We start from the raw sequence: 54180 nt of genomic DNA, 5'->3' as shown, positions 1-54180 counted from the left end.
CACGGCGGGCGTTGCTGCGGTAATACTGGTTTTCTCACCCGCATCTATCGTCAGTTTAGTCGAAAGGACTGACGTACCCGCCTCATTGACATCCACAGTCAACGCAGCGCCCGTTGGCGCGGTTGACACGGACGCCCTGACACCTGTCAATGTGAATGCATACGGCATTCTAAATGTGACCTTCCCTGTGCCGGTTGAAAGGTCTGACTGCTCGTCTGAAACAGCAATGACAAAACTTTCAGTCGCACCGTTGGCCGCATAAAATTCCGCAACACGCTCTGGCGTCATAACTTTGTTATTCGCCGTTCCCGCCTCTGCCTCTCCCTGACTGGCGAAATCTGACTGTCGCAACATCGGGCTTGCCACCAACCCGTGGTCAACCCATGCGGTATTGGCCGCATTGCGCTGATACAGATGCCCGTCACTGGTATTGACATAGGGCATATAGGCATAGGTTGTTGATGGCGCAGTTGCGCCGGAATTCATCGTTGCGACCGCAAGAAGCACATCGTTGACATCTCCCCGGTAAACTGCGCCCGATCCGTTGGCTGCGACGTAATCATGTTGTGCCATTTACCGCCCCGCCCGTGCTTTGCGTTTGTCATATTCCGCGATCCAGCTTTCGGTGGATGCAGGAAGTGTCATGCCCTCAGTGTCGCGAAGATGGCGGAAACCTTCGATAATCGCGGTTTCCGCCTCCACCTTCATGCGCGTGACAACATCAAACCGACCGGCTTGCGGGTTCCAGCAATACCGACCGGGCTTAAGGTCACAATCCCCGCCTTCAACCCATTCGGGCATGCCATCGACAACAGCGGCAACGCTGCCCTTTGGCATGTCATCGTAGCTGACCAAAAGGCCGGATTGATCCAGCCGCGCAACACGGATGGTTGGCGCGGCCTGCGCCGCCCCTTTTGTCTTCTTTGCCATGCGCGAAATCCTTTTACGCCAGTTCTTCTGCGGTGATCCGCATGTCACTGACCCGAATGTTGTAAGATTGGTCTGACACCGTCAGCACCGCTTTGGGATCAACCGCCCGACAGAACACCTCGGCACTGTCAAGGCGCTGGTATTCCGACCAGACCGGTGAAACATTCGGGTCATCATCGGTGGTCCGCACCCATATGGTGCAATCTCCCTCGCCGCCTGACTCGCCATCCCAGTCCGGCCAGTCATCGACAAGCCCCATCCTGTCATCGATCAGATCGACAACATTGACGACCTCGACCGTGACCGATGCGGTCAGACGCATGCGGCGCTTGGTGCCGAAATCAAAGCCCGACCCCCAGTCATACTCGCCACTGGTCAGGATGCCGCCATAAGCATCGATTGATGACACGGAATCAAAGTCGATAATGTCATCAACCAACCCGGCCCCTTGCAGGGTCAAATCTCCGTCTTCATTGACAATCGTGCCATCATGGGTGCCGTCATAAACCGCACTTTCGACAACCGTGTCATAGGTCGAATACTCAAGGACGGTCGCCCCATCGGTGGTAACAACCGCCGGATCGGAAACCGTGCCGACTGCATCAATGAACTGCACCAGGTACGAACCGGGCTTAAGCGGCAGTACCGCCATGGTATCGCCGCCCGGCACGTCATCCCCGATGGACGTTGACGTGGATAGTGTCGCCCCCGACACCGCCTGACAGTGGCGGAACCGGACAACACCGCCCTGCGTAACATCCAGATCCGGTGACCGGTTCCAGCGCAGGAACACAAATCCCCCTGAAACCGAAATCGTCACACCGGTTGGTGTCGATGGCGTATCACCAAGCCCCTGAATTTCACGGCGGACCGTGACGTAATCGGAACTTGCCCCGATACGGTTGACCGCTTTGACCCGGAAATCATAAATCCCGGTTGGCATGTCAAACAGTTCAAGTCGGGGCTGCGACACACGCGGGTGTGCCGTCCAGTCAAGAACACCAAGTTCGCGGCTTTCAAACTGGTATGAAACGACAAAGGCGTCATCGGCCTCACCGGCATCAAGCACCGCCTTGACCTTGACCCCGCCGCCATCACGGGTGGCATATTTGATTTCGGTAACATCCAGCCCGTCGGGTGTTGCCACATCGCCCGGACCGGGCAAGGTGCTGATGGCCGATGCCGCGACGATCTTTTCATCCGTGGTGGCCCAGTCATAGGTTTCTGCACTGGTTTCACGCAGGGTCAGGTCAACACCGAAATAAACGTTGTCGCCTTCTTCGCGGATCGCCCAGTCCCATGCGATGACCTCGAACGGCTTTTCATCCCAGCCATAGACAGACCGGGAATACAGCACGACATCACCAACGCGCAGCGCCATGGCCTTAAGGTTGCATTGCAGATCAACCTCGGCCTGTTGCCGGTTTTTAAACAGGCCGATCTTTTGCAACCGCTGACCGCAGGCCGCCGAGGTGGTATAAAGATATTCCCGGTCGACCGGGATTTCCTGCCCGCCATCCTGTGCGATAAACACATCGGATTTAAGCACCGGCAAATCGGTCGGCTGCCAAAGCGTATCGGGCGATGCATAAACACCGCGCACCGTATTAAAAAGATCGCGCTTCGATTGCAGCAACCGCACCCGGATCGGCCCGGAAAGCCAGCTTTCATCAATCGAATATTCCGGCGTGCGATAAGCACCGGCCAGAACCGACCAATACCCCCCGGTATTGACGACAAGCCCGGCACCCGGATTAATCAGTTCGCGCAGGTTATCGCCAAGCGATATTTCGGTATCCAGCACGCCTGATGTCACATAGCGTTTTTGCGTGCCACCGGCGGCAAGGGTGACATCCTCGTCACAGACATTGGCCGCCGCAATCAAATCATCCTCAAGCAAGGCGGATTGCCCCGCCGCAATACCATGGGCGTTGGCAACATAGTCGGCTGTTACAAGCGCCCAGTTGTCGGTATATCCGGTGGTATCAGTGCGCGGGTCATAGATATCATTCTTGCCCTTAACTAGCGCCTTGACCTGCGGAATGCCGCTTGGGTAGACATCGGCGTCATAGTCAAATTCGATATAAAGCTTGGCACAGCCTTGCTGTTTGTGGTTGACCGTCCATTCCTTATTGGTCACCCGCATGCGCGCCAGAAGATCGGCATCGCCATCGGTCGTGCCGTCACCCTTCCAGATCGTCGCATGCCCTGCGAACTTGCCCGTTGCCGGGCCAGCGGCCTCACCGGCCAAGGCAACTGTATCGCCAAACCAGACATCACCGATCGCTTCGACCGGATGGCCAGACAGCGTGATCAACCAGCTTAACCGGCGGTTGCCATTCGTAACGTTAAGGTATGTGACCGGGCCGGATGCTGGCACTTCACCATAAATAATCTTGCGCGAAACAATCGGCTGGCGGACCATCTGAGTCCGCCCCGAAAGCCCCGCACCGAGAGCCCCCAAATCCGCCGCCTTGGGCTTTTTGGCAAACACCAAAGCCCCGGCATAGGAAATCACCGCGCCAACGACAGCCCCCGCAACAGCACCAGCAAGTGCAGAAAAACCCGCTGCCACGACCGCAGCAGACACAGCATTTGCCGCCGCCGCAGCAGCAACCGCAACAACGACTGGTGGCATGGATCAGACCCTCCAGGCACGACGGCCCTGTTTCAATGGCAGGTTAACCAACCCGCCCTCGCCCCGCGTCGCCCAATGCGGGCCAAGACAGATTGCCGCCGCATCGGCCTGCATCCCCGGCAAACCCGATGGCACAAGACCAACATCCCCGCGCCGCGCCATCAGAACCGGGATTTCAGGCCAGTTGTTTTCCGCCATCAGGGCGGCAATGGTTTCGGACACACCGCCGCCGGCATAATCCTTCATGGCGCGATACCCACCGGCCATGTCGGAGTAGGCCCCGCGAAACCGCGCGCCGGGATCAATCCCGGTGATCGCCAAAACCCCGTCACTTGCGGTCAGACAACAATCGGTCTGGCCCCATACAAAAGGCCGCCCGAAGGCGGCCTTGTGAAAGTCGGCAAGTTTGCGTTCCCAATGAACCAGTCTGGTCATACGGCACCTATGTCATCGGCTATTTTATCTGTCCCCAGGCAATCTCGGTTTCCTGCAAGCGCAGCACGAAATCAAAGCCAAGGTCATCGGGATAAACCGATTTCTGATCTTCGGAGGTGTTGCGGCGAACACGTGATCGTTCCAGATCGATCAGATCACTTTCAGCACTGAGATTGATGACGATGCTTGCCCCGTCATCATCGATCACCGGCACATCGGTTTTGCCCTTGAACACCCGAACAGCGGTTCCACCAACCAGCGCCCCTGTATCTGTTAAGGCACCAAGATACGATTCCGCGACTTCGCCTTGCCGCATATATTGCAAGGCGATCGACAACAGTTCCGGCGTGAGACCAGACATTGAGAAGGTGACGCCATTGGCCTGCACATCAGCGGTTTCCGATACATTCGAAACCCCGATGAATTCACCGCCACCCAGATAAGTTTCAGCGGCGTAATCCAGATCGCCATAACCGGTCCACATCCGGACCGGCACATCCGACGTTCCGATCTTCATCAGAAGGATCGGCGACAGATCGGCACCCTGCAATTCCGCCAAAAGGGCAGGATCAATGTCACGGCTCATACCAGATGCTCCATCACCCGCAGGGTCAGGGTCATATCACCCAGCCGGTCGATATCGCGTTCCGGGATGCCATCGGGAAACCAGAACATCGATTGCGGGTTATCAAGTTCAATCGGCGCGCCATTGGACGGGGCGATAACAACACGCGGCCACAACGACAAGGTCGCATCGCCGTTGCTGTCACTGTCGACATCTTCAAGCACCTTGTGCATCCGCGCCGTCGCCCCGGACCCAAGGCCGATGCGATCCCCCTTTTTCAGGATGCCCGTGGTCGATACCGTCCAGCCGGTTGTGGCGATATCCGGCCCGGTTTGCCCCGCGCCATCAATCACCGGCGACCCGGTGGCAACACCCAGCGGCCCGAAGTTATCCGGATCCCCCATCGCAAAAAATCCTTGCGACCCGTTCATCGCCAGAAGGAACGCCTGCCATTCCCCGACAACCGCCCGATCACGGATGGTCGGCAGGGTAATGTCAGCCGCCCATGCCTGCCCCTGCCCGCGCTGCACTTGACGCTGAAAGGTGAACGGCGAAACGGAAACACCGACTTTCGTCATTTCGCGCCAGCGGATCGCCTTGACCCCCGGCTTGGCAGGCAGGGAAAGCGGATAAGTAATTGTCATATCCGTGCATTCCCCTTGCGTTTCTGGATCTCGCGAACCTGCGCAACCGACCCGTCAACCGCCGTTTTGACAATGGACCGGATTTCATCGCGCGACAGCTTCGACCCCTGTGCATCAACCATGATGGTCGGGGCATAGGTGAACGATTCTCCCCCGCCTTCCAGCTTGACCGGAATGTTCCGGCCATCGGGCAACGGCACATAGGCTTCGGGCGTGGATCCTTCGCCAAACATCGCCAGTTGCGGCGATGTCGCGATGCCGCCCGACGCATATTTGCGAAGCGGAACCTCACCTTGCGCCGTCATGATCCCGCCATTGGCAAACGTACTGCCCGCCGGATAACTCACCCCCGGCCCGGATGCTGCGCCGCCGCCAAAGAACGAACCGGCAATGTTGCCAAACAGCCCGCCCCAGTCAAAACCACCAATCGCATTTTCAAGCGGCTTGGTCACCGCCATGCGCAAGATGATCCGGGCAATGTCCTGTTCCAGTGATTTCAGGATATCGCCGAATTTCTCACCCGACAGGATCGCATCCTCGAACGAGTTTGAAATCACACTGCCAAAGTCCCGCGCATACTGGCGGGCATCGCGTGCGGCCTCGGCGGCATCTTCTTCCGCCTTGGCCAAACGCGCATTGGCATCGGTCAGGGCGTCGATTTTCTCGCGTTCCTTTTCTGAAAGTTCAATGCCGCCTTCGCGGGCCTTGGCTTCCAGATCAAGCATTGTGCGCAGTTTGTCGCGTTCGATCCCCTGCACCTGCAGCAAACGGTTTTCGCGTTCAAGATCGGCGATGCTTTGGGCAATGGCGGCACGCGCATTGTCCTCGGCTTCGGTCTTTTGCTTAAGCGTATCAACCGCCTCGGCAGCATCGTAATAGGCCCCCGCCGCCTGCGTGATCGCCGCTGCCATCGCATGGCTTGACGAAATTCCGGCCTGTTGCAGGGCGTTATAGATTTCCTGATCGCGCGATGTGCGGGTCAGTTGGGCGCGCTGATATTCCAGACTGTCAATGACCTTCTGGATTTTATCGGCTTCTTTGCTGTCACCGCCGCCACCACCAGAACCGCCATCTGGCAAACCGGAATCAGAACCCCGTTCGCCAAGCCGAACCAGTGCCGCGTCAAGGTCTTCCACACGTTCCGTGGCCGTCACCAACTCAAACGACAGCGATGTCAGTTCCTTATCGACACCGTCGATCAGGGGTGAACCGGGGCTGCCACGTTGCAGCAACCCGCGCTGTTCCTTAAGCTGTGCCATCTGCAACCGCGTGGTCGCCAGAACCTGTTCGTTCGCGGCCTTGGCTTCTTCAATCCGGGCCTTGGCCGTATCGCGGGTGACCTCCGCCGCCGTCTTGGCAAGGTCATTGCCCTTTTGCGTCACCCCGTTAAGTTGCTCCATCGCATCGCGATGAAGGTCAGCGGCGCGTTCGGCATCGCCTTGCGCCTGCGACAGAAGGTAAACACCGCCCGCAAGGACTGTAATCGCCGCCCCGACCGGCCCGCCAAGGAACGCCATGGCAGCAGATGTGCCACGTGCCGCAACACCAAGGGCTGCGACACCCGCCGCCGCTGCCCGCGCTGATGCCGCCATAGGCGGCAGAACAGCCTGATACCTCAAAAGGTTTACGGTCGCGGTCGCCGTCGCAATGGCCGACGCCCCCATGCTGGCAATCATCGGACCAAGGAACTTGCCCGCCGCCGCCGCACCGACCAGTGCGATCACGGTTGCGACATGGTCAAGGTTATCTGCCAAACCATTGACAGCACTGCTTGCCAGATCAAGGGCCGCCGCCATCACATCGATGCCGCCACTTTCCCCGATCGTCACATACAGATCATCGACCTGGTCTTTCAGGTTGGAAAACCGGCCAGACAGATTGTCCATTTTTTCCGACATCGCGCCGCCGAAATTATTGCGCGCAAGGTCCTGCAGGTATCCTTCGATCTCGGTGGCGTTTTTGCCAATCGTCGTGGTCATCTTGCGGAAGGTAAAGGCAACCTTGTCGCCTTCGGAACTGGCCTTGATGCCAAATTCCTTAAGCCGCTCAAACTCGCCAGTGGTCGCATCGGCAACCGCCTGAATGAAATCATCAAGCGATTTTCCGTTAAACGAACTGGCGATATCGCCATAGGCCCGCAGGCTGTCGATAGACGGATCAAGGCCAAGGTTTTTCAGGCTGATGAACGCCTGTGTTACCTCGGACAATTGAAACGGCGTTTCCTTGGCAAACACCCGCAACCCGGCAAAGGCCGTATCCGCAGCCTCCGCCGACCCGGTCGCGACCTTGAGCGAGGTTTGCAAATCCTGAAACTGGGCATTGACCTGCGCAATCCCGGTGGCGATTTCCGCCACCCCCAGACCAACGCCAAGCCCGGCAAGAATCCCCACCGTTGCCCGCGCACTTCGACCCAGACGGTCAAGGGCGGTTGACGACGACAACGCCGCCCGGCTGACATTCTTGTCAAACCGGTTAACAACCCCCTCGCCCTTGCGCAACTCATTGCGCATTTGCTGGGTATTGGCTTCGATCCGAACAAGAAGATCCGCAACATTCGCCATCGAAGCACCCCAAAAGAAAAGTCGGCGCTACCTTGCGCCGCCCATCGCCTTGATCACCCCGTCCTGAAACGCCTTGAAACTCTGGCGTTTCTGCTTGGCCTGTGCGGCCTCGGGATAGTTCATCGCCATCCAGCCATCAAAGGCAATCATCAGTTCATGCGGGGTGGACCGCCAAAAGCGCGTTTCAGACCATCCCATGCGCCCGCAAGCCAGCCCCGCCATCCGCCGGAACGGGTAGCCCGCCCCGGCATCGGCTCCCCCGCGTCATCTTCCCCCTGGTCTTCACCGTCCGGGTCACGCCCGCCGGTCAGACCGTAAACAAGGAATTTGCCAACCGGCTGATAAAACTCGACGGCACCGCCTCCATCGATGATCCACTGACCGACGGTTTGGGTGCTGACATCTTCACCCGCCGCAACAAGGCCGCAGCGCAGAATAACCGCCATATCCGAAACCCCAAGAGCACAGGCAACCGCATGGGCTGTCAGGTGCTGCAGGGTCTTGCCGGTATCGGTTTCAATGCGCGAAAGTGCGGTAAAGTCGGGGCGCAGCACACGCTGCACCCCGTCAAGCGTGACCGGGATTTCACCCCGGTGGGCGTTGGCCGTCATCATTCAAACCCGGTGACATAGACCGGACGGGCCGCAACCGACAGCGAGAAGCTGTAAGCGTTCGGATCATCCTTGCCGCCGCCGCCGTCCTGCGAACTGATGGAGAACGGGCCGTAATAGCTGTCAAGCGCGCTGTTGATCACCAGACGGCAGTTCGGTTGTGTGCCAGCATCGACCGCATTGTTAAGCGCAGTCCATCCGCCATGCGTACCATCAGATGTGAATTCAACCTTGCCATCAACCGACACATCCATCGTGACGGTACCGGCACCTTGCGGATTAAAGTTGCCGCTGGTCTTGTCGCCGAAATCAATCTGCGATGCCGACTTGCTGTAATTGGTGGTCGCCTGCCCGAGCAAAAGATCAAAACCCTCTACCGTAAGGGTAACACTTTCGCCCGCCGTTTCGGTGACCAGCGTCACATCCTGACGGGTATCGGAATTGACCGGGTTTTTCAGACCGATAGCCCCGACAGCAACCGACGTTGCGATTGCCGTAAAGCCGGGGTTATCGGCAAAGCCGGTCACGGTAATCTGTTCGCCAACCTCGATCCCGTCATCAACGAAACCGTCAGCGGAATCGGTCAGGGTAATGGTGCTGCCCGATACTGTCAGGCCATACGTTGTCGCCGCCGTCAGGGCCGCACCGCCATCGCCAACATACAGCAAACAATGCTTGGCTGTTTCTTTGGTCATCGTTCTTTATCCTTTTGAAGATCGCCACAAAACGATGGCCGCGCTAGGCGGCCTTATCCAGCACGACGCGATATCGTGCGATGCCATGGGTGATTTTGTCGTCCCGGTCGGGAACGGTTTCGGAAAACTCGAAACTGCAGGACACCGCATCAAAACCGGTCACGGTCAGGTTGGCGTCATGCAGTTCATCGTAAATTTCACCAAGCAGTTGCTTGGCTTCGCGCCGCCCGTCTTTCGCATCCGACCAGACATGCAGTGTGATGGTCATATCGAAACCAAGGCTTGTCTTGGTATCATCGGGCAGTTGCGTGTCATCCCCGATGACGACATAGGGCATGGGCTTCTTTGGCGGCACATCGTCATAGACCGCGCATTCAAGCGCAGCATTCAGCACGCCGTACAAAGCCTGTTGCAAGGGCCAAGAACCATCCATCAACCACCCCCGCGATAGTTAGACAACCGCCCAAGGGTGCGGTTGATTGATGCGGCAATGCGCTTGGTGATCCCGACCCGGTTGCGTTCCCATGCCGGGAACAGAAACGGGTGGGCACGCTGGCGCACGGTGCCAAATTCCTCAAAGAACGCCCGCCACCCGGCAGCCCGCCAAAGCCGTTTCCATTTCGATGAAAACCCGATCTGGGCCGATAGCCCGTCACGGCCCAGCTTGTGACTGATCGCAGCCGCCAGATCGCCACTATCCTTATGGACAAGAACCTTGGCGTCATATTCGATCAGTTCCGCGCTTTCCTTGATTTCGGTGCGCACATCTGCCCCGACATCGTCGGGAAGGCGGCGCAGAAGCTTGCGGAAATTGTTGACGCCACTGAGCCCCGCCCGCCGCCGGCGGCTCATGGTGTTACCTTTTCGGCCAGTATCATCATGAACGGCGCGTTGGTCACCGGCATTGCTGATCGGATCCGCAACACATCCCCATTGGCCCGAACGATGCGATCCGCTTCATCAACGTCACGGCGGGTATACAGATCGATGTCAAACATCAAACTGGTCCCGACCTGCATGGCGCGCATTTGTTCCGACCCGGACTTTGGCAACACCCGCGCCCACGACACCGGCACGATATCCGTCCAGGTTTCAACCTGCCCGCCGCCGCCATTGTCGGTGGTGGTCAGACGCTGAAACGTGATGACCTCATTCAAATCACCGGGTTGCATCAGAACCCCCACTTGCGCGCGCTGTTAAACAGCGCATCGAACGTCTTTGGAATGTCATTGACGATATTGCCAATGTTGACCGGCGCGCGATTGAGATACCAATGCGATACAAGAAACAGCGCCGCTTGCTTGATCCGCATCGGCACAGCGGCGGCATTGCCGTATCCCGCGACAAACTCCACCGTGATCGCCTGACGCTGTGAACGGACAGACGGCCATGACTTACCAAAGGCCGGGACAATCAAGCCGGGCTCGACATTGGTGATCGCCTGATAGTTTTCAGCCGCAAGGGTCTGTGAAACCCCGTCGCCGTCGATGTAAACAATTGACGCCACCGATTGCAACGGCGGCAACGGAACCGCGATCTGGTCTGGAAACGCATTATCGATCGTACCGGTCCATGTCTGGGTGACCAGTGCGCGCCCCATGATGCCTGCCCGCCCGTCAAGATAAGTCTCGGCAGCAAGAATCAGGGTGCTGACATAGTTGTCATCATCGGTAAAGGCCGTCGGCAAACGCAGTTGTGCCTTGGCTTCCACCAACGACACAAGGCGTTCTTCCGGCGCCGTTGTCAAAGATACATCCATGCCAACCCTCGCACGCAAAAAGGGGTAGCACCCGGCCACCCCTTTGCTATTCCATCATCAACCCGAAAGGTCAGATTTCTGTCGCTGCCGTGAACTGATACTGCACTGTCACCTTGGCCGTATCCGTCCCGGTTGCCGAAAGATCCGGCAGGTGCTTGAAACGAACATATTGATCCGCTTCGGCAAGATTGATGCCAAGCACAGCAGCCCCGGTTTCGGTTGAACCGCCAGCTTCGCCGGTCAGGGTCAGCATGGTGGTATCGGTGCCGATTTCTGCCCAGGTGCTGTTGTCAGGCGAATGTTCCCAGATACCCGTGACAATCAGGGTTTTGGTCGCGGCAAGCGTTGCTGTCGCGGCAAGCGTTGCCACGGCATTCGCATGACGGACATTATCAAACGCTGTCAGGCGATTGATGGTTGCGCAGGTCTGTTCGCTGTTATCCGAACCAGCGCCAGCCGTAAGGTCGTATTCAGCCGCCGCAAAGACCGGCGTCATATAAACCGCATTATCGCGGCCAAGTGCGGTGTTCATCGTCATCACTCCGTTCCAAAAAGAAACCGGGCCACCCAAAGGCAGCCCGGTTATGTTTCGGTCAATCCGCTAACGGATTACTGACCCCACTTGACAGCGGAGATCCGCGCAAACGCCTGATCGTAGCGGAACGCGAAATCGTGCGACATGTCGAGTTTAATGCCCAGCATGCCTTGCGCCCACATATTTACTGTCGCGCCGTTTCCATCGACATATGACGCCTGGTCACTGGTCGAAAGCGACATGGCGACACTGTCGCCCACCATGGCGTAGGAATGGCACCCAAAGAAGATGTCGCCACCCGATCCAGATGGGCCGGTGACCTGGGTGCTGGTATCGACGGGGAAACCTTTCAGGGTTGGATTATCACCCTGCAAGGTCGGAAACGCCAGCACATCGCCAACCATCAAATCTTCAAGATACAGCTTGGTCAACGGGCTCATGAACCAGCGGGGATTGGTTCCTGCCATCGGCACATTTGCGCTAAGGAATGCCTTCAGAACCTTATTGAGCTCAACAATCACCTCGTCCCGCGTCGGCGCCGTTTTGTTCGCTGCCGCAAATACGTTGGCCGCAAGGATCGCATTGTAGTAACCCTTGACTTCTTTGCCAACGCCAGTTCCATAAAGGAATTTACGGTCTTCGAACTCAGATGCACCACGAACCATTTCGTCACGGCAATATGCTTCAATCCCGTAATTCGAGGCATTGCGGAGCAGCTTTTTGGAAATCGGCAGAATACCTGAGATATCCTTCTCTGCCATGGTCATCATGCCAAAGGTTACACCGGTTTCCGCGCCCTGCTCGTTTTCCCCGACGTAACCGAATGACGCGCCAGTGCGCCCTTTCATGTATGAACCATTTCCCGGAACCACCGACGCATTCTGCCGGACAATCGTGTTCGGACCGAAAAGCTTGATGATCTCAGGCATATAATTCGGCGTTACCAGAAAACCACCTGTAGCATTTTCAGACAAGGTCTGGGCGCGCTCAAGGTCCGCCACAACAGCATGACGTTCCCCATAAAGCCCCTGCGCTACAGCAGAAGGCTGCACAGTGTTCCGACCTTCACGACGATTGACCTCGGCAAGGGCATAGCTGCGAACGAACATACCAAATTCGTTGGCAACATTCCGCTGTTCTGCAGGGGCGGCAGGTGCTGTCGGGCGATTGGCAAACGGCGGTTGGGATCGGTCACCACCAGATGCAGCAGCATCCGCACCCGCTGCGGCATCATCAGCCGGAACTTGATCAGCCGCTTCGGACCGACGCTGTTCGAGTTTCTTTGCACGCGTGATGTCTTCGTCAAGCTTGGAAACCTCAGCTTCCTTTTTGTCGAAATCGGCACGCTGTTCGTCTGTGAGGCTATCGCCCTTGGCAATAGCTTCCAGTTCGGCGACCAGCTTGGCGCGCCGTTCGAGCATTTCCTTGAGATTCATCTGAGTTAACCTTTCAGTTTCAGAAGTCGCGCACGCAGCGCAAGATTGTCCGGCGCGGGCCGGATCGCCAGCGAGCGGACTGCAACGCTGGTTTTGGGATAGGCGGGGATTGATGTGACCGTGATTTCTTTCAGGTCCACCTCGTCATGCTGAACGCGAGTCAAACGCCCGCGGTCATCATATTCCGTCCGGTTCTTAACCGACCGGAAACCGAAACTCATACCGGGGTAATTCTTGTTTCGGATATTTTCGTACGTATCGCGACCAAGCGTTGTGTCGGGCAGTACGGCCTCGAACTTCAAACCGCGCTTGTCTTCGGAAAGGTCCAGCGACCCGGCGGCTGTCCGGGCCAGCAACATGAAATGCATATGCTCCACCAGAAACCGGATGTCGGTTTTGTCGCCGATTGAATTGCCAAAGCAACCGGGGTTAAGCCATTCCTCAAAACTGTAACCGCCATACATTCGGATTTTGGTTTTGCTATTAAACAGCGCCGCATATCCGGTGACCTTGCGCGCAGTATCATCATCCGCCCGCAATTCGGTTTCGAGGTTAAACCGCAGTTCAAGTTCAGATGGCTCCGGGCCATCACGCAACAGTGTTTCATTCATCGGTTTGCGGCCCCTTGTTGGTTCCTGCCATTTCAATCGGGATGCTGGCGCTGTTGATAAACAGCTTGTCGCCACCAGACATAGGCGGAAGACCACGCTGCTTGCGCGCCTCGTTCGGTGTCATCTGCGCGTTCTGAACCGCTTTTTCCAACACCTCGGCAAATGACTTTTGATCGCCCCGCAACAGCAGGCTGTCATCGTGCCCCAATTCGTAAAGGGCGCGTTCATCGACTGTCAGCAGGTCCTTGCGTCCGGTCTGCTCAAGGTCGATCAGATGCGGCAAAAGACAATGCTTGTAATGCGCAAGGTCAAGATGTTCGACGTTGGAAAACGTCGCCTTTTCCAGATCATTGATCAGATGGGCCGATACCCGAAGAATCCCGGCAATGACTGATCGATCATATTTGCGGGTTTCAAGAATCTGACCATCCTTGTTGGTCTGGCTGTGCGGATGGAATGTTGCACCGCTGCCAAATACCCCAACAGTCCCGGCCTTGTCCGACCCGCTGTAAGCATCCTTGATCTGGGCACGCAACTGTTTGGAAACTTCTTCAGTCAGGGGCGCGTCAACCGCGACATGGCCTGAAAGGCTGACGCCGTTTTCGAATCCCTTGGATACGAAGTTCTCGGCCTGATTGGCGGCATCAATTGTTTTGTTCTGATATTGGTCCCAGACGGACGCGCCGCGCAGGCCATAATTCTCACCAGACAGAATTGGCTTGAACTGGATGTGAAAGATTTCATCTTCCAGAAAAATTGCCTGTTGCCCGGTGAAGCTGGTCACGCGGTACGCACGACGGCGCAAACCGGTTTCCCCTTCCAGATACCAGAACGGCATTACCCGCGAATATTCAATCGGGTAAAGTTCCGAAAGCCGACCCTGCGCATCGAAAACCTTAAGCGCAAAATGGTCCCCGTAATGCAGCTTTTCAAAGAACAGCAACTGCAAATACTGAAACGCCGTCATATGCGGGTTGGGACTGTATTGCATCAAATCATACAACGGATGATCAATGGCAGGGACCCGACCCTGTTCCTGCTTGCGATACAAGATAAAGGGCAGCATCGCGCACCCCTCGGCAATCACATTGATGCAGGAATACACCGTGTGATGGCTGATAGGCTGTGACGTCCCGAGGTTAAGGAACGGCTCATTGCGCCACAATCGCGTATTGATTTCCTGTGCGCTTGTTTGCGCACGGGTGGCCCAGCCGAACAATTTTCGAAGTTTCATGCAACACCACCGAATATTGATTCGACTGAAACAGTTTGGTCAGGCTCCGCCGAAATCATCCGGCCAATCGCCATCAGCATCGCGACCACGCCGTCGATCTTGCGCATATCCTTGCGACTGTCGGGCTTGATCGGTTTTTTGTTGTCGTGTTCGTCAACCTTCACCGCCGTGTTTGACACCATCCAGGTCATCACCGGATTGCCGTCATGTGCGATGCCGCCATTAATCACGAGGCGTTCAAGTTCACGGCACGGGGCGGCCATGGAATACATGCCCTGCCCGATGGAAACGCAAACCATGCCAGCCGCCTCGAAATGCTGAATGATCTGTCCGGCGAACATCCGGTCAAAGGCCATTTCAACGATCTCAAATTCATCGCGCAGCCCTTCGACCCCGTGATCAGGATCACCAAGGAACAGCAATTCAATTGCGTCATAGTCGGTTGCGCTGCCTTCTGTGCGGCGGATCAAGCCCATCTGTTCCCACTCGCCATACGGGACCGCACGGTCTTCTGCGCGCTTGTCAATCGTTGCCGACGGCACAAAGAAGAACGGCAAAATCTTGACCGGCTCCCCCGCCGTTTCAGGCGGAAAGACCAGAACCGGGGCGGTGATATCGGACACCGACGACATATCAAGTCCGGCATAGCACCGCCGCCCGCGAAGGCTGGCCCGGTCATAGACGATTTCGCATTTGTCCCACTGGCGAATATCAAGCCAGATTTCCGCCGTCTGGCTCCAGACATTCAACCGCAGCCGCATGAACGACGCCAAGGACGCCGGATTTTGCCGGGCCTTGTCGACAATCTTTTTAAACGTATCGGTGCGCACCGAAATGCCCCAGTTGGGGTTTGCCTTGCGCCAGGTCTGTTCATCGAACGGGTCGTCGCCCTTGTCGATTGAACAGATGAAACCGAACCACGAATCATCATCCAGAACGCCGGTCATGACCTTGACCGTGTAATCATGATGTTCCCGACAGATCGAATACGGATCCGACCCGGCAGTTGTAATTTCAAGATGCAGCGGCTGGCGCCGCGCACCGATCCCGGTTTCCAGAACCTCGATCAGCGTGCGGTCCTTGTGCGCATGCACTTCATCGACAAGATTGCAATGGCTGTTCAAGCCATCCTGTGTCTTGGCATCCGACGAAATATACTTGAACACCGATGCCGTTCTGGGATGTTCCAGATGACGCGCCATCGATGAAATGTGTTTGCGCAGTTTCGGGCTCTTGCGAACCATGTTCTGCGCTTCAAGAAAGATGATCTTTGCCTGGTCGGATTTGGTCGCAGCGGTATAAACCTCCGCGCCCGGCTCCCCGTCCATGACGAACATGTAAAGCCCGATACCCGACAGGTATGTCGACTTGCCGTTTTTGCGCGGCACTTCGAAATAGGCATAGATAAACCGGCGCAGCAGCGTATCGGCATACAGCCAGCCAAACAGAACCGATGTCGTGAACGCCTGCCAATCCGAAAGTTCGAACGGATGATTGCCGAACTCGCCCTTTGAATGGCGCAGGAATTTCGGGAAGAACGTCATCGCATGATCGGCACGCGGCAACGAGAAATACAATCCCCGCTTTGGCCCATGCACCAGATCATTCAACTGTCGCTGGCATGCCGCGATACGCAGTTTGCAGGCGGGTATTTTTCCTTCGACAACATTCAGTGCATAGATTGTGCTGACGTGGCCCAGCACCGCCTCGGGTACTTTCTTGGCAAGCTGGGCACGGGTGACTTTGCGGGGCTTGCGTTTACGTGCCCCGGTTGGCTGCGAAGTCGTCGACGTCATCGAACAAATCACCCTGCCCTGCGGCTGCGACCAGCGAACGCGATGCGCTTGGCGTCATCCCGAATTCCGCAAACAAACGCAGCGCCGTGCGGCGCGTTTCATTGAACTGCGCGACCTCCGGCCTTGATTTCATCTGTGTGCCGTTGCGGCCCTTGACCGCATAGGTTTCACCAACCGGAATTTCGACGGCTTTGCCTTCCAGTTCCAACGTTATGGTACCGGCAACCATCTCCCGATAATCTTCCATCTTCGCCAGGCAATGACACAATTCGACAGTTGCCCAGACGAACAACGGGTCCAGCCGGTTCTTTTCGGCCAGCGCAACCGCGATTTGATCCCAGTATTTCCCGACATCATCGGGCAACCCACAGGGCTTAAGCGATTCCGCAAGATCAACCGCTGCCGCCCGGCGGGCGTCCGGCCCGACATCGCGACCATCAACGGTCAGCGGTACAACGTTGTCCTTGACATCAGGCTTGCGACCTCGTGCCATTTCATCACCTCACCATTTGGAAATCACCCTGTTCCCAAGGCTGCCCGGCTCAATGACCAAGGGCTTTTCCTGATGGGTTTTTCCTTTTCAATTTCCCGTGCGTAAAAACGTGACCATCCAGACGGTCAGGAGCGGTTGGGTTGTAGAGATTTGACCCTCCCCCGCCTGTGTCGTCATCGCCGACCGAAACCGCCGTCTTCTGTTGCGGTCTTCTGATCGTGATGGGTCTTGCACAGTGACTGCCAGTTGGAACGCCGCCAGAATAGTTTCTGATCGCCTTTGTGCGGGATGATGTGATCAACCACTGTTGCAGCCGTCACCAATCCAACCGCCTCACATCGGCAGCACAGCGGATGTTCCTTAAGGAACTGATCGCGTGCCTTCTGCCACTTCGAACCATAGCCACGTTGCGAAGCACTGCCCCGCTTCTGATCCTGTTGCTTTCGATGCTCTGTCTTGTGCGCGGCACAGTATCGTTCGCCGGACAAAGACAGCCGACCACAACGCGCCAAGGCACAAGGCTTTCTTGGCAGGTCGGGCATGGCATCCTCACAAAAAGACAGCGGCGGTGTCCCGGCATCCGTCAACCTCACCAGCATCAAGCTGGATCGTCAGGACTGGGGATCACCGCCGCCAAGTCTAGGGTGCAAAGTCAGATCAGGAGTTTGCATCACGGCACCGCAAGCATCATCAACCGCAGGCACCGTTCAGCCATCAAGACAAACAAAAACGCCCGCCGGATTTCTCCAACGGGCGCTTGTATCGCTTCGACACCAAAGTCAATAGCGCGGATCATGATGCCTTGTCAAACACCTTTTTGCGCGACCGCCATGGAAGGCGCGGAATGCTGGGCATTTCAACCGTAATACCCATGCCACCGGATGCCGCAATGGTCGAGTACAAAACCGCCAGAACATCCCACACCAGCACATAATACAGCCGCGATTCTTCGACCTCGCGTCGCGTCCTGCCACCGTCAAGCCGATACCATTCAGGCATATCGCCCGATCGCGCCGCATCAATGGCAGCATAAACCGGGTTGATATGATCGTGGCGCGCAAGGCGCAGCATGGCACGCTGCATCTGCGGGGTGATGTCATTGCCGATCTGATCGCGCAGGCCACCGTGGCGCCATTGCCGCACCATCATCAACACCGCCAGCCAGATGCGTTCGGCATCCGGGTCCAGTTCCGCCCCCGTGATGGCGCCACCCCCATCAATCCGGGCATTCAGTTCCCCCATGCGCATCACCGCCCCGGTCACCGATCCACCGGGCACTAGCATCACCGCATCGTCATTGGCGGCAAATGCCTTGTCGGCTTTCTGATCACGCACCACCCATTGCAGGGCTGCCCAAATATCCATCACATCCTGCTTAGCCATCGTTCGCCGCCTTCCTGATCGTGGTGTAATCTTCGATGCGGGGCATCTGCCCCTGCCTGCCATCGGCCTGCCATTGCGCCACGGCCTTGCCATAGGCCGCCATACCGGGATCGGGCGGCGGAATGGCCATGAAGCGATCCCTGTTCTCGCGGAATATCTTGGCGATGTAGCTGGGCGGCATGGTGATGTCCGCTGCCCGGTTGGCCGGAACAGACCCCGCCGCCGCCGAAAGCGCATGAACCGGAACACCATCGCGCAACAGATTGATCATCGCCTCATACGACCCGGCGCTGACCTCAAACCGACCACGGTCATAGCCGTGATCGTCCAGCATCTTCTGGCAAGCCTCAAACGCAGCGGACGGATTGAAAACCGAACCGGCCTGATGGCCCTGATCGGTGTTATCTTTATTATCTTTATTATTCTTTGTCCCGCTGCTGTCCCGCTGCTGTCCCGCTGCTGTCCCGGTTGCTGTCCCGGTTGCTGTCCCGCTTTCTTCCTGCTCGGCCTGATATTTGTCATAGTTACAAACGGTTATAACAAGCTGGCCTGTCCCGGTTGCTGTCCTGATCATTGTCTCGGTTTCAAGTCGCTTTATGAATCGTTCCGTTGCGGTTCTACTCCAGCCCCATTTCTCGGCCATGAACCGGATGGAATAGGAAAGCTGCCCGCGCGCAAGCTTCACGACCCTGCCCCCAACGTCATCATCGTACCCGTCAGGCGACCAAATGGCATGCGCAACTATCCAGTCCCACGCATAGCCACGGCAATAAGGCCGCGTCTTTGTCGCCCGGAAAAGAGGATGCTCAAACCGGCTGCGCTGCCCTGCAACAAATCCCTTCATCACGCCACCCGTTCAAGATTTGAAAACCGTTGCCGATGCCCCAAAAAGGCACAGCGCACCGACCCGATCCGCGCCCCGCGTGCCTTGCCGATGATGATGTCTGCCGTGCCCTGCACGATGCTAAGCCGTTCCTGCCATTGCGTGTATCGCTCACCAAACTTATCAAGGCTTTCATTGGCCTTCTGCACCGGCTCGGCCCGCTCAAGATAGTATTCCTCACGATAGACAAACATCACCACATCGGCATCCTGTTCGATTGATCCGCTTTCGCGCAGGTCCGAAAGCTGCGGCCTTTTGTCGTCGCGTTCCTCGACCTTGCGCGACAGTTGCGACAATACCAGAACCGGCACATGCAATTCCTTGGCAAGCTGCTTTAACTGCATCGTCAGTTCGGTAATCAGGGCATATCGATCACCGGGCCGGAAGGCGTTGCCCCCTGACATCAACTGCAAATAATCAATCACCACAAGCTTGATGCCCCCCGATTTCCGGGCGATCTTTCGGCATTCCGTGCGCACCCGCGCAATCGTCGCCGCCGCCCTGTCATCAACATAAAGCGGCACCGTGCGCAGCGTATCCTCGGCCTTGACAAGCCGCCCGTAATCCGGGTCATTGAGCGCACGCTTGTTGATATAGGTATAATCAAGATCCGACACGCTGGAAAAAAGACGCTCGATCAACTCGCCCTTGGACATCTCAAGACTGAAAAACGCAACCGCGCCTGTCTTTCGCTTGGTCTGATCGCGCGCGGCGTTATAGGACAACGACAGCGCCAGCGCGGTTTTCCCCATCGATGGCCGCCCCGCCAGAACAATCAACTGTGCCGGCTTAAACCCCGAAAGCAATTCGTCAAGCTTGGTCAAACCGCTCGGAACCCCGGTCACTTCACCGCGCCGCGCCGCGTCAATGCCTTCGCTGATGTCTTGCAGGCTACTGCGCGAAAAATCGCCAAGCGACATCGCCCCGTTTTCCGTCTGAGTGCCACTGGCAAGCGCAAAAAGAGCCCCCTCGGCATCTTCACGAATGCCATGCGGATCATCGAGCATATCGCCCGAACTGGCATCCTCGGCCATTATGCGCCCGATGCGGATCATTTCGCGCCGCTGCCACATGTTGATGATGATCCGGGCATATTCCACGTTGTTCATCACCGAAATGATGTCACACCCGGCGATCTGGGCCACCACGTCCGTATGGTCGGGTATGACGCGCTTTAACGTCACCGGATTGGCCTTGTCCCCGCGCACAATCAGCGCGCTGATGGCCCCATATACGCGCCCCAGCGCCCCATCATAAAAATGATCCGGCGTCAAAAGGTCCGCCACCTGGTCAAAGCCGTCATTGCGAAACATCAAACTGCACAGCAGTTGAACCTCGGCCTCGACATTGTTGGGCTCTTCATCAACCTGAAAAACCCGGTCTAACGTTGTTTCGCGGCCATCGTCGTTAACCGGTGCGAATAATTGATCAAGTTGCGATGACATATTTTTCACCCTCCCCGCGCGCCTTTGCGGCGTCAATGTCCTTCTGATTTAACTGCTGCCATGCGCGCCGTTTCAACCGCTGCCAACGCAGGCCATGTTTCTGATAGGTGGATGCATCGGCAATAAAGGCCGCGATTTCTTCATTATTCACACTGCATCCTTCCACCCCGGCCCTAGCGAAAGGGTCAGAAACACATCACCCTTTTCAGTCCGGGCATAGGCCGACCCTTTGGGCGTTCCGTCATCCAAATCAACAAGCATCAATATCCGGGCATACCCAAGATCACGGAACTTGCGGCAATGGGCAAGAAATTCGGCCTTTTCCATGCCGATATCGTCACAGATATAGGCCGCATAAGGGGCAACTTCATCCATTTCGGATGGCAGGTTGCGCAGCAACTTGATTGCGTCATCAGAGAACATCACGCACCCCCGATGGACAGAGTACGGAATGTGGGCAAGAATGAGCGCCGCACCGACTGGGAAGACAAAACATGATCAAAGACATGCCTGGCGTTACGCCTTACGCAAGAACGGTACTTCTGGTATCGCTGACCATAAATTCGACGATATTCCTTGTGACGTGGTCGGCGTCTCTTTCGGCGCAAGGTGCCGCCGCTTTCCTCTTGGCCTTTTCGATCTACGGGATGATGGCCCCAGCTATGCTGAATTTCTTCTTTATCGCTACACTGGCCTTTGCCTACAAAGCCGCAAAAAAGCCGTTGGATAATTCTGTCAAGGTCATTGCCTTTGTGCTGACTATGTGGGGTTGTACCAACGCCACTTTCACCACGCGCGGATATCTTGGGATCGCACTTGCCCAAGACCGGAACCAAACCGATAAATGCGCCACGCAGATGCTGCGCGAAAATACGATTAAAGACCGACTGAAATACTCCATATCCAGTTATTTTCTGACAGCCGACTTTAAAAAAACGTGCGGTCTTGAAAGGCAGAAATAGCATCACGCACCCCCTTTCGCGGCATAGTCTCGTATGGCTGCCATGATTTCCTTGATGGTAGTCCAAGGCACATTCACATTGCGCATCACCTCGACAGGCTCACCGCATTCGTCTTCTTCCCACACCGGAAAGCCGAATGAGAATTCACCGATATACGCGGCCTTGGTTTCGCAACTGGCTTCAAGCTCCGCACGCAGTCGGGCATTCTCGATAAGCAGGTCGCGCAGATCACTGGCAAAAAGCCCGCTATCTTCCGACAGAACGGACACACCGCATCTGGCGATCAAATCGGCCTTTTCCCGCACACGTTCAATTGCTTCACCCATGACAAGCACCCTCCCAAATAACGCGCCCGATCACGACCCCGACGGGGATGTGATAGGGGACGCCGGAATCATAAATCTTGCAGCGGTCAAACCATGATGTGACCGGCGGATCGCCAAGGATTGTCACCATTTGCGGCTGGTTGCCGTCTTCGACGCGGATCACAACCGCCCGTTCACCCCGGCGCGGCGCACCGTCGCGGGTATCAACAACCACCAGGCGCCCATCCATGCGAAACACCGCATGCCCGTCTTCAAGGCGCGGCATATGGGCATTGGACGGGGCATCAAAGGTGGTATCGGGTTGGGCATCAGTCCGGGCCGGGGCGGCAAGCTGCGACCCGATCTTTTCCATGATCAGGGCCACCACATCGCCCACCACCTGATGGCGCAAGGCCGCCATGTCGGGCACAGCCGAAGGCACCGGGGCCGTCTGCCCTTCGAGCACATCGAGCACCCAGCGCCGGAAATCCTTGGCCCGGTCTGTCTTGGCCAGCATGGCGACGAGGTGAGCACCTCGAAGCGAAAACACACGGTGGTTGGATTCCGCGATTTGCCTGCCGGTGCTCAATTTGAGCACCCGTGTCATCGCGTCCGAAAATTCGCCTTTGCGACGATGATATAGGCTGGCGACCTTCTTGGTCTCACGATAACCCAACGCCCGCGCCAAATCGGCGCTGGTGAGCCATTGAACCCCGTCGCGGTCGATAATCGTTAAGTCGGTATCTTGGAATGTCAGTTTTGCGGGCAGACTCGCCCCTTGGCCATGATCAGACATGGTAGCCTCCGTTTGAACTGGGTTAACCAGCCACCGGAGACGCCAATCCCTGGTGGCCGGACGCGCAGGATTGGCGTTACCACCAAACGGAGTGGCGGGCCGCAAGGCCCTCCCACGCGCCCGACCATAGGAAAACCGCGCAAAAGGACTTTTGGCGCGGTTCGGACGCCGTTTGACAGACAGGACGCCAATCCCGGCCACGGATTTTGCCGTGACTGCCCGCACCAATGGCGCGGATGCAGGGACTATAATCCCGTCTGTCGTATTCGTCAATATTGACGTACCCACAACCTTGTGGGCATCATCACGCACATCACACAACCGGGGGATACCGTCATGCTCAATATCACGCTGGAACATGCCTTTCGGATGCAGCAAGGTTCGCGCATTCACACCATCGCGTTTACCATCAGCCCGATCGTGGGCGACGGTATCGTTGTTGGCGGCATTCCGGGGATCAGCCTGATCGGATGCAAAAGCATCAAAATCGCGCAAGGCATCGCCGCCCATGTCGTGATCGATGCCATCCTTGCGGCCACCAACAAAATGCGCATGAGCCCGGAAAAATGCCAAACAAGCATTTCCATCCAGACGATCACCAGCACAACCGAGGTCAATAACAGCTTCCAGATCGACGCCGACCATGTGATGACCGGTGAGGTATCCGTCCCGACGGATGATTTCGGCACCATCAAAATCGGGGTGACTGAATTTGAAATCCCCGGCGACCAGATGGACGCCACCCCCGACAGCATCCTGCTTGCCAAGGCGACCGACCACTTGCAAACCCTGACAACGTCGATCAGCCTCGAATGCGAAATGCTTCAACGGCACCTCGACGACAAGGACCTTGACCTGCGCAAGATCGCCGTCAACACGACCCTGCCCCAAAGCGTTCTGGAACGGATAAGGTGACATCACAGCACCAAATCCCGATACTCGACCGCGAAGGCGGGGAAACCCCCGGCACGGTCACAATAGACCCGCAGCCGACGACCATGCTTTTTACAGACAAGCGTGGCGGTGTGGCGCATCGGATCAAGCGTTGAACAATCAAATCTCGGCTGCAGGACTTGCCGCACATCCAGAACACGGGCAACCCGAAAGATTTCAGGGTCAACGGCGATAGTCGGGTCAACAGTTTCGATCATCATGACACGCCCGGATTGGTCATGTTCGGCCATGAAAGTGTGTTCCGTGCCCGAACGCCCAAAGCCGGACCACTCGACAACCGTAATCATGCCAAAGATGGGGTTTCCGCGCTGACCATGGACCAACCCAACCGTGCCGTCAGCCGCCTCGACAAACTCGCCTTCTAGCGCAAAGTCCATGATTTTGCTGCTCATGACCCACCCCGCCGCAGTTCAATCGGCACCGGGCCGGAGCCATAGACGTCGATCAACTCGTTGTCAGACGGGCACGGAACATCGGACCGATCCGTCTTTTTGCGTTCGGGCATCGACGCTATCATTGTTGGAACGGGGTCATCCAAAGACCCCGACCATGAAAACCCCGTCAAACGCCCCAACATCCGATCCAGAATATCACCGCTCATGCCGCCAACTCCACAAGGTCCGCCGGGTCGGTAATGTGATCGAAATGGATCACGCCGACGGTTTTGCCCAGCTTATGGGCAAGCGCCTGTTCCGCCGCGACACCAAGGGAGTTTTCCCAGCCTTTAAGCAACACCACACGCTCACACGCACGCACCATCGCCAGACAGATATCCATATAGGATGATTCAGGCATGCCGAACGGCAGGCTGTGCGGGCTCATGACAATATGACCAGCCTTGGTCAGCATATCCTGCGCATGATCAAACGCCGGTTTGTTGCCATCCGGCAGGCCGCTGATCGGCCCTGCGATATAGATGATGGTCATTGATCCGGACCTCCAAACGCACGGGAAGCCAAGCGGGTTAGAAGATCATTCTTTTCCGAGGTTGCGTTGAACTTGCGTATCACGGCATCAGCCAGATCAATCCCCGCATCAATCGCAACCAGATCGGCACAGATCACCACGTCCGCCAGTTCCTCGGCCAGCCGCTCGACCGTCGTGCGCGACCCGGCAAGCCCCATCCGTTCACGATCAAGCTTTTTGACCAGATTGCAGGCCTCCCCGACTTCACCAGCCATTTCATTACCTTTGTACGAAAGGCTCAGTTTGCTTTCAGGGTCCCATTCGGCTTGCCGCATCAGATTTGCCGAACGCAAGCTATCGCAGATAAAGGAATGACTAGCTTCTAGCTTTGGCTCTTCCATCACGCCACCTCCACAAATTTACCGTTGGGCAATGGGACATAAGCAGAACCGGCACACGGCGTTTTCGGGTTGACCACGCGGTAATCGGGCAGCTTGCGCGATGCGCCTTCATGGTCAAACCATGCCGACCGCGCCCGGCCATGTTCGGTCCAGACCACCAGCCAGCCAGCATGGCCCAGAAGGTCATCGACCGAGGCGGCCTTGACGTGCGGCAGGGCGTCAAAGCTGCCCGCCGTGCCCTTGTCCGGGCTGTGGATCACCATAATCGGCAGGGCGTAATCCACCGGATCACAGGCGCGTTTGATGGCAAAGCCCGCCACCCGCAAATCGGTGATGATGGTATCTGCGGTTGCGTCAACATCCAGATTGTCGTTGGCGGCTTCGCGCAGGGAGATTTCAAGGTGCTGGCGAAAGGATCGGACGGCCATGTCACACGCCCCCCATGTGATCGGCGCGGACAGGACGGGTACCGGCAAGCGGGGTGTTATCATTGGCCCCGTTCAGCCACGGCGATTGATACTTGGCACCGGGATAATCAATGCGGTGCGTACCCAGATCGGCATTCAGAAGGATTTCGTTGGCGATATCAACCGCCCCGGCCACCGGGATATAGCGGCCCGCCACCAAAACCACATGACGATGGGGGACATATTCGGTCCCGCAACCGTTCCATGTCTGGATCACCAACAACGCCCGCCCGCGCGGCCCGTCGATATTGTTGGCGTGGGCCGCTGCGATCAGCGCTTTGCGCATTTCAAAGGAGATTTCAGGCTTGGTCATGTCACCCTCACATGATTAAGACGCATAAAAGATGGAAGAACCGGACCAACACCACGGACAAACATGGGATAAAAAAACGGCCCGGCCTTCCTATTGCCTTAAGCCCCACCCGAGGACGGGTAAGGGGCTTAAGGTTTGCTCGTATCCGCCTTTCTCAGCGGTTGTTCTGATATTCATCTGCAGGCGTTACCTGCGCGTTGCATTGTCAGTCTCCGGGGTTCAAGCGCGTTTACCGAACGCATCGGCGTTGCACCCCAAAACCCCGACCCTGCGATCAAGCGGGGTAACGGGGTTCAAGGTCCGGTCGCGGCCTCCAAGGAACTTAGGGAGGAATGAGGCCCACCGGATGACGGGGTTATTTTCAAATCAGGTCACTCACCGTCTGATCCCTGTCTGTCCTATCGGCCAAATGCCGCCCCGACAGCCGGGGTCACTTCAATCAAGTGCGGCACAGCCACACCGGCAAAGGCACGTCACCCCGTCTTTGCCGCTATGTCCGGTGTTGCCGCGTGGCCCGGAAACAGGTCGGGCTTTGCATCGTCATTGTCATTGTCATTGCGGTAATGGACCACCCGCCCCGATGGATCGGGCGCAAACAGATCAAGGTTATCCATCGAAGGTTTGGCCAGAAGATCGTGATAGGTTTCCGGGCGGGTATGATCGATGTGCCAGCCAAACCACGCGCATTCCATGGTCGGGCGATTGAGCCCAAGGAAATCAGGCCGCCAGGTCAGTTCCAGTTTCCATTTCGGGCGATGGCGGCGATACAACCCCTGACGGTTGGCGGCATGCCAGTAGGTCGATTTCAGCAGCAACCACATTTCGGTGATATGCATGCGCATCGCATGTTCGATAAAGCTGGCGGGGTGATCCTTGTCATAGGCCGGATTGGTGATGATCGTGCCCGCCTTGGGCCGCACCACCGACAGGAAATTAACCCCGCCGGTGCCATAGCCACGATCAATCAGATCGGTGCCAATCACTTTGCAGCCATGGCTTTCCATCACACGCGCCGGAACACCATCGCCGCATTCCGGGTCCCAGATCCGCGTGCCTGCCAAATGCGGGAACCGGCGAAACAGGGCTTCGAATACCTCTGGCGGGGTCGGGTAGAAATCGTTCTCTTGGCGTTCGCGCACCTTCTCGACCAGCGCGTTCCCGACAACAGCCTTTCCTTTCGATCGACCACCCAACATCATGGCCCCAAGGCCGGTCTGGACTTTGGCAAGGGCGGTCATTCTTCGATCCCCCGATAGTCCGGCAGCCAGCAAAACAGGCCGCAGGCTTTCAATTGCCGGATGACTTTTGGAAGCATCCGGTGTGCGGATGGCGCGACCTTGGCGAAATCATCGCCGTGCATTTCGTGGATGTGATCAAGGACTTCTGATGCGATGGCTTCAAAATCGGTGGTGAACATCGCCTGCGCGGCATGGCGATCCACCCAGAGCATCAGCAGGTAAATGACGGCAAACACCTTAAGCATGTTCCAGCCGCCGGACGCACCGATTTGCCAGTTGGTCAGAACCGCCATTGCCGACATCGCGCCAGTATCCATTTCACGCCGGAAATCGGGCCACTGGGTTGATGTCATCAGATCGGCATAGACCTGCATGTCGCGCTGCAATGCCTTGGCGATCCGGGCGTTGTCGGGATCGTCTTGCGAAAATTCCGTGCTGACGTAAATGCCCCAGAACAGGCGCGGGAAGATCGCAGCCTCCGCCACATCCATGACATTGACCGCACGCGGCAGCTTGACCTCGACCGCGACCGGGCTGGTCCGGCGCCGCCGGCCAAACCCGATTTGCTGTGTGACGCCGGGCAATGACAGGGTCGCACGCGGCAACACATCATTGGCCGGGGTCGGCACGGATGCCAGCGGCAGGACGGGCTTGCGTTGGGCGGTCATGGCGCACCATCCTGTGCAGCCTTAAGCGCACGGCAGACCTCGACAATCGCCGCATTGGCCCCGGTCAGGGACCGGCGCACCGATCGCGGATAGGCCGACAGCATATCGATATATTCGTCAACATCGGTATCGGGCGGCAAATGCGGGTCTTTGCATTCGGCAATCACCGTTTGCAAAAACGCCTTGTTGGCGGCAATCAGACCGGCAAGCGGATCGGATTTAACAGGGGTGCTCATTGCGCACCCCCGGCCATCTTGACGATTTTCGATGTCTTGGCGTCGGTCCGGGCATCGGTCTGGTCAGCGGATTTCGGGCCGTCATGGCGCAACAGGAACTGACCAAGGTTGTCATGCAGCTTGCGCGCAAGGTCGACTTCCTCGATCTTTTCGACGTGATCGATCCGGCCATCGGACATGTGATTGACAAACGCGCTGGTATATTCCGCCGCCCCTTGCGCGATCTGGTGAAAGTCGATTTCCTCAGGCGACATTTTGCGCGCCCCGCCCATGCCGATCTGGGCCAGCAACCGGTTGGTAAACCGGGCGGGCAAGACTTCCATCAACTGAAACAGAACCAGCCCGCGCGGTGCGGTTTCCCCGTCGCGATAGGCTTCAAGCGTGCGGGTTTTAATTCCCGTCGCATCGCTCAGTTCAGAAAGCGTGATCTTGCCATCGCCCCCATAGGTGCCAACGCAATCGCCAAACGCGGCGGAAAATGCAACCTGAAAGGGTTCTGTGTAAAGATGGGCAACCAAGGGTGATTTCGGCATAAAACTGTTTCCTGATCTGTGGCACGTTTCAAAAGTCAGCGGCCCGGATAACACCCGATCCGGGGTGCGGCACCAAAGCCCGCCGTCAGGCCGCCTTGTGCTGATCGTCACCCCGGTCCGCCTTGGCGGCCACGGCACCCGAACAAGCAGGATCGGACGGCGCATCATCGTCATTGGCATTCATCATGAATTCCGGCGGGATGACCGCTTCGATAAGACGCAGCGTTTTGACGGTCGGGTTCCACTTGCCGTTCATCATGTCGCGCAGCGTCGTGTCGGCAATCCCGGCCCGCGCCGCGAGTTGCGACGCATTCAGGCCGTTCAGACGGCGATAGGATCGGATACGGATTAAAACTGTTTCGATGTTCATGATGCACGAACATTAATCGCACTATAATGCGACTGTCAATGCGTTTTCGCATTAAAATGCGGTCGCCGGACAGATAAAGGCGGTGCAGTATGCCCAAACCCAACAGCAAACCCGCGAAAAATGGACATCCGTTGATGCAGGACCCGGTCGAGAATCAGCGCAAAACTTTTGACGACTATATGAAGCGCACCAAAACGGCCAATACAACGCTTGCGGCCCTGACCGGCCTGCGCGAAAGCACGTTTCGCAATTACCGGAATGCCACAACCCGCGATATGACGCTGGAAACCAAGATCAAGGCGGCCAATGCCCTGCATATGCCACTGACGGACCTGTTTGGCCCGACACTGGGCCTGACCAGCCGCCGCGATACGCCGCGGTTTCCCGACGACGGCCCGGCAAACACCGAACCTGCCACACGCGAATCCAAACATTCCATGGTGCCGGTATATGGGCGGGTAAATGCCGGGCGCATGGTCAACACGCCATACCCGGTGGCCTTTGTCGAAGTCCCGGCCACGGTTGGACTTTCCGAAAGCGCCTTTGCCGTCAGCATGGCCGCCGCCGACATGGTTCCGCGCTTTAAAATGTACGAAGTGCTGATCGCCAACCCCGAAGAAAACACCGCCGTCGGCGATGATTGCGTGATCATTCTGACATCGGGTGAAATACGCATATTGCAGTGCATGGAATATACCGCGGACCGCGGCTTCACCGGCACCAGCTATGCCGACCCGCAACTTAAAGTCAGTATAAAGAGCAACGATATAGACCGCATCGGACGGGTTTCTTATATCCGCACATAGAGCACGACCTATACCTTTGCGGACTCTTTGACCAAAAGCCTATCCCTCAAAACAGTATCCATTGCCGATGTTTTCGGGAAAACTTTAATCAACCCCCGGATGACAGCACGAATGACGGGTGGCCGATGGTGTCTCACCACCATCAAACAACGCTGGTTGCACAGCGCCCGACGTAAACGCCGCACCCGCCGCCCGCGCAGGCAGGGTCTATTAATCATACAGGCGTATAGTATATCATCCCCAAATGGGGGTGTCAGGGGGCTCTGTGACAAATACCAGCCATGCGCTGACCCGCATAACGGTGGATACAACCGCCATGTTTCCGCGTTTCAAACCGCACGACCAATTGTTTGTAAAGCGGTTTTTCGAACCGGATTATCCATTTTTTCAGAACGCAGATATCGTCATAACAACCAGTGATGGCAGACTTCAAATCGGTAAATTCTGCCACCATGACGCGCACGGCATCACCATCACCCAACTTTCGCACGACAAACCGGTACTGATCCCGCAAAGCCGCGATCCGATTCCCTATCGGGTAACAGGCATAATTCCCCACAAAACAGCCGCCATATCCCGCAGCAACGACGCCGCGGCATGAATGTTTGAAAACTTAATTCGCATTATAATGCGGATTATTCGTTGACAAATGCGATTTCAAAGATCACCCTTTGCGGCATCATCAACCAGCAAAGGGTGTTTTTGCGATGACCATCCACAAAAAGAACGACGACTTTGACCCGACCAAACGGCGCATCACCGTGTGTGCCAAACGGTTCTTTGCCGCATGGCAATTCATCAGCACCGAGGAATCCCGGCCTTATCTCAACGGGGTTTACATCGAACCGCACAAGGATGGCGGGGTCACCATGACCGCGACCGGTGGGCACACGCTGGCATCGGTCCGCGATGACCAGGCTATTTTCGTCGGCAAGACGGGGTGGATATGCCCGGTCCCGAAATCGTTCTTGACGATGCTCAACCGCAAGGATGCCGGGCATCTTCATTTCGTCGGCGACAGCGTCTACCTCACGGACAACATGCTGGGCTATTACGATGTGACCCACCCCAGTTTCGACCCGACCGAAATCATCCCGCGTCACATGGCCGTTGGATACTGCCAAGCGATTGATGGCACATTCCCGGAATGGAAACGGGTGGTCCCGCGCAATGGGCGGGGCAAAGCCAAAGACTACGCCATGAATGGCAAGCTGATTGCGCGGTTTACCAAGGCGATCAGGGCGATCAACCCGGCATGTTCCCCGGCGCCTGCCTTGCATATCTTCACACCGCCGTCGGATGGCCAGCCAATCGTGATCCGAAGCGGCGCGGCCCCTGACTTCTTTGGCGTTCAAATGCCCATGCGCGACGATCCGGTCACCCGCCTGCCCGACTGGCTGAAACTGCCGCGCAAGAAACGCCCGCCCAAACCGGCGAACGACACCAAGCCCGGCAATGCCCCCAACGGCGCAGAAGCCGAACTGGTGAAGTCCGGGCAGTCGGCAGCCTGATGCCCCGCCCGTCCTCAATCCTGATTTTCGCGTGCGCTGCCCTGATCGCGGTTGTGATCGGGCAGCAGGCCGCGATTGGCATGCAAGGAAAAGACCCATGGAACAGTCAAACGTTACGCACATCCCCATCTACACACGCACCCCGGCCAACGATCCCAAAGTCGGCCCGCTTTATTTCCTTCCACCCGATGACGCCATCAGCAGCCCGACCGCGCGGCGCAACGCCGGGCTGGCCCCGCGCCACACCGATTGCGCCCTGCCCCATGCCAATGAACGGGTCAACGTTCTGATCGCGGGCAATTGCGGCTATCGCGCCAACCTGCACGGCACGATCAAGGCCGCGATTTGCACGCTGGCGCTCGATGCCAAACGCATTCTGGTGACCTTCCGCTATGGCGAAAATGAACCGGGCACAGGGGCCGCATGGGTCGAACAGACCCAGCTTACCTTCCCTGATCGCAACGCAGAATGTGAGGTGGTGTGATGGAAATGACACCGCTATTTTTCGACGGGCTTGTACGCCGCCGCATCGACTTCATGTCGCGGGGCATTGATCCGCGCAACAATGGATACATCAAAATTCACGATTCCAGCATAAGCATCTGGGAAGAAACCGTTGACGATGAAGACATGCTTTCCGAAGTGCTTGGCCCGTTGGTGAACTTGATGCGCCGGTGGGGGTGGACCGTAAGGTCTGACCAACGGATAAAAAAGCACTATCGGATACTGAACAAGTATCACAGGCACTGCCGACGCGGGCAGCTTGAGGCGAAACTTTCCATTTCCGGGCGGCACCTTGAAATCAAGTTCTTTCAGAACGTCGCCAACGTTTCCAACCCCCATGGCGGCGAGCATGAATTTGATATCCTTGCCCGCATGCCGTACCTGCTGCGGCTGCAAACCATTTGGTTCATCTCCAAGGCTGCCGCGCATCTGCATGCCAGCCACGGCTATCGCCTGAGTGACAAGCAGGGCGGGTCAAAAGACATCGGGCCACGCGGATCAACTGCGATGCAGTTCATTGAACATAACTACGCCCAAAGCTGGCACTTGGATAAAACGCTTGGCTATCCCAGCGGATCCGACGCCAGCTATAACAACAAAAGCGCCGATGGCGGAATAGTCACCCACGGTATGCAGGTCTGGATCAGAGACAGCAAGGGCCGCCGCTGGCTGCGCGGAACCGCCTATTACAACATCAACAACATGTGGTGGGTGGTGACCGGGCCATATTCGATACGCAACATCGCGTCGTTCGACATCTCTATACACCAACCCGCCAACCTGCGGGACAGGCGGAATCAACGGGTGCGGCGATCCGCCCTTGAAAAACAGATGCTCAAAGCAATCGCCACGATGGACTTCCACCGGGCCGAGACGCTCCGCCAGAAACTATTTGGCAACCAACCCCTATTCCGCATCTGGCACAAAGAAAAGCAGGCTTGGTACGGCACTCAGAATTGCGGGTACAGCTGTGACACCAGCAGGGCGGGCCTTTATACCCGCGATGAAGCTGAACGGTCTGCCAATGCCCACGAATTTCTTGAAATCAAGGGGGCAGCAGCATGACCCAACCAACCTTTGACAGCCACGTCACCGCATATATTGACATTGGGTCAAACGCGAAGGCCGTGGAACACATTAAAGGCGACAGCTACCGCCACAACGCCACCAGCCAAAGGCCCGGCGTCATGGTAATGACCCTCGAAATGGGCGGTGCAACCTATCAATGCGCCGACCCCAACTGGTTCCACCACCTGATCGATCAGGCCAACGCCGCCCTGACCAGTGCCGGATACCCGCCCCACATCACCGCATCAAATGACGATGATGCCGACAAAAAGGAACAGGTCGCATGAACCAGATGACCCAATGGCATCTTGATGATGAACTGATCGTTGATAATTTCGCGGGCGGCGGCGGGGCATCGACCGGCATTGAAATGGCGCTGGGCCGTCCGGTCAATATCGCGATCAACCATGATGCCAATGCCGTCATCATGCACCAGGCAAACCACCCGCACACCCATCACCTGTGCGAAGATGTCTTTGCGGTTGATCCGCTGGCGGTGTGCAAGGGGCGGCGCGTCGGGCTGGCATGGTTCAGCCCCGATTGCACTCATCATTCCAAGGCCAAGGGCGGCAAGCCCCGGTCAAAGAAGATCCGGGGGCTGGCGTGGGTCGTGGTGCGCTGGGCGGCAAAGGCCCGCCCGCGCATCATCATGCTGGAAAATGTCAAAGAATTTGCCGACTGGGGACCGCTGACCAAGGACGGTCAGCCCTGCAAGCAACGCAAAGGGAAGATATTCCGCCATTGGATCAGCCAGCTTGAACGCCTTGGCTACGCGGTTGAATATCGCGTCTTGCGGGCCTGCGATTATGGCACCCCAACCATCCGCGAACGTTTGTTTCTGATTGCGCGCTGTGACGGGCTGCCAATAGTCTGGCCCGCCCCGACCCACGGCAAACCGGGATCACCGGACGTCAAGGCCAAACGCCTGAAACCTTGGCCGGTTGCCGCCGACATCATTGACTGGTCCCTGCCCTGCCCGTCGATCTTCATGGACCCGGCGGACGCCAAAAAGCTGCGGCTCAAACGCCCGCTTGCCGACAACACCATGAAGCGCATTCATCGCGGGTTGCAGAAGTTCGTCTTTGATGCCGCCAAACCGTTCGTCGTGACGGTTAATCACAGCGGTGACTATTTCCGTGGCCAGTCCGTTGATGACCCGTTCAAGACAGTAACCGCTGCGCGGGACGGGCACGGTCTGGTGCAACCCTTTATCCAGCACGTCCAGCACGCCAGCAACGAAAACGGCACCATGGATGCCAACGAACCGCTGCGCACCGTGACGGCCACGCCAAAGGGCGGCGGCATGGCGGTTGTTAGTGCGCGGATGGAACCAGCGGACAAAGAACTACCGCACTATCGTTGCGAAGAATGCGGCGAAACTTTCCAAGACCCACACGCAACCGGCATTGCAACCCTTGCGCCTGCAGAATGCCCACGGTGCGGTGAAGAGGAACACCTGACGTTGGCGTTCATGGCACAGCACAACAACACAACCGCCGACAGCAGATCGGCAACCGATCCGGTATCGACCGTGACCAACACCGGATCACAGCAGGCCGTGGTTGCCGCGCACGTGACCAAGTTCCTCAATGGCGCAACCGGGTGTGACATGACAACCCCGATCCCGACCATCACCAGCGGCGGCAAAATGGCCCGCCCCGGGGGCGCAAATCCGTTGGGTGTGGTGGCCGTGCATCTGGATCGGCAATTTGGCAAATCAACCGGCAATGCCGCCGATGATCCGGTCGGGGCCGTGACGGCGGGTGGAGATGGCAAAACCGCCCTGTGCGCTTCGCACCTGGTGAAACTGCGCGGCACCTGCAAGGACGGGCAACCGGCCACCGACCCGATGCCAACCGTCACCGCCGGCGGAAACCACGTTGGTGAAGTCCGTGCCTTCCTGATGAAATACTATGGCACCGGGGGCGGGCAGGATTGCCGCGATCCGCTCGGCACTGTCACCGGCCACGACCGTTTCGGACTGGTCACCATCAAGGGCGAACAATATCAGATCGTCGATATCGGCATGCGCATGCTTTCCCCGCGTGAACTTTATGCCGCCCAAGGTTTCCCCGCCGATTACAAGATCGGCGATCGCGAAGGCGACGGCTTTAAATTCAGCAAATCCCAACAGGTCGCCAAATGCGGCAACGCCGTCTGCCCGCCTTTGTCCGCCGCCCTTGTCCGCGCCAACGTCGCACAAAGCAGCCTCTATCAGATGGAGCAATCAGCATGACCCGGAAATATGCAGCCGTGCCGTTGGACCTTCCGGCGGGGGAATGTGACGGCGGTGAACCCGTCACCTTTGGCTGGGTCTTTGAACGTGAAGGCATCGGCAAAATCACCGCCGCCCAGATTGACGCCATGGCACAGGCCCGCTTTGACAGCAAGCAGGCCCACATCAAAGAGTTTTCCGGATGGGACGGGCCAACATGGGCCGCCCTTGATCCAGATACCCTTGCCCTTGAACGCGCCGACATGATCGTCGCCGTCAAAGCCGCCGGGTTTGAGGTCGAATAACATGACATTCTTGACCGCACAGCATGATCGGCGTAGCATCCCCGGTGTCATGGACGTTTCCATGACCGGGTTTGGCGACCCGGAAAACAAAGGCGCTCGAACCGCGCCTAGCTTCATGCAGCGCGGTTTTACTATGGTCGGGCGCAACGGGAGACCCTCGGGTCTGCCGGTTCCTTTGTACCGGTTCGCCAACCTGTTGTTGCCCGGCCACCCTTTTGGCGAGGGGTGTTCGGGTCCATCTATACAAAGGACCAAAACAATGAACACTCCAACCAACGCCCGGACTCTGTCCGTCTCCGATCTGGAAAAACACACCGCCGAAACCAAACCCCGCATCTGTGTGCGGCGATTGGGCGAACGGCTCGGCTTTGACCGACCGCGTAAAATTCGTGATCTTGTCGAACGAAACATCGAAGAATTAAAGACTTACGGATCAACGCCCCACCGTGGGGCGATGATCACCATCGGCAAAGGCGGGCAGCGTGAAGTCCAAGAATACTGGCTGAACGAAGAACAGGCTTTGTTGATTTGCATGTTCGCCCGCACCAGGCGCGCCGCCGAAGTCAGGAAAGAAGTGATTTCGGTCTTCACCGCATGGCGGCGCGGCAGCTTGCCAACCCGCCTGCCCCGCTGGCGGCCAACGCGCGACGACATGCGCGCCATCAATTCCCGCGCCAGCCAAATCTTGCAAACCCGGTTTTCGGCGGTGCGCGATGCGTTGCTGGCCCAGATCAAACAGGACCGCGCCGCCGGGCAGGCCCGCGCGCTTTCTGATTACAGCGTCGAACCGACCGCCTTGCTGCCCGCCAATGATCCCGCCAATGACCCAAGATGGCCGGGGCTTGCCGATGGGCAGGCTGTTTTCATGATCGATGGCAGGCCGGTGCGGATTGATTTCACCGACGCCACCCCGGCGCCAGACCGCCCGGTCATCGCCATTCCGGTCGCCGATGGCACCGGCCCGCAATGCTTCACCATTGATACCACCCCGGCAGGCGCATCATGGTTTGATCGCTGCCACCTTGCCAAACCGCGCAATTCACGCGACCTTATACGACCGGTCGTTGTTGTGATCGGCACAATTGTCAAGGAAGGTTGCAATGAAAAATCACGGATGGATGGGGATGACAGCGGTGATCCTCGGGGGCTTGACCATGATGGGGTGTGAAAGTCAGGACCGGCTGACGCAAACGCGGTTTATCGCGCTCAGCGATACCGAATTCGTCTATGACGCGGTCGTCATTCATGGCTACAGCGACGAAGACCGCACACGGTGGCTCAATGACGAAGTCACCAAATACGGCATGTGCACCAACGGCTTTGACATCATCGATAAAAGGCGCGTCGAGACCGTTGGATCATGGCTGGGCTCCGCCGAACGTGAAATCACCCGTGGAAAATGCAAGGAAGGATAGCTTATGACCAAGAAGGCCGCTGTTACCAAGGCATCGGTCACGCGCGTCATTCAGGCCGCCAGCGCGTGCGGCCTGAATGTCTGTGAAATCATTGTCACAGCCGAGGGGGTGCGCCTGATTTACAACAGCGTTGACCGCCCGGCGGTGAACGATAACACTGTTGGCCCGAAACAATGGGATTAACGGGCGACCGCATGAAGATCAATTATCCGGGGCTTTGGGCCGAAACCCTGCCAAGCGGGCAGACGCGCTATCGCGTCCGGGTCGAGGGCAACAAGGCCCGCAAGATCCGGCTGCACGTCACCCCGGATCATCCGCGCTTTGACGAACATTACCGCGCCGCACGGGCAGGCATTCAGCTTGAACCCGAATCCGAACCGATTGACGCCACCGTGCGCGGGTCGCTTGACTGGCTGGTGATCAGTTTCCTGAATGCGCTTGAACGCGATGTCGCCAACGGGCAGGCATCCGTCCTGACGCTCAAGCAAAAGCGCGGGCTTCTGATGGGGCTGTGCGACATGCGCGGCGATGATGGCGATCGGTATGGCCAGTATGACATGGCGATCCCGCAAGGCCGCCTGATCCTGATCCGTGATCAGATGCGCGACACCCCGGCCAAGGCCAACAATATGATGAAAGCCGTGAGGGTGATGTTCAAATGGGCATCCGAACGCGGCATGGTGGCCGTGAACCCCGGTACCGGACTAACCCCTTTGCGCGAACGTGCCATCGGCGCGGTGCCATGGACGGTCGAAGACCTGCGCAAATACCGCGAGGCCCACCCACCAGGCACGCCAGCACATTTATGCCTGACCCTGTTCATGTTCACCGCATGCCGCATCAGTGATGCCGTGCGCCTTGGCCGGGGAAATGAATTTACCCGCGGCGGTATCACCGGCATTGGCTGGCAACCGCAAAAGAAAAACGCAAGGTTTGTGGAAATTCCGATGTTGCCGCCGTTGCTCAACGCGACCCGCGCAACCACGGTGCAGGGCCAGACATATCTTTTGACCGAACATGGCAAACCCTATCGATCCCCCGAAGGTCTGCGCAATCGCCTGCACAAATGGTGCGAATCCGCTGGCCTTGAAAACAGGTCAAGCCATGGCATCCGCAAAGCAGCCGGTGCGCTTTTGGCCGAGGAAGGATGTACGGTCTATGAGGTCATGAGCATCCACGGCCACGCCAGCCCCAAGACCAGCGAAATCTATACCCGTGGCGCGGAACGCTGGAAACTCGCCCAGTCCGCCACAGCCCGCCTTGCGGCCATGGAATGGTAAAAGTGCCCCACGCCTGTTTTTAGCGTGGGGCACTTTTATCATAAGCCATTGATTTAACAGCTTATTATAAGAAGGGTGGTAGCCGAGGAGGGACTTGAACCCCCGACACGCGGATTATGATTCCGCTGCTCTAACCAGCTGAGCTACTCGGCCACAGGATATTCTGTGGTGTTCCGTGACGTTTGGAACGAGGCGGTTTTTAAGTCAGGGATGGCTCCCCGTCAAGCGCCTTTTTGACGTTTTGATCAAAAAAGATATCCACAAAACCAGTGGGCGAGGAACATCTGCCCTCGCCCACAGTAATCGTTGATCCGTCGCTGATCCATTGGGGATCAGGCCGCGGTTGCCGCCCCGGCCATCAGTTCTTCGCGGGTGATCCAGCCGCCACCAAGGACGCGCTCACCCTGATAGAACACACCCGCCTGCCCCGGCGCGATGCCAAATTGGGCATCGTGAAGCTCGATCCGGGCTTCACCGGCGGCTTCGGGGTAAACGGTGGCTGTGGTCGGCTGCATGGCCGAACGCAGTTTGACTTCGACTTCAACGCCGTTTTCATCAATCTGATCGCCATCAAGCCAGTTGAGGTCTTTGACATAGACCAGTTTCTTGGCCAAAGCGGCCTTCGGCCCCACAACGACCTGACGTTTTTCGGGCACCAGTTTGACGACATAAAGCGGTTCTGCTGTGCCACCGATGTTCAGGCCGCGACGCTGACCAACCGTGTAATGGATAAGCCCCCGGTGGTCGCCCATGACATTGCCATCAACGTCAACAATCTGGCCGGGTTCACCGGCCTCAGGGCGTAAGCGTTCGACCAGACGGGCATATTTGCCATCCGGGACAAAGCAGATGTCCTGACTGTCGGGTTTGTCGGCCACTTCAAGGCCGAACTTGGCGGCCAAAGCACGGGTTTCGGCCTTGCTCATCAAATGGCCGAGCGGGAAGCGCAGGAAATCGAGCTGTTCCTGTTTGGTGGTAAACAGGAAATAGCTTTGATCGCGGTTGGCATCGGCTGCACGGTGCAGTTGCGCCTGCCCGTTGGCACCCAGTTTACGCTGCACATAGTGGCCGGTCGCCATGCAGTCCGCACCCAAGTCGTGCGAGGTTTCCAGCAGATCGCGGAATTTGACGGTCTGATTGCATTTCACGCAGGGGATCGGGGTTTCGCCGCGCATATAGCTGTCGGCAAAATCATCAATCACTTCTTCGCGGAAGCGTGATTCGTAATCAAGCACGTAGTAGGGAATGTCGATATCCTCGGCCACCTTGCGCGCATCATAGATGTCACGCCCGGCACAGCAGGATTTCGCACGGGTCGGGGCATTGGCCCCCATATCATAAAGCTGAAGCGTAATGCCGACCACGTCGTAGCCTTCTGATTTAAGAAGGGCCGCAACAGCGGAACTATCGACCCCGCCCGACATGGCAACAACCACGCGGGTATCTTCCGGGGCTTTATCAAAGCCAAGAGAGTTCATTTTTTCTCACCCATCCGCGGGTCAAGGCCGCAGCGACAAGAGGTTAAGACAAAAGGCAACGGGTGGCCTTCAAACCACCCGTAAAATTCGGTTTGCACTCATATAAGGGATTTCACCCTATTTTGCCAGATCAAGTCCCATTTGCCAGAAATCGGCTTCAAGGCGGCTTGCCATGGCGAATGTTTGGGTCAGGCTTTCGATCCGGGCATGCCCGCCGCGCTTGGCCGCGGTATGTTCCAGCAGATCAATTTCGGCCTTTGCCACATCCTGAAATTCATCGGACGCATACATTTCAATCCATGCCCGATATGGATTGCCGTCAAGCACTGTATCAGAACTTGCCATCAAGCGGTTTGCGATTTCGGCATAGCCCACCATACAGGGCATCAGAGCGACCTGAAGGTCCACCACATCGCCCTGAACGCCCCGGTCCAGCACATAGCGCGTATAGGTGACGCACGCCCGTGCTTCGGGCTCTGCGATGATGTCAGCCTCGGAAAGCCCCCATCCTTTGCAAAATTCAAGATGCAGGCTCATTTCCATATCAAGGATCGCATGCACAGTGCCGGAAAACTGACGCATCGTGCTTAGGTCTTCGGCCTTATAAACCGCCAGCGCATAGGCACGCGCAAACTGGATCAGGAACAGGTAATCCTGAATAAGATAATGCTTAAACGATGCCTCGGGTAGCGTGCCATTGCCAAGCTGCTTGATGAAATCATGGCAGACATAGCTTTGCCATGCATCGGGGGCTTGGGCGCGCAATTTGCCAAACAGGCTGTCGGCCGGGATGATGTCGGTGAAGGTTTGGTTCATGGTCGCCCTGCTCTGATCGGTTATGCATATATGCGGATATGAAAAGGCCAGCCTGCGGAATATTTCCGGGCTGGCCTTAACGATATGGAACGATGGTGCGATGGATTTCCGCCTGCGCGGGAATGACACATCACCCAAGCGCGATTTTAATCTTCGCGTTCGTCGATCCAGGCCATCTGAATGGCTTCGAGAATTTTCTCGTTCGATTTTTCGGGATCGTCGTCGAACCCTTCAAGCGCGCAGACCCATTTGTGCAGGTCGGTATAGCGCAGGTTGAGGTTATCCTTTTCAGGATGGGCATCCTCAAGCTCGATCGCGATGTCCTGAATATCTGTCCAGCGCATATCAGTCTCCTTTGGTGGCCGAATGCCACGATGTGCATCCGGTCAAAAAGAAGGTCAAACTTACTTGTCGACCATCATATTGCGGGTCGCTGACGGCAGCTTAACACGCAGGCCATCAAGTTCGTCACTCATGATGATCTGACAGCCAAGACGCGAGGTTTCGGTCAAGCCAAAAGCAAGGTCAAGCATGTCTTCTTCATCTTCTGACGGCTCGTCAAGTTTATCAAACCAGTCTTCATCCAGAACGACGTGACAGGTCGAGCACGCAAGCGAACCTTCGCACGCACCTTCAAGGTCGATGCCGTTTTTATGGGCGGCTTCCAGAACGGACAAACCGTCGGCGACGTCGAATTCTTTTTCGGTGCCATCCGGCTCAACAAAAACGATCTTAGGCATCTGCGCCTTTCTCCTCGGTAATACTTTTTGTTCGATCTCTGTTTAACACCCAATCAAAGATTTGGGTGCTGTGTCCGACCTGACCTTTGGCGGTTGCACGGGACAATCGCCGCAAGTGGCCGGTTTGTCAATTATTCGGGTCGTGTTTAGTTAACAGCATCCACATTCTGCCCGGTCAGAGCCTGACGGATGCGGCTATCCATTCGGCTTTCGGCAAACGGGCGCGATGCATTTTCAAGCGCCTCGGCCGCGTCATTAATCACATCACGATCATCGCCGCCCATTGCCGCTTCAAGTTTGGCAATGGCGTCATTGATGCTTTTGTCATCCTCAGGCGTTAGCAACGCGTGGTCTGCGTCCATCGCGGCCTGAACGGCAAGGATGTTGCGTTTTGCCTCAACGCGCGCTTCGGTCAGAAGGCGCATCAGCATATCTTCGCGGGCATGGACCATGCTGTCGCGCAGCATGTTGGCCATATCTACCTCATTGATGCCATAGGTCGGCTTGACCGCAACTTCCTGCTCGACGCCGGTGGTTTCTTCACGCGCCGACACGGTCAAAAGACCATCGGCATCAACATTGAACTGTACGCGAATGCGCGCGGCCCCTGCGGCCATCGATGGAATACCGGTCAGGGCAAAACGGGCAAGCGATCGGCACTGATCAACCATTTCACGTTCGCCCTGCACCACATGGATCATCATGGCCGACTGACCATCCTGATAGGTGGTGAATTCCTGTCCCTTGGCGACCGGGATCGGAGTATTGCGGTCAATGACCTTTTCAACAATCCCGCCCATGGTTTCCAGACCAAGCGACAGCGGCGTCACATCCAACAGAAGGTTATCAGACCCACCGGTCAATGCTTCGGCTTGAAGGGCGGCACCAAGGGCGACAACTTCGTCCGGGTCGATATTGGAAAGCGGTTCTTGTTCGAACAAATCGGCCACGGCCTTACGCACCGCAGGCACACGGGTTGAGCCACCGACAAGAACCACGCCCTTGACGTCTTCGGGCAACACATCCGCATCATCAAGAACTTGTTCCGTGATCGCGGTTGTCCGCGAGACCAGCTTGGCAATCATCGCCTCAAAATCAGAACGGGTCACGGAATGGGTGGTTTTGGTGCCATTAAGGTCAACGGCAACTTCGACCGCATCGCTATCGGTCAGGCCTTCTTTGACCTTACGCGCGGTTTTAAGCAGACGTTTGGCATCAGACGCATCAAGGGCATCGGTCGCCCCGCCGTCTTTGCGCAGGGCCAAAAGATGTTCGGCAATTGCGTGATCAAAATCATCGCCACCAAGGGCGGCATCACCGCCGGTTGCCTTGACCTGAAAAACGCCTTTTTGCATTTTAAGCAACGAGATATCAAACGTCCCGCCGCCAAGGTCGTAAACGGCATAAAGCCCCTCTGCCCCGTTATCAAGGCCATAGGCAAGGGCCGCAGCAGTTGGCTCATTAACCAGACGTAGGACTTCGATCCCGGCAAGGGTTGCGGCATCCTTGGTCGCGGTGCGTGCACCATCATCAAAATAGGCAGGCACGGTGATGACCGCCTTTTCGACCGGCTGATCAAGGCTTTCTTCGGCGCGCGTACGAAGGGCACGCAAAATATCGGCAGATACTTCGACCGGGGTCAAAACGCGGTTCCCGACATTAAGGCGCACCATCATCGGGCCAGCGCCATCATCGTCGGATTTTTCGGGAACTTCGACGTCATAGGGCAAGGTACCCGCCAGCGATTTGACGTCTTCAATGCCGCGCCCCATCAGGCGTTTGACCGACGAGACAACCCGACTTGCATCGGTGTTGATATGATCACGGGCGGCTTCGCCGACCACGGGGGTATCTTCACCGTAGTAGACAACAGACGGCACAATCGCATTGCCACCCGATTTATCGCGCAGGACTTCGGGTTTCTCATCGCGCGAAATTGCAACAACCGAATTGGTGGTCCCAAGATCGATACCGACCGCAATCTGGCGTTCGTCTTCGTGGGGAAGTGGCGTTTCGCCCGGTTCGTGGATCTGTAGCAAGGCCATGAATTCTATCCGTTATATTGAAATGATCAGGCTGCCGCGAGACGCGATTTCTTCGCGCGCGCTTCCTCGGTCATTTTCATCAGGTATCTAAGACGGGTGGTCAGTTTTTTTGCCGTGTCAAAGGCATCCTTGGCAAACGCATCGGCAAGATTATTTTCGCATGCACGCGCCTGTTTGCGGGTATCCTTGATCATGGCATCAACCGTCATACGGTTGTCAGCATCATCAAGGGCTTCGCGCATTTCCATCGCTTCCATCAGAAGTTCAGGATCATTGACCGTATGCCCGCCGCCGCCTTCGGGCTCAACCCCGGCCAGACGCAGCATATAATGCGCCCGTGCGACCGGATTTTTAAGCGTTTCGAAGGCTTCGTTGAGGCTGGCGGCCTGCTGCGATGACAGGGCCTGTTCACGGGGCGATTTTGATGCGAAACGATCCGGGTGCAGTTTTTGTTGCTGCTTAAGGTACGTTGCCTCAACTGCATCGATATCGACAACAAAGGATCGTTCAAGACCAAACCGCTTGAAATGATCAAGCTGACCGGGGGCCTGAATGGCGTTGCATGTATCGCAAAACAGCGCACTGGCCTCAACAGGCCCCTTACAGGACCAGCAAACCTTATGTGCGGGGTGTTTCATCGTACCCGTATCTTCGGTACCGGTGTTGCTCACGCTATGCACTTCCGAGGATTTAAAACAAATTCAAATTACATCTTACGTCGAACAGGACATATGCAGGTGCAAACAGCCCCATTCAGGCGACGGCCCCGGTGAATTCCTGCGAACTCACTGGGGCCATAACCATCTTCAAAGCAGGTAAAGACCTGAAAATCCGTAGGTGATCCTAGATGTGGAAGGACTCACCACAACCACAACGACCTTTTTCGTTGGGATTGCGGAAGACGAACCCTTCTTCCATCTTGGTGACCTCATAATCCATTTCTGTTCCAAGAACGAACATCATGGCCTTTGGGTCAATCAGGATTTTCACGCCATCCTCAAGCTGGACAACTTCCTCAAAGCCACTGGCTTCGTCGGCATATTCCAGCGTGTAGGACAAGCCCGAACACCCTTTGCTGCGCACACCAAGCCGGATGCCTTCGGACGGTTTGCCGCGGCTATCAAGCAACGCCTTGATATGAACAAGCGCTTCTGACGTGACAGAAATCGGTGACGGTAATGCCATGGTCTTCTCCTGAGTTCCCGAAAACGGGGGAAAGGCAAAGCTGCTTATTCGGCAGCTTCGACTTCGCCCTGACCGTTTTTGGTTTTGTAGTCGCTGATAGCGGCTTTGATCGCATCTTCGGCAAGGATCGAGCAGTGAATTTTAACCGGCGGCAAAGCCAGTTCTGCTGCGATCTGCGAGTTCTTGATCGAACCAGCTTCATCAAGCGATTTGCCCTTGACCCATTCGGTGATCAGCGAGCTCGACGCAATGGCCGAACCGCAACCGAAGGTCTTGAACTTCGCGTCCTCGATGATGCCTTCCGGGGTCACTTTGATCTGCAGCTTCATAACGTCACCACAGGCCGGAGCACCAACAAGACCGGTACCAACGAACGTTTCATTTTTGTCCATCGAACCAACGTTACGCGGGTTTTCGTAATGGTCGATCAGCTTTTCACTATAAGCCATGATAGGAATCCTCCTAAAAGTTCTGTGTCTCTCTCACGAGATAAAAAACGTCGATAAGTCGTCGTCTGTCGTTCTTAGTGCTCAGCCCACTCGATCGACTTAATGTCGATGCCTTCCTGGGCCATTTCCCAAAGCGGGCTCATGTCGCGAAGACGCTCAACCGCAACACTGATTGACTCGATCGCTTCATCAAGCTCTTCCTTGGTCGTGTAACGGCCAATCCCGATACGTAGCGACGTATGGGCGAGTTCTTCGTCAACACCCAGCGCACGCAGCACATAAGACGGCTCAAGCGATGCCGACGTACATGCCGAGCCCGAAGAAACCGCAATGTTTTTGATGTCCATCTGCAGGCTTTCGCCTTCGACGTACGCAAATGAAACATTGAGGTTACCCGAAACGCGGGCTTCTTCGTCACCGTTGAGGTAAATGTCAGCCAGACGATCACGGAACTTCTTAAGCGTGTAATCGCGAAGCTCGGTGATGCGGGCGTTTTCTTCTGCCATTTCGTTCGACAGAATATCACACGCCTTACCAAAACCAACAAGCAACGGTGTCGGCAACGTGCCCGAACGCATGCCACGTTCCTGACCACCGCCGGTGATCTGTGCGATAACGCGAACACGTGGGCGACGACGCACGAACAATGCACCAACGCCTTTCGGGCCATAAAGCTTGTGGGCGGAAATCGACATCAGATCGATGTTCATGTCTTCGACATCAAGATCAATCTTGCCAACAGCCTGTGCGCAATCGGTGTGGAAGAACACTTTGCGTTCACGGCAGATAGCACCGATTTCCTTAAGGGGCTGAATCACACCGATTTCGTTGTTCACACCCATGACGGACACAAGTGCGGTTTCATCGGTGATGGCCGCTTTAAGTTCTTCAAGGTCGATCAGGCCGTTATCCTTAACGCCAAGATAGGTAACTTTGTACCCTTCTTGCTCAAGGTGACGGGCACTGTCGAGCACGCATTTATGCTCGGTCACGACCGTGATCAGATGCGGCTTTTTCTTACCATAGAACTTCATCACACCTTTAAGTGCGAGGTTGTTCGATTCTGTCGCACCCGAAGTAAAGATAACTTCCTTGGCCGATGCACCAATGACCTTGGCAACCTGTCCGCGCGCGACTTCAACCGCGTCTTCGGCTTCCCAGCCAAAGCTGTGGTTGCGCGAATGCGGGTTACCGAACTTCTCGGTGAAGTATGGCAGCATCGCATCCACCACCCGCGGATCGGTCGGCGTCGTTGCCTGGTAATCCAGATAGATCGGCTTTGCTTTAAGCTCGTTCATAATTAAGACTTCCTCACTCACTCTCTTGTCAGGCAGCGTGACGCGCCTTCTTGCGCGCTGCATTACCCCTCATCCGGCTCCAAACTCGGACAAACGTATCGATATCTTCGTCGGTCGTTTCCAATCCCAGACTGACCCGAATGGCCGACCCGATATCGGAAAGTCCCATTTCCTTAAGCACGTGGCTTTCACGTACCTTGCCTGACGAACAGGCAGATCCCGAACTGATTGCAACACCACCTAAATCCAGTGCCATCACCTGGGTTTCCCCGGGCATTCCTGGCAAGATCAGGCAACTTGTATTCACCAGCCGCTCCGTTCCTTTTCCGGCAATCACAAGCTCAGGGGCTTCTGATGCCAATTCCGTTTCAAGACGGTCGCGCTTTGCTGCGATCTCCGTCATTTTCGCCATTCCGGCCTCGGCCCGCCGGGCTGCGGCAGCAAAGCCTGCAATGCCCAAAACGTTTTCCGTGCCGCCGCGGCGGTATTTTTCCTGACCGCCACCGCGAATTTGCGGCACCAGCATCACACCTGGAGCAATCGCAAGGGCACCGATCCCTTTGGGGCCGCCGATCTTGTGGGCCGAAATCGACACCATATCAACCAGCAGACGTCCCATGTCTAACGGTATACGGCCCAACGCCTGTACTGCGTCACAATGGACCTTTGCCCCGTATTCGCGCGCCAGCAAAGCAACCTTTGCGACAGGCTGAATGACACCGGTTTCATTGTTGGCCAGCATGACCGAAACCAAAACCTTTTCACCCTTCTGCGATGCGTCTTTCAGCATTGCCTCAAGGGCCGCCAGATCAATCACCCCATCGCCATCAACCGGGATGCGCTTGGCATCGGACCGGGCCTCGATCACCGATGGGTGTTCAACCGCACTGGTGAAAACCGTGACATCTTCCAGCCCACTCAGGGCAAGGTTGTTTGCCTCGGTCCCGCCGCTTGTAAAGATCACCCGTTCGGGATCACCCCCAAGCAGATCGGCAATGGTACGGCGCGCATGATCGACAATCTTGCGAGCTGCGCGGCCGCTGGCGTGAACTGAGGACGGGTTCCCCGTGATATTCATCGCAGCGATCATTGCCTGTTGTGCCTCGGAGCACAGCGGCGCGCTTGCGTTGTAATCAAGGTAAACCTGATCGGTCATCAGTTTAAAATCATCCTTATTCGCATTTGCCGTCCCTATACGCACGATATAGAGGACTAATCACTGTGCCGCAACCTGTGACGGCTCTTCTATTTGCGTGGTTTTCGACGGGAAAACCCGCAAGGAACCACTGACATTGCGTCCAACCACATCGGCCAGGCTAACGGACGCCAGATAAAGGTAAATCTGATTGCCAAGTTCTTCCCACAATTCATGGGTTTGGCAGCGTCCCTGATTGGCCTTGCATCCTTTTGGCGACCCGGACTTACAGCGGGTTGCGCGGATCGGCTCATCAACAGCCAAGATCACATCGGCAACGCGGGTTTCCTGCGCAGTACGCGCGAGAAGGTATCCGCCCCCCGGACCACGCACGGAACGGACCAAGCCGCCTTTGCGCAATTTGCCAAAAAGCTGCTCAAGATAAGACAGTGAAATTTCCTGACGGTCCGCGATATCCGCAAGTGCTACCGGTCGGTCCTTGCTGCTTTCAGCAAGATCGACCATCGCCATCACGGCATAGCGGCCTTTGGTACTCAGCTTCACGGTTCATCCTCCTGCCTTGCTGCTCCGGTTATGCTATTTTGGCTGCAAACCTGACAGCGGGCTCTGTTCGTATTCGTGGCGCGAACCTGCGCCTAACTCATTCCGATGACGCGACGATGCGTGGCTTGTCGGCAATCACATCACCATCATCAGATGACTTGTTATCTGTTTTAAGCTCTGCAACCTGACCACGCAGTTCTTTGACTTCACGACCAAGCTCTTCAAGCGCACGCGCCACGGGATCAGGCAGATCACCAATCGGCGTGCCATAGGCACAGAAACGATCATCGGCTTCGTGGCGTACGATCTTGGCGGGGATCCCGACCACAGTCGCACCTTCGGGCACTTCCGACAGCACCACCGCATTACCACCAACACGCGCATTCTTGCGCACGGTGAATGGGCCAAGAATTTGCGCGCCCGAGCCAACAATCACGCCATCTTCAAGCGTAGGATGGCGTTTAAGGCCACGTTGGCCGTCGCTATTAACGCTCGGCGACGTTCCACCAAGGGTCACCCCCTGATATAGTGTTACGTCATCGCCAATCTCGGCCGTTTCACCAATCACAACGCCCATGCCGTGGTCGATAAAGAACCGTTTGCCAATTTTTGCGCCCGGGTGAATTTCGATCCCGGTCAGCCAACGGAAAATCTGCGAAATGAAGCGGGCTGTGATACGAAAACCACGCTGCCACAGCCAGTGTGTGCCGCGATATCCCATGATTGCGTGAAACGCCGGATAACAGAGCGCGATCTCCAAACGGGAGCGTGCCGCTGGATCGCGGGCAATCATCGCGTCAATTTCCTGACGAATTAGCTTGAACATGGGGCGGTCCACTGTGTAATTAGTATCTTCGATTCCCGGCAGCCACGCCAACACCCGGCCTTACGCAAGACGTAAGATCGGGTTTACATGGCGCCATTGCGTTAGCCGGAATATAGGATAACCGAGTAACTTGGTCAAGTATTTGCCCAAAGCAATTTATGCGCAAACACGAAAAAACTTACAAAAACACTCGGATATTTTTGTTGCACACATTATTCCATTCGTGGACAGGAGCAGTCTGATCCATGCCTGAGGTCATTTTTAACGGCCCCGAAGGTCGCCTTGACGGTCGCTACCACCATAACAGCGCTGACGATTCGCCCATCGCACTCATTCTCCATCCGCACCCCCAGCAGGGCGGCACAATGAACAATAAATTGTGCTTTAACATGTTCAACATGTTCAAGGATCGCGGTTATTCGGTCATGCGCTTTAACTTCCGCGGCGTTGGTCGCTCGCAGGGCGTCTATGATCAAGGGATCGGTGAGCTGTCTGATGCGGCATCGGCTCTTGACTGGATGCAAACCTATAACGCCAATGCGCGCGCCACGTGGGTCGCAGGGTATTCGTTTGGGTCCTGGATCGGCATGCAGCTTTTGATGCGCCGCCCGGAAATTGACGGGTTCGTTTGCGTCGCACCGCCGGCCAGCGAATATGATTTCACCTTCCTGGCACCCTGCCCGTCATCGGGTCTGATGATCCATGGCACGCAGGACAGCAACATTCCGCTGGCATCGGTCAATAAACTGGCTGACAAGCTTAATGCCCAGAAGGGTATTGAAGTGGATTTGCGCACGATTGACGGTGCCGATCACTATTTTGCCAAACAGCAAGACGACGTAATCAAGCACACGGCTGCTTATCTTGAGAAGCGTGGCGCGTAAAGCGACCCGCCGCGAGTAGGCAACGACAATAGACCAAAGGCCGCCTGATCAGGCGGCCTTTTTCGTTTGGTATAGCTTTCCACCGCAACAGGGCTCCGCCACCCCGGTTGTGCCTGGAAAGCTCAGTGGTAAATCGCGCAGATGGCGCACTGCCAAATAGCCAAAACATTCGGCCTCAACCGCATCGCCGTCCCAATCAAGCACATCAACCGATTTCACTGGGACGCCCAACCGCTCCTGAAGCTGTGCCATAACATATTGATTATGCCGACCACCGCCACAGACGAACCAGCCTTTGGGGGCTGCCGGCAGATGGTTCACCCCGGCTACGATGGCCGCCACCGTACAATTGGCAAGGGTCGCCGCCCCATCCGCCATGCTTAGCTTTGCCTCGGCTACCAGCCCATCAATGGTTGCGGCCATGTCTTCACGATCAAGGGATTTCGGTGGCACGCGATCAAAATACGGGTCTTCAAGAAATTTAACTTCAACCATCGGGTCGGCCTGCCCGGACGATGCCGTTGCACCGTTCATATCAACCGGTGTCCCGGTGTGGCGCAGCATCCAGTCATCAAGGCGCGCATTGCCCGGCCCGCAGTCAAACGCCAGCAGCGCGTCATCCGGGCCGATCCATGTCACGTTAGACACACCACCGATATTTAGAACCGCGACGGGCATTTCAACGCCGGCACTTTTCATCAGTGCCGCATGGTAAACTGGGGCAAGTGGTGCGCCCTCGCCCCCGGCGGCTACATCGGCAAGGCGAAAATCGGCCACAACCGGAATGCCGGTTTTTTCCGCCAGCATATAAGGTGTTCCGATCTGTCGCGTGATCCCGGAGGCCGGTTCATGAAAAACCGTCTGACCATGAAACCCGATGACGCCTACTTCAGCCGCCACCACACCGGATTTTTCCAGCAACATATTAACAGCATTAACATGAACGTCTGTCAGATCATCTGCCACAACCTGTTCGCTGTTGGTGGCTGCGCGGTTGCCAAAGCAGGCCCGCATCCGTTCACGAAGACTGGCGTCATACGCAACAAATACAGAATGCCCGGTACGGCGAACCTCGATCCCATCGGTTTCAATCAGGGCCGCATCAACGCCATCCAGGGACGTTCCGCTCATCATTCCGATTGCCTTGATCCAGCCGTCTGTCATTGGAAACTCCGTATAGGTTTTCTGGGTGTTTTGCTGCGTTGAGGAGCAGATTAAAATCAATTTATCGCGAAATCGTTACCGCCATAGCAGAACTGCATGTCGATGCGTTGCCCCGCGAATGTTTTTTGTGCTAGATCATCGCGTCCGCAGTAATAAGCGGCTCGATTTTTTTATCACAACCAAACATAGCGCAAAAACCATGACTGAACTTAAGTCTGATTTTCTCCGCGTCATGAATGACCGCGGTTATATCCACCAATGTACGGACCTCGAAGGTCTTGATACCTATGCGACGGAAAATACGGTGGTGTGCTATGTGGGCTATGATTGCACCGCAGACAGCCTGCATGTCGGATCGCTTGTATCGATCATGATGCTGCGCTGGTTACAAAAAACCGGCCATAAGCCGATTGTCCTGATGGGCGGCGGTACCACGCGTGTTGGTGATCCAACCGGTCGTGATGACGCCCGCCCGGTTTTGACCGATGAAATTATTGACGCCAACATGGCTGGCATCAAAAAAGTGTTTCAGCAGTTCCTGACATTTGGCGATGGCCCGACCGATGCGATCATGGTCAATAACGCCGACTGGCTTGATAAACTGAACTACATCGAATTCCTGCGTGATTTTGGGCGGCATTTTTCGGTCAACCGGATGCTGAGCTTTGACTCGGTTAAAATTCGTCTGGAACGTGAACAGTCGCTGAGCTTCCTTGAATTCAACTACATGATCCTGCAGGCCTATGACTTTGTTGAACTGAACCGTAATTATGCCTGCACGCTGCAGATGGGCGGATCGGATCAGTGGGGCAACATCGTCAATGGTGTCGAGCTTGGCCGTCGTGTTGATGAAAAATCACTGTTTGGCCTGACCACGCCGCTGATGACCACCGCGTCAGGGACCAAAATGGGCAAGACGGCGTCTGGTGCTGTATGGCTCAACGAAGAACGCCTGTCGTCCTATGATTACTACCAGTTCTGGCGCAACACCGAAGACGCCGACGTCATCAAATTCATGCGTCTGTTTACCGAAATGTCGCTCGAACAGATTGCGGAATACGAAAAGCTCGAAGGATCGCAGATTAACGAAGCCAAAAAGGTTCTCGCCCTTGAAGCAGTTAAGCTGTGCCGCGGCGAAGAAGCCGCACTCGCCGCTGCTGAAACCGCGCGCAAGACCTTTGAAGAAGGCGTTTTTGCCGACGACCTGCCTACCGTCGAAGTTGCCAAGGCTGAACTTGATGCGGGCATTCCGGCATTTGATCTGTTCCGCCGGGCGGACCTTGCCAAAACCGGCGGTGAAGCACGCCGCCTGATCAAGGGTGGCGGGGCCAAAATGAATGACGAAAAAGTCAGCGATGAAAATGCGATGATCAATGCCGATGCCATCAATAAAGACGGTGTGATCAAGGTTTCTGCTGGCAAAAAACGTCACGTGCTGATCAAACCGGTCTGATCAAGGGCCCTACATCAAAATACAAAAACCCCGCAGCCTGTGCTGCGGGGTTTTTATTTAAATACGATACCATTGGTCCGACGATATTAACCTGAGGACGTTACCCCGGTTCCGCCCCGGTGATGAGGTTGCGAAACACCCCCGGCACAAAGGTCGATAGTGGGTTCACATCGACATCCGGCTCATTCAGATCACCTTCAATGGTGTATGTCGGGGCAAAGATGCCACCGCCCTCTTCGCCAACCAGAAGGTCCCCAAGGATCGGAATAACACCAAGGGCAGAGTTCAACGCATAGATCGGCACAATTGATCCCGCCAAGCGGATTTCAGATTTCGCAAGATCAATCGATCCATTGGCCGTCACCCCGACAGCCGTTCCGTTTGCCGCCACCTTACCAAGGGTCAGCACATCGTTGACATAGGTGAAATCACCGTTCAGTTCGTCAAAGGCAATGCCATTGCCCGCCAAAACATCACCTAAGCCTGTGAGCGAAGCCGCGCCGAGCACCCGTGCGGCAATCGGCGCATTCACCACCCGGAATTCATCAATGTTGATCTTGCCGGCGAACGGTTGGGCTTCATCGCCCTCATCAACCGTTCCTTCGACCACCATGCGTCCGCCCAGAAGATTGTCGTACATGTCCAGCGCGCGCAAAAATCGCCCGGCATTTTCAGATGTCAGCCTGACTGTACGGGTTTTGAAATCCGTGCGTTCAACCTGAGCAAAAATGTTGGCACGATCCCCAAAGGTCCCGTTCAGAACGAGGCTGTCCCATTCGTCGCCGATCATATGGATCGCGCCTTCAACCTCATTGATCAGTTCGCCATTGGCCATGACCATCTGATCAACATTCACGAAAACATCTGTTTTGCCACCAACCCGTGATGCCCTCTCTCCGATCCCACCACTGTTGGGGTTGTTGCCCGCGGGCAGATCATTCTGATCGCTGTCATCACTGACAATCCAGGGGGTTAAAATCGCCTGTTGGGCATTGATTTCGATTTCCTGATTTTCACCCATCTTGTTGAGGATGATTTTACCCCCCGTCAATGTGGGTTCACCCCCCTTGACCAGGAAATGATCCCCCGCAAGGGTGACCATTGCATCCTGCCCAATCGGATTTTCTGACGTTGTGGTCGCCGCATCGTTGGTGTGGTTCTCAACAAAGGACCGCAAATCAAATTGCTGTCCGCTCAGATCAGCAAACAATTTCTGATCCTGAGACAACCGAACCGATCCCGAAAGACCAAGGTTTTCGCGGAAATTCGAGCTATCAAGGTTAAGCGCCCAAACATCTGAAATCTTGCTGTCGCCACTCCATTTCGCTTTGCCATTGGCGTTAAGCAGTGGTGCAGAAACACTAAACGCATTCAGACTGCCGCTGTTATCACCAAGAACGACAAGATCAAATGTCGCCGTTGCAGGAACATTCGCCGCCTTTTGGTACTCAACCGCGTCAATGTTAACCGCCACCTGTTTAAGGCCAACATCACCGGTCACACCAACGGTGTTTTCCCCCACCTTGATGTCGACAGTTCCATCTGCAACGCCAGTTAAATAGGGGGAAACATCAAGATCGACTTTTGCCAAAGCCGACAAATCAAGGTCCCCCGACAGGGTGTAATGGCTGCGCACTGCGGCTTTATCGGCAAAACTTTCAATCCACTTGATGTTGGTTCGCCCCTGCCCGATGGCGGCATCACCGCTAAGATCAAGCCCCTTGGTGTTGACCTGCAATTCAAATGCACCGTCTGCGATATCAAGATCGCGAAATGCTTTCGTCACCTTGGCATTTTCAATCCGCGTGGCAGCGGCCACCTCGACATCATCAAATGTGACCGCACGCAACAGTGGGAAATAAAGCCTTACGCGGGTTGCCTGATCGCCTGTGATCTGCTTGGGGTCAATCCCCAGTCGCTTTGCAAAGCCAAGCGGTTCGGCATCAATCAGCTCAAGAGCTTTTTGCACACTGCCGTGGGCGACGACTTCGATATCTGCCGATGGGACAGGTTCATCAAGCTTGGTAAATTCGATGGATGCATTTTCAACAATCAGACCATCCGCATTGCCTTGATCGGCATAGATCTTAAAGCTGGTTGCATCAAACTCAGCCCGCCCAGCAGCGTCAAGAACCACGGGCATCTCGCCAAGATAATGCACCGTGACCCCCGACATGGTCATCTGCCCGCCCAAGGCATCGAGAATGACTTCACCGGCCTCATCCTGATGCAGCTC

69 protein-coding genes and 1 tRNA gene (2 of these 70 running past the window's edge) are annotated in these 54180 nt (G+C 56.4%); 16 read left to right on the top strand and 54 right to left on the bottom strand.

The annotated features are described in order from the left end of the window. The 26 genes from COO92_RS16365 to COO92_RS16250 all read right to left on the bottom strand — a co-directional run. A protein-coding gene (locus tag COO92_RS16365; RefSeq protein WP_101303824.1) for a hypothetical protein crosses the window boundary here: on the bottom strand, nucleotides 1-573 show its 5' portion. 114 nt of this gene lie to the left of the window's left edge; 573 of the gene's 687 nt are visible here — the first part of the coding sequence; it begins with the start codon at nucleotides 571-573; the stop codon falls past the left edge of the window. Then, nucleotides 574-930, bottom strand: a complete 357-nt coding sequence (locus tag COO92_RS16360; protein WP_101303822.1) for a hypothetical protein — start codon at nucleotides 928-930, stop codon at nucleotides 574-576. Nucleotides 931-943: 13 nt separating this feature from the next. Continuing rightward, nucleotides 944-3568, bottom strand: coding sequence for a phage tail protein (locus COO92_RS16355; protein ID WP_101303820.1), 2625 nt, complete (start codon nucleotides 3566-3568; stop codon nucleotides 944-946). 3 nt (nucleotides 3569-3571) lie between these two features. Further along, complete coding sequence (locus tag COO92_RS16350; RefSeq protein WP_101303818.1) at nucleotides 3572-4003, bottom strand: DUF6950 family protein; 432 nt, start codon at nucleotides 4001-4003, stop codon at nucleotides 3572-3574. A 19-nt stretch (nucleotides 4004-4022) separates the two neighbouring features. Further along, a complete protein-coding gene (locus COO92_RS16345; RefSeq protein ID WP_101303816.1) occupies nucleotides 4023-4589 on the bottom strand; it encodes a hypothetical protein in 567 nt (188 codons plus the stop codon). Further along, entirely contained in the window at nucleotides 4586-5212 is a 627-nt protein-coding gene (locus COO92_RS16340) for a hypothetical protein (RefSeq protein WP_101303814.1), read from the bottom strand. The genes COO92_RS16345 and COO92_RS16340 overlap by 4 nt, the downstream gene beginning before the upstream one ends. Beyond that, the gene (locus COO92_RS16335) at nucleotides 5209-7773 is read right to left on the bottom strand and encodes a tape measure protein (RefSeq protein ID WP_101303812.1); all 2565 of its coding nucleotides are present in this window, start codon (nucleotides 7771-7773) and stop codon (nucleotides 5209-5211) included. Before COO92_RS16335 ends, COO92_RS16340 begins: the two co-directional genes overlap by 4 nt. A 27-nt stretch (nucleotides 7774-7800) precedes the next feature. Then, the gene (locus COO92_RS22355) at nucleotides 7801-7923 is read right to left on the bottom strand and encodes a hypothetical protein (RefSeq protein ID WP_276307570.1); all 123 of its coding nucleotides are present in this window, start codon (nucleotides 7921-7923) and stop codon (nucleotides 7801-7803) included. Continuing rightward, the gene (locus COO92_RS16330; protein WP_165792380.1) at nucleotides 7923-8384 is read right to left on the bottom strand and encodes a gene transfer agent family protein; all 462 of its coding nucleotides are present in this window, start codon (nucleotides 8382-8384) and stop codon (nucleotides 7923-7925) included. Before COO92_RS16330 ends, COO92_RS22355 begins: the two co-directional genes overlap by 1 nt. Next, on the bottom strand, nucleotides 8384-9079 hold the full coding sequence (locus COO92_RS16325) for a phage tail tube protein (RefSeq protein WP_101303808.1): 696 nt from the start codon (nucleotides 9077-9079) through the stop codon (nucleotides 8384-8386). The genes COO92_RS16330 and COO92_RS16325 overlap by 1 nt, the downstream gene beginning before the upstream one ends. 43 nt (nucleotides 9080-9122) lie before the next feature. Further along, nucleotides 9123-9512 carry a DUF3168 domain-containing protein gene (locus tag COO92_RS16320; RefSeq protein WP_101303807.1) on the bottom strand — a complete coding sequence of 130 codons (390 nt, stop codon included), beginning with the start codon at nucleotides 9510-9512 and terminating at the stop codon, nucleotides 9123-9125. Beyond that, a complete protein-coding gene (locus COO92_RS16315) occupies nucleotides 9512-9931 on the bottom strand; it encodes an HK97-gp10 family putative phage morphogenesis protein (RefSeq protein ID WP_101303805.1) in 420 nt (139 codons plus the stop codon). Before COO92_RS16315 ends, COO92_RS16320 begins: the two co-directional genes overlap by 1 nt. Then, nucleotides 9928-10251 carry a phage head closure protein gene (locus tag COO92_RS16310; RefSeq protein ID WP_101303803.1) on the bottom strand — a complete coding sequence of 108 codons (324 nt, stop codon included), beginning with the start codon at nucleotides 10249-10251 and terminating at the stop codon, nucleotides 9928-9930. Before COO92_RS16310 ends, COO92_RS16315 begins: the two co-directional genes overlap by 4 nt. Then, complete coding sequence (locus tag COO92_RS16305; RefSeq protein WP_101303801.1) at nucleotides 10251-10838, bottom strand: head-tail connector protein; 588 nt, start codon at nucleotides 10836-10838, stop codon at nucleotides 10251-10253. Before COO92_RS16305 ends, COO92_RS16310 begins: the two co-directional genes overlap by 1 nt. A 70-nt stretch (nucleotides 10839-10908) precedes the next feature. Next, nucleotides 10909-11376: a hypothetical protein gene (locus COO92_RS16300; RefSeq protein WP_240626474.1), complete on the bottom strand. Its 468-nt coding sequence runs from the start codon at nucleotides 11374-11376 to the stop codon at nucleotides 10909-10911. 71 nt (nucleotides 11377-11447) lie between these two features. Further along, nucleotides 11448-12809 carry a phage major capsid protein gene (locus COO92_RS16295; RefSeq protein ID WP_101303799.1) on the bottom strand — a complete coding sequence of 454 codons (1362 nt, stop codon included), beginning with the start codon at nucleotides 12807-12809 and terminating at the stop codon, nucleotides 11448-11450. A 5-nt stretch (nucleotides 12810-12814) separates the two neighbouring features. Further along, a complete protein-coding gene (locus tag COO92_RS16290; protein WP_101303797.1) occupies nucleotides 12815-13420 on the bottom strand; it encodes an HK97 family phage prohead protease in 606 nt (201 codons plus the stop codon). After that, nucleotides 13413-14654 carry a phage portal protein gene (locus COO92_RS16285; protein WP_101303795.1) on the bottom strand — a complete coding sequence of 414 codons (1242 nt, stop codon included), beginning with the start codon at nucleotides 14652-14654 and terminating at the stop codon, nucleotides 13413-13415. The genes COO92_RS16290 and COO92_RS16285 overlap by 8 nt, the downstream gene beginning before the upstream one ends. After that, nucleotides 14651-16450, bottom strand: coding sequence for a terminase large subunit (locus COO92_RS16280; RefSeq protein ID WP_101303793.1), 1800 nt, complete (start codon nucleotides 16448-16450; stop codon nucleotides 14651-14653). Before COO92_RS16280 ends, COO92_RS16285 begins: the two co-directional genes overlap by 4 nt. Further along, on the bottom strand, nucleotides 16413-16943 hold the full coding sequence (locus COO92_RS16275) for a P27 family phage terminase small subunit (RefSeq protein WP_101303791.1): 531 nt from the start codon (nucleotides 16941-16943) through the stop codon (nucleotides 16413-16415). The genes COO92_RS16280 and COO92_RS16275 overlap by 38 nt, the downstream gene beginning before the upstream one ends. 173 nt (nucleotides 16944-17116) lie before the next feature. After that, nucleotides 17117-17485 (bottom strand): HNH endonuclease, encoded by a 369-nt coding sequence (locus tag COO92_RS16270; protein ID WP_101304016.1) that lies wholly within the window; start codon nucleotides 17483-17485, stop codon nucleotides 17117-17119. A gap of 250 nt (nucleotides 17486-17735) precedes the next feature. Next, a complete protein-coding gene (locus tag COO92_RS16265) occupies nucleotides 17736-18326 on the bottom strand; it encodes a hypothetical protein (RefSeq protein ID WP_101303789.1) in 591 nt (196 codons plus the stop codon). Then, on the bottom strand, nucleotides 18319-19170 hold the full coding sequence (locus COO92_RS16260; protein ID WP_101303787.1) for a hypothetical protein: 852 nt from the start codon (nucleotides 19168-19170) through the stop codon (nucleotides 18319-18321). The genes COO92_RS16265 and COO92_RS16260 overlap by 8 nt, the downstream gene beginning before the upstream one ends. After that, nucleotides 19170-20654 carry a replicative DNA helicase gene (dnaB, locus tag COO92_RS16255; protein WP_101303785.1) on the bottom strand — a complete coding sequence of 495 codons (1485 nt, stop codon included), beginning with the start codon at nucleotides 20652-20654 and terminating at the stop codon, nucleotides 19170-19172. Before dnaB ends, COO92_RS16260 begins: the two co-directional genes overlap by 1 nt. Further along, the gene (locus tag COO92_RS22100) at nucleotides 20638-20805 is read right to left on the bottom strand and encodes a hypothetical protein (RefSeq protein WP_165792379.1); all 168 of its coding nucleotides are present in this window, start codon (nucleotides 20803-20805) and stop codon (nucleotides 20638-20640) included. The genes dnaB and COO92_RS22100 overlap by 17 nt, the downstream gene beginning before the upstream one ends. Beyond that, complete coding sequence (locus COO92_RS16250) at nucleotides 20802-21077, bottom strand: hypothetical protein (RefSeq protein WP_101303783.1); 276 nt, start codon at nucleotides 21075-21077, stop codon at nucleotides 20802-20804. The genes COO92_RS22100 and COO92_RS16250 overlap by 4 nt, the downstream gene beginning before the upstream one ends. A 71-nt stretch (nucleotides 21078-21148) precedes the next feature. Here COO92_RS16250 and COO92_RS16245 point away from each other — a divergent pair, with 71 nt between their 5' ends. Further along, entirely contained in the window at nucleotides 21149-21616 is a 468-nt protein-coding gene (locus COO92_RS16245) for a hypothetical protein (RefSeq protein WP_101303781.1), read from the top strand. Nucleotides 21617-21618: 2 nt separating this feature from the next. On the opposite strand, the gene COO92_RS16240 is transcribed toward COO92_RS16245, so the two are convergent. Both COO92_RS16240 and COO92_RS16235 read right to left on the bottom strand, forming a co-directional pair. Next, complete coding sequence (locus COO92_RS16240; RefSeq protein ID WP_101303779.1) at nucleotides 21619-21942, bottom strand: hypothetical protein; 324 nt, start codon at nucleotides 21940-21942, stop codon at nucleotides 21619-21621. Further along, nucleotides 21935-22717: a BRO-N domain-containing protein gene (locus COO92_RS16235; RefSeq protein WP_133125079.1), complete on the bottom strand. Its 783-nt coding sequence runs from the start codon at nucleotides 22715-22717 to the stop codon at nucleotides 21935-21937. The genes COO92_RS16240 and COO92_RS16235 overlap by 8 nt, the downstream gene beginning before the upstream one ends. A gap of 336 nt (nucleotides 22718-23053) precedes the next feature. Here COO92_RS16235 and COO92_RS16230 point away from each other — a divergent pair, with 336 nt between their 5' ends. Next, nucleotides 23054-23632 carry a hypothetical protein gene (locus COO92_RS16230; protein WP_101303775.1) on the top strand — a complete coding sequence of 193 codons (579 nt, stop codon included), beginning with the start codon at nucleotides 23054-23056 and terminating at the stop codon, nucleotides 23630-23632. A 2-nt stretch (nucleotides 23633-23634) separates the two neighbouring features. On the opposite strand, the gene COO92_RS16225 is transcribed toward COO92_RS16230, so the two are convergent. From COO92_RS16225 to COO92_RS16175, 11 genes are all read right to left on the bottom strand, one after another. Then, entirely contained in the window at nucleotides 23635-24063 is a 429-nt protein-coding gene (locus COO92_RS16225) for a hypothetical protein (protein WP_101303773.1), read from the bottom strand. Further along, the gene (locus COO92_RS16220; protein ID WP_101303771.1) at nucleotides 24060-24272 is read right to left on the bottom strand and encodes a hypothetical protein; all 213 of its coding nucleotides are present in this window, start codon (nucleotides 24270-24272) and stop codon (nucleotides 24060-24062) included. The genes COO92_RS16225 and COO92_RS16220 overlap by 4 nt, the downstream gene beginning before the upstream one ends. Beyond that, the gene (locus COO92_RS16215) at nucleotides 24269-24598 is read right to left on the bottom strand and encodes a DUF4406 domain-containing protein (protein ID WP_101303769.1); all 330 of its coding nucleotides are present in this window, start codon (nucleotides 24596-24598) and stop codon (nucleotides 24269-24271) included. The genes COO92_RS16220 and COO92_RS16215 overlap by 4 nt, the downstream gene beginning before the upstream one ends. Further along, the gene (locus COO92_RS16210; protein WP_101303767.1) at nucleotides 24595-24978 is read right to left on the bottom strand and encodes a MazG-like family protein; all 384 of its coding nucleotides are present in this window, start codon (nucleotides 24976-24978) and stop codon (nucleotides 24595-24597) included. Before COO92_RS16210 ends, COO92_RS16215 begins: the two co-directional genes overlap by 4 nt. Next, complete coding sequence (locus tag COO92_RS16205) at nucleotides 24978-25406, bottom strand: hypothetical protein (protein ID WP_101303765.1); 429 nt, start codon at nucleotides 25404-25406, stop codon at nucleotides 24978-24980. The genes COO92_RS16210 and COO92_RS16205 overlap by 1 nt, the downstream gene beginning before the upstream one ends. A gap of 1 nt (nucleotide 25407) precedes the next feature. Next, nucleotides 25408-25758, bottom strand: coding sequence for a hypothetical protein (locus COO92_RS16200; protein ID WP_101303763.1), 351 nt, complete (start codon nucleotides 25756-25758; stop codon nucleotides 25408-25410). A gap of 473 nt (nucleotides 25759-26231) precedes the next feature. Next, entirely contained in the window at nucleotides 26232-26996 is a 765-nt protein-coding gene (locus COO92_RS16195; protein ID WP_101303761.1) for a hypothetical protein, read from the bottom strand. Further along, the gene (locus COO92_RS16190) at nucleotides 26993-27664 is read right to left on the bottom strand and encodes a hypothetical protein (RefSeq protein WP_101303759.1); all 672 of its coding nucleotides are present in this window, start codon (nucleotides 27662-27664) and stop codon (nucleotides 26993-26995) included. The genes COO92_RS16195 and COO92_RS16190 overlap by 4 nt, the downstream gene beginning before the upstream one ends. Beyond that, complete coding sequence (locus COO92_RS16185; RefSeq protein ID WP_101303757.1) at nucleotides 27661-27900, bottom strand: hypothetical protein; 240 nt, start codon at nucleotides 27898-27900, stop codon at nucleotides 27661-27663. Before COO92_RS16185 ends, COO92_RS16190 begins: the two co-directional genes overlap by 4 nt. After that, entirely contained in the window at nucleotides 27897-28433 is a 537-nt protein-coding gene (locus tag COO92_RS16180) for a hypothetical protein (RefSeq protein WP_101303755.1), read from the bottom strand. Before COO92_RS16180 ends, COO92_RS16185 begins: the two co-directional genes overlap by 4 nt. An 85-nt stretch (nucleotides 28434-28518) precedes the next feature. Further along, nucleotides 28519-28803 (bottom strand): helix-turn-helix domain-containing protein, encoded by a 285-nt coding sequence (locus COO92_RS16175; RefSeq protein ID WP_101303753.1) that lies wholly within the window; start codon nucleotides 28801-28803, stop codon nucleotides 28519-28521. Nucleotides 28804-28892: 89 nt separating this feature from the next. Here COO92_RS16175 and COO92_RS16170 point away from each other — a divergent pair, with 89 nt between their 5' ends. The 12 genes from COO92_RS16170 to COO92_RS16110 all read left to right on the top strand — a co-directional run bounded on the left by COO92_RS16170 (nucleotide 28893) and on the right by COO92_RS16110 (nucleotide 37907). Then, complete coding sequence (locus tag COO92_RS16170; RefSeq protein ID WP_101303750.1) at nucleotides 28893-29609, top strand: hypothetical protein; 717 nt, start codon at nucleotides 28893-28895, stop codon at nucleotides 29607-29609. 265 nt (nucleotides 29610-29874) lie between these two features. Continuing rightward, the gene (locus COO92_RS16165) at nucleotides 29875-30210 is read left to right on the top strand and encodes a hypothetical protein (RefSeq protein ID WP_101303748.1); all 336 of its coding nucleotides are present in this window, start codon (nucleotides 29875-29877) and stop codon (nucleotides 30208-30210) included. Between the two features lie 106 nt (nucleotides 30211-30316). Further along, a complete protein-coding gene (locus COO92_RS16155) occupies nucleotides 30317-31120 on the top strand; it encodes a hypothetical protein (protein WP_109789104.1) in 804 nt (267 codons plus the stop codon). Between the two features lie 97 nt (nucleotides 31121-31217). Beyond that, nucleotides 31218-31604, top strand: coding sequence for a hypothetical protein (locus COO92_RS16150; protein ID WP_101303742.1), 387 nt, complete (start codon nucleotides 31218-31220; stop codon nucleotides 31602-31604). Then, nucleotides 31604-32689 carry a hypothetical protein gene (locus COO92_RS22095; protein WP_101303740.1) on the top strand — a complete coding sequence of 362 codons (1086 nt, stop codon included), beginning with the start codon at nucleotides 31604-31606 and terminating at the stop codon, nucleotides 32687-32689. The genes COO92_RS16150 and COO92_RS22095 overlap by 1 nt, the downstream gene beginning before the upstream one ends. Next, nucleotides 32686-32979, top strand: coding sequence for a hypothetical protein (locus COO92_RS16140; protein ID WP_101303738.1), 294 nt, complete (start codon nucleotides 32686-32688; stop codon nucleotides 32977-32979). The genes COO92_RS22095 and COO92_RS16140 overlap by 4 nt, the downstream gene beginning before the upstream one ends. Continuing rightward, nucleotides 32976-34928: a DNA cytosine methyltransferase gene (locus tag COO92_RS16135; protein ID WP_101303736.1), complete on the top strand. Its 1953-nt coding sequence runs from the start codon at nucleotides 32976-32978 to the stop codon at nucleotides 34926-34928. The genes COO92_RS16140 and COO92_RS16135 overlap by 4 nt, the downstream gene beginning before the upstream one ends. Next, on the top strand, nucleotides 34925-35212 hold the full coding sequence (locus COO92_RS16130; protein ID WP_101303734.1) for a hypothetical protein: 288 nt from the start codon (nucleotides 34925-34927) through the stop codon (nucleotides 35210-35212). The genes COO92_RS16135 and COO92_RS16130 overlap by 4 nt, the downstream gene beginning before the upstream one ends. 259 nt (nucleotides 35213-35471) lie before the next feature. Next, nucleotides 35472-36380: a hypothetical protein gene (locus COO92_RS16125; RefSeq protein ID WP_101303732.1), complete on the top strand. Its 909-nt coding sequence runs from the start codon at nucleotides 35472-35474 to the stop codon at nucleotides 36378-36380. Further along, the gene (locus tag COO92_RS16120) at nucleotides 36337-36627 is read left to right on the top strand and encodes a hypothetical protein (RefSeq protein WP_165792378.1); all 291 of its coding nucleotides are present in this window, start codon (nucleotides 36337-36339) and stop codon (nucleotides 36625-36627) included. Before COO92_RS16125 ends, COO92_RS16120 begins: the two co-directional genes overlap by 44 nt. 3 nt (nucleotides 36628-36630) lie before the next feature. Next, nucleotides 36631-36810 carry a hypothetical protein gene (locus COO92_RS16115; RefSeq protein ID WP_101303728.1) on the top strand — a complete coding sequence of 60 codons (180 nt, stop codon included), beginning with the start codon at nucleotides 36631-36633 and terminating at the stop codon, nucleotides 36808-36810. Between the two features lie 11 nt (nucleotides 36811-36821). Further along, nucleotides 36822-37907, top strand: coding sequence for a tyrosine-type recombinase/integrase (locus COO92_RS16110; protein WP_101303726.1), 1086 nt, complete (start codon nucleotides 36822-36824; stop codon nucleotides 37905-37907). 76 nt (nucleotides 37908-37983) lie between these two features. On the opposite strand, the gene COO92_RS16105 is transcribed toward COO92_RS16110, so the two are convergent. The 13 genes from COO92_RS16105 to cysE form a co-directional block, all read right to left on the bottom strand. Continuing rightward, nucleotides 37984-38060 (bottom strand) — tRNA-Met (locus tag COO92_RS16105). A gap of 179 nt (nucleotides 38061-38239) precedes the next feature. Continuing rightward, nucleotides 38240-39385: a tRNA 2-thiouridine(34) synthase MnmA gene (gene mnmA / locus COO92_RS16100; protein WP_022733522.1), complete on the bottom strand. Its 1146-nt coding sequence runs from the start codon at nucleotides 39383-39385 to the stop codon at nucleotides 38240-38242. A gap of 117 nt (nucleotides 39386-39502) precedes the next feature. Next, nucleotides 39503-40201 (bottom strand): thiaminase II, encoded by a 699-nt coding sequence (gene tenA / locus COO92_RS16095; protein WP_101303724.1) that lies wholly within the window; start codon nucleotides 40199-40201, stop codon nucleotides 39503-39505. Between the two features lie 146 nt (nucleotides 40202-40347). Further along, nucleotides 40348-40545 (bottom strand): Fe-S cluster assembly protein IscX, encoded by a 198-nt coding sequence (gene iscX / locus COO92_RS16090; RefSeq protein WP_022733520.1) that lies wholly within the window; start codon nucleotides 40543-40545, stop codon nucleotides 40348-40350. A 60-nt stretch (nucleotides 40546-40605) separates the two neighbouring features. Next, a complete protein-coding gene (locus COO92_RS16085; protein ID WP_022733519.1) occupies nucleotides 40606-40941 on the bottom strand; it encodes a ferredoxin family 2Fe-2S iron-sulfur cluster binding protein in 336 nt (111 codons plus the stop codon). A 146-nt stretch (nucleotides 40942-41087) separates the two neighbouring features. Then, complete coding sequence (gene hscA, locus COO92_RS16080) at nucleotides 41088-42986, bottom strand: Fe-S protein assembly chaperone HscA (RefSeq protein ID WP_101303722.1); 1899 nt, start codon at nucleotides 42984-42986, stop codon at nucleotides 41088-41090. 26 nt (nucleotides 42987-43012) lie between these two features. Then, nucleotides 43013-43657, bottom strand: a complete 645-nt coding sequence (gene hscB, locus COO92_RS16075) for a Fe-S protein assembly co-chaperone HscB (protein ID WP_240626473.1) — start codon at nucleotides 43655-43657, stop codon at nucleotides 43013-43015. 172 nt (nucleotides 43658-43829) lie between these two features. Then, nucleotides 43830-44171, bottom strand: a complete 342-nt coding sequence (locus COO92_RS16070) for a HesB/IscA family protein (RefSeq protein WP_022733516.1) — start codon at nucleotides 44169-44171, stop codon at nucleotides 43830-43832. 44 nt (nucleotides 44172-44215) lie between these two features. Then, nucleotides 44216-44620, bottom strand: coding sequence for a Fe-S cluster assembly scaffold IscU (iscU, locus tag COO92_RS16065; RefSeq protein ID WP_022733515.1), 405 nt, complete (start codon nucleotides 44618-44620; stop codon nucleotides 44216-44218). Between the two features lie 74 nt (nucleotides 44621-44694). Next, complete coding sequence (locus COO92_RS16060; RefSeq protein ID WP_101303720.1) at nucleotides 44695-45918, bottom strand: IscS subfamily cysteine desulfurase; 1224 nt, start codon at nucleotides 45916-45918, stop codon at nucleotides 44695-44697. A 28-nt stretch (nucleotides 45919-45946) separates the two neighbouring features. Continuing rightward, entirely contained in the window at nucleotides 45947-47074 is a 1128-nt protein-coding gene (locus tag COO92_RS16055; protein ID WP_101303718.1) for a cysteine desulfurase family protein, read from the bottom strand. A gap of 60 nt (nucleotides 47075-47134) precedes the next feature. Further along, nucleotides 47135-47617 carry an Rrf2 family transcriptional regulator gene (locus COO92_RS16050; protein ID WP_022733512.1) on the bottom strand — a complete coding sequence of 161 codons (483 nt, stop codon included), beginning with the start codon at nucleotides 47615-47617 and terminating at the stop codon, nucleotides 47135-47137. Between the two features lie 97 nt (nucleotides 47618-47714). Further along, on the bottom strand, nucleotides 47715-48443 hold the full coding sequence (gene cysE / locus COO92_RS16045; RefSeq protein WP_101303716.1) for a serine O-acetyltransferase: 729 nt from the start codon (nucleotides 48441-48443) through the stop codon (nucleotides 47715-47717). Between the two features lie 245 nt (nucleotides 48444-48688). Between cysE and COO92_RS16040 the strand changes: the two genes are divergently transcribed. Beyond that, nucleotides 48689-49327: an alpha/beta hydrolase gene (locus COO92_RS16040; RefSeq protein ID WP_022733510.1), complete on the top strand. Its 639-nt coding sequence runs from the start codon at nucleotides 48689-48691 to the stop codon at nucleotides 49325-49327. A gap of 48 nt (nucleotides 49328-49375) precedes the next feature. Here the strand turns inward: COO92_RS16040 and COO92_RS16035 are convergent, their stop codons facing one another. Beyond that, nucleotides 49376-50491, bottom strand: coding sequence for an anhydro-N-acetylmuramic acid kinase (locus COO92_RS16035; protein ID WP_101303714.1), 1116 nt, complete (start codon nucleotides 50489-50491; stop codon nucleotides 49376-49378). Nucleotides 50492-50690: 199 nt separating this feature from the next. Here COO92_RS16035 and tyrS point away from each other — a divergent pair, with 199 nt between their 5' ends. Continuing rightward, entirely contained in the window at nucleotides 50691-51944 is a 1254-nt protein-coding gene (gene tyrS, locus COO92_RS16030; RefSeq protein ID WP_101304012.1) for a tyrosine--tRNA ligase, read from the top strand. 100 nt (nucleotides 51945-52044) lie between these two features. Here the strand turns inward: tyrS and COO92_RS16025 are convergent, their stop codons facing one another. Next, nucleotides 52045-54180, bottom strand: the 3' portion of a protein-coding gene (locus COO92_RS16025) for a YhdP family protein (protein WP_101303712.1). The gene runs 1389 nt beyond the window's last position; only the last 2136 of its 3525 coding nucleotides appear in the window; its start codon lies beyond the right edge, outside the window — the gene reads right to left on this strand; its stop codon occupies nucleotides 52045-52047.

The organism is Thalassospira lohafexi, from assembly GCF_002844275.1.
GTDB lineage: Bacteria > Pseudomonadota > Alphaproteobacteria > Rhodospirillales > Thalassospiraceae > Thalassospira > Thalassospira lohafexi.
The sequence above is the reverse complement of the archived record's forward strand: the minus strand, read 5'-3'. Positions and strand labels throughout refer to the sequence as shown.

Excerpts from the sequence above, each read along its gene's own strand:
- COO92_RS16350 (WP_101303818.1), bottom strand. The coding sequence starts at position 4,003 with ATGACCAGACTGGTTCATTGGGAACGCAAACTTGCCGACTTTCACAAG.
- dnaB (WP_101303785.1), bottom strand. The coding sequence starts at position 20,654 with ATGTCATCGCAACTTGATCAATTATTCGCACCGGTTAACGACGATGGC.
- COO92_RS16055 (WP_101303718.1), bottom strand. The coding sequence starts at position 47,074 with ATGACCGATCAGGTTTACCTTGATTACAACGCAAGCGCGCCGCTGTGC.
- COO92_RS16210 (WP_101303767.1), bottom strand. The coding sequence starts at position 24,978 with ATGGAAGAGCCAAAGCTAGAAGCTAGTCATTCCTTTATCTGCGATAGC.
- COO92_RS16310 (WP_101303803.1), bottom strand. The coding sequence starts at position 10,251 with ATGCAACCCGGTGATTTGAATGAGGTCATCACGTTTCAGCGTCTGACC.
- COO92_RS16170 (WP_101303750.1), top strand. The coding sequence starts at position 28,893 with ATGCCCAAACCCAACAGCAAACCCGCGAAAAATGGACATCCGTTGATG.
- COO92_RS16245 (WP_101303781.1), top strand. The coding sequence starts at position 21,149 with ATGATCAAAGACATGCCTGGCGTTACGCCTTACGCAAGAACGGTACTT.
- COO92_RS16040 (WP_022733510.1), top strand. The coding sequence starts at position 48,689 with ATGCCTGAGGTCATTTTTAACGGCCCCGAAGGTCGCCTTGACGGTCGC.
- COO92_RS16300 (WP_240626474.1), bottom strand. The coding sequence starts at position 11,376 with ATGACGATGAACACCGCACTTGGCCGCGATAATGCGGTTTATATGACG.
- COO92_RS16290 (WP_101303797.1), bottom strand. The coding sequence starts at position 13,420 with ATGAATGAAACACTGTTGCGTGATGGCCCGGAGCCATCTGAACTTGAA.
- COO92_RS16275 (WP_101303791.1), bottom strand. The coding sequence starts at position 16,943 with ATGGCACGAGGTCGCAAGCCTGATGTCAAGGACAACGTTGTACCGCTG.
- tenA (WP_101303724.1), bottom strand. The coding sequence starts at position 40,201 with ATGAACCAAACCTTCACCGACATCATCCCGGCCGACAGCCTGTTTGGC.
- COO92_RS16340 (WP_101303814.1), bottom strand. The coding sequence starts at position 5,212 with ATGACAATTACTTATCCGCTTTCCCTGCCTGCCAAGCCGGGGGTCAAG.
- COO92_RS16260 (WP_101303787.1), bottom strand. The coding sequence starts at position 19,170 with ATGAAGGGATTTGTTGCAGGGCAGCGCAGCCGGTTTGAGCATCCTCTT.
- COO92_RS16190 (WP_101303759.1), bottom strand. The coding sequence starts at position 27,664 with ATGACCGCCCAACGCAAGCCCGTCCTGCCGCTGGCATCCGTGCCGACC.
- COO92_RS16150 (WP_101303742.1), top strand. The coding sequence starts at position 31,218 with ATGGAACAGTCAAACGTTACGCACATCCCCATCTACACACGCACCCCG.
- COO92_RS16120 (WP_165792378.1), top strand. The coding sequence starts at position 36,337 with ATGACAGCGGTGATCCTCGGGGGCTTGACCATGATGGGGTGTGAAAGT.
- COO92_RS22095 (WP_101303740.1), top strand. The coding sequence starts at position 31,604 with ATGGAAATGACACCGCTATTTTTCGACGGGCTTGTACGCCGCCGCATC.
- COO92_RS16135 (WP_101303736.1), top strand. The coding sequence starts at position 32,976 with ATGAACCAGATGACCCAATGGCATCTTGATGATGAACTGATCGTTGAT.
- COO92_RS16305 (WP_101303801.1), bottom strand. The coding sequence starts at position 10,838 with ATGGATGTATCTTTGACAACGGCGCCGGAAGAACGCCTTGTGTCGTTG.
- COO92_RS16235 (WP_133125079.1), bottom strand. The coding sequence starts at position 22,717 with ATGTCTGATCATGGCCAAGGGGCGAGTCTGCCCGCAAAACTGACATTC.
- COO92_RS16130 (WP_101303734.1), top strand. The coding sequence starts at position 34,925 with ATGACCCGGAAATATGCAGCCGTGCCGTTGGACCTTCCGGCGGGGGAA.
- COO92_RS16225 (WP_101303773.1), bottom strand. The coding sequence starts at position 24,063 with ATGAGCAGCAAAATCATGGACTTTGCGCTAGAAGGCGAGTTTGTCGAG.
- COO92_RS16140 (WP_101303738.1), top strand. The coding sequence starts at position 32,686 with ATGACCCAACCAACCTTTGACAGCCACGTCACCGCATATATTGACATT.
- COO92_RS16175 (WP_101303753.1), bottom strand. The coding sequence starts at position 28,803 with ATGAACATCGAAACAGTTTTAATCCGTATCCGATCCTATCGCCGTCTG.
- COO92_RS16250 (WP_101303783.1), bottom strand. The coding sequence starts at position 21,077 with ATGTTCTCTGATGACGCAATCAAGTTGCTGCGCAACCTGCCATCCGAA.
- COO92_RS16085 (WP_022733519.1), bottom strand. The coding sequence starts at position 40,941 with ATGCCTAAGATCGTTTTTGTTGAGCCGGATGGCACCGAAAAAGAATTC.
- COO92_RS16285 (WP_101303795.1), bottom strand. The coding sequence starts at position 14,654 with ATGAAACTTCGAAAATTGTTCGGCTGGGCCACCCGTGCGCAAACAAGC.
- COO92_RS16060 (WP_101303720.1), bottom strand. The coding sequence starts at position 45,918 with ATGAACGAGCTTAAAGCAAAGCCGATCTATCTGGATTACCAGGCAACG.
- COO92_RS16220 (WP_101303771.1), bottom strand. The coding sequence starts at position 24,272 with ATGAGCGGTGATATTCTGGATCGGATGTTGGGGCGTTTGACGGGGTTT.
- COO92_RS16125 (WP_101303732.1), top strand. The coding sequence starts at position 35,472 with ATGAACACTCCAACCAACGCCCGGACTCTGTCCGTCTCCGATCTGGAA.
- cysE (WP_101303716.1), bottom strand. The coding sequence starts at position 48,443 with ATGTTCAAGCTAATTCGTCAGGAAATTGACGCGATGATTGCCCGCGAT.
- mnmA (WP_022733522.1), bottom strand. The coding sequence starts at position 39,385 with ATGAACTCTCTTGGCTTTGATAAAGCCCCGGAAGATACCCGCGTGGTT.
- COO92_RS22355 (WP_276307570.1), bottom strand. The coding sequence starts at position 7,923 with ATGATTGCCTTTGATGGCTGGATGGCGATGAACTATCCCGAGGCCGCA.
- COO92_RS16115 (WP_101303728.1), top strand. The coding sequence starts at position 36,631 with ATGACCAAGAAGGCCGCTGTTACCAAGGCATCGGTCACGCGCGTCATT.
- COO92_RS16070 (WP_022733516.1), bottom strand. The coding sequence starts at position 44,171 with ATGGCATTACCGTCACCGATTTCTGTCACGTCAGAAGCGCTTGTTCAT.
- COO92_RS16320 (WP_101303807.1), bottom strand. The coding sequence starts at position 9,512 with ATGGATGGTTCTTGGCCCTTGCAACAGGCTTTGTACGGCGTGCTGAAT.
- iscU (WP_022733515.1), bottom strand. The coding sequence starts at position 44,620 with ATGGCTTATAGTGAAAAGCTGATCGACCATTACGAAAACCCGCGTAAC.
- COO92_RS16240 (WP_101303779.1), bottom strand. The coding sequence starts at position 21,942 with ATGGGTGAAGCAATTGAACGTGTGCGGGAAAAGGCCGATTTGATCGCC.
- tyrS (WP_101304012.1), top strand. The coding sequence starts at position 50,691 with ATGACTGAACTTAAGTCTGATTTTCTCCGCGTCATGAATGACCGCGGT.
- COO92_RS16215 (WP_101303769.1), bottom strand. The coding sequence starts at position 24,598 with ATGACCATCATCTATATCGCAGGGCCGATCAGCGGCCTGCCGGATGGC.
- COO92_RS16035 (WP_101303714.1), bottom strand. The coding sequence starts at position 50,491 with ATGACAGACGGCTGGATCAAGGCAATCGGAATGATGAGCGGAACGTCC.
- COO92_RS16295 (WP_101303799.1), bottom strand. The coding sequence starts at position 12,809 with ATGAATCTCAAGGAAATGCTCGAACGGCGCGCCAAGCTGGTCGCCGAA.
- COO92_RS16205 (WP_101303765.1), bottom strand. The coding sequence starts at position 25,406 with ATGGCCGTCCGATCCTTTCGCCAGCACCTTGAAATCTCCCTGCGCGAA.
- COO92_RS16185 (WP_101303757.1), bottom strand. The coding sequence starts at position 27,900 with ATGAGCACCCCTGTTAAATCCGATCCGCTTGCCGGTCTGATTGCCGCC.
- COO92_RS16200 (WP_101303763.1), bottom strand. The coding sequence starts at position 25,758 with ATGACCAAGCCTGAAATCTCCTTTGAAATGCGCAAAGCGCTGATCGCA.
- COO92_RS16315 (WP_101303805.1), bottom strand. The coding sequence starts at position 9,931 with ATGAGCCGCCGGCGGCGGGCGGGGCTCAGTGGCGTCAACAATTTCCGC.
- COO92_RS16155 (WP_109789104.1), top strand. The coding sequence starts at position 30,317 with ATGACCATCCACAAAAAGAACGACGACTTTGACCCGACCAAACGGCGC.
- COO92_RS16280 (WP_101303793.1), bottom strand. The coding sequence starts at position 16,450 with ATGACGTCGACGACTTCGCAGCCAACCGGGGCACGTAAACGCAAGCCC.
- COO92_RS16180 (WP_101303755.1), bottom strand. The coding sequence starts at position 28,433 with ATGCCGAAATCACCCTTGGTTGCCCATCTTTACACAGAACCCTTTCAG.
- COO92_RS16230 (WP_101303775.1), top strand. The coding sequence starts at position 23,054 with ATGCTCAATATCACGCTGGAACATGCCTTTCGGATGCAGCAAGGTTCG.
- iscX (WP_022733520.1), bottom strand. The coding sequence starts at position 40,545 with ATGCGCTGGACAGATATTCAGGACATCGCGATCGAGCTTGAGGATGCC.
- COO92_RS16335 (WP_101303812.1), bottom strand. The coding sequence starts at position 7,773 with ATGGCGAATGTTGCGGATCTTCTTGTTCGGATCGAAGCCAATACCCAG.
- hscA (WP_101303722.1), bottom strand. The coding sequence starts at position 42,986 with ATGGCCTTGCTACAGATCCACGAACCGGGCGAAACGCCACTTCCCCAC.
- COO92_RS16355 (WP_101303820.1), bottom strand. The coding sequence starts at position 3,568 with ATGCCACCAGTCGTTGTTGCGGTTGCTGCTGCGGCGGCGGCAAATGCT.
- COO92_RS16270 (WP_101304016.1), bottom strand. The coding sequence starts at position 17,485 with ATGCCCGACCTGCCAAGAAAGCCTTGTGCCTTGGCGCGTTGTGGTCGG.
- COO92_RS16195 (WP_101303761.1), bottom strand. The coding sequence starts at position 26,996 with ATGACCGCCCTTGCCAAAGTCCAGACCGGCCTTGGGGCCATGATGTTG.
- COO92_RS16265 (WP_101303789.1), bottom strand. The coding sequence starts at position 18,326 with ATGGCTAAGCAGGATGTGATGGATATTTGGGCAGCCCTGCAATGGGTG.
- COO92_RS16345 (WP_101303816.1), bottom strand. The coding sequence starts at position 4,589 with ATGAGCCGTGACATTGATCCTGCCCTTTTGGCGGAATTGCAGGGTGCC.
- COO92_RS16330 (WP_165792380.1), bottom strand. The coding sequence starts at position 8,384 with ATGACGGCCAACGCCCACCGGGGTGAAATCCCGGTCACGCTTGACGGG.
- COO92_RS16325 (WP_101303808.1), bottom strand. The coding sequence starts at position 9,079 with ATGACCAAAGAAACAGCCAAGCATTGTTTGCTGTATGTTGGCGATGGC.
- COO92_RS16360 (WP_101303822.1), bottom strand. The coding sequence starts at position 930 with ATGGCAAAGAAGACAAAAGGGGCGGCGCAGGCCGCGCCAACCATCCGT.
- COO92_RS16110 (WP_101303726.1), top strand. The coding sequence starts at position 36,822 with ATGAAGATCAATTATCCGGGGCTTTGGGCCGAAACCCTGCCAAGCGGG.